The sequence below is a fragment of the Paraburkholderia sp. GAS38 genome (assembly GCF_050434965.1).
GTDB lineage: Bacteria > Pseudomonadota > Gammaproteobacteria > Burkholderiales > Burkholderiaceae > Paraburkholderia > Paraburkholderia phenazinium_A.
This window is the reverse complement of the sequence record NZ_JBNDJO010000024.1, coordinates 1-57,671: the sequence shown is the minus strand read 5'-3', so window position 1 is coordinate 57,671 and position 57,671 is coordinate 1. Positions and strand designations below refer to the sequence as shown.

The following is a 57,671-nucleotide window of genomic DNA, read 5'->3' as shown; positions in this document are numbered from 1 at the left end:
TCAAGCTCAAGGTCCTGCGCACGCTCTTCGAGCAGTTCTGCATCCACGACCGCGCTCAGGACGCGCCCCGTGCGCTCGAATTCAACGCGTTCTGCGTGCAAGGCGGCCGCTCGCTTGAGGATCACGCGCGCTTCGAAGCATTGCAGGCGGTTCAGCTTGCCCAGGCGGAGCCGAACGGACATTGGCGCACCTGGCCCGAGGCGTTGCGCGATCCGCGTAGTGCGGAGGTCGAAGCGTTTGCGAACGCGCATCGGCACGAGGTCGAATTTCATCTGTTCCTGCAATGGCTCGCGGCCAAGGGACTCTCGCATGCCCAGCACGCGGCCCGCGATGCCGGCATGGCGGTGGGCTTGATCGCGGACCTCGCCGTCGGTTGCGATAGCGCCGGCAGTCACGCGTGGTCGTATCGCGACGACATGCTGCAAGGCGTGTCGGTCGGCGCGCCGCCGGATCTGTTCAATCAGGCCGGCCAGGCGTGGGGACTCACGACGTTCTCGCCGCGCGCCATGCGCAACCAGGGCTTCGTGGCCTTTATCGACATGCTGCGCGCCGCGTTTGCTCACGCCGGCGGCATCCGCATCGATCACATCCTCGGCCTGCGGCGCCTGTGGCTCGTACCCGAAGGCGAAAGCGCGCGCAATGGCGCCTATCTGCGCTACCCGCTCGAAGACATGCTGCGGCTGATTGCGCTCGAATCGTGGCGACACCGCTCGATTGTGATCGGCGAGGATCTTGGCACGGTGCCGCCCGGTTTCCGGGAACGGCTCGACGAACACGGCATTGCCGGTATTCGCGTGTTGTGGTTCGAAAACGGCGCGTCGGGCAAGGACTTCAAGATGCCGCGGGACTGGGACCGCAACGCAGTGGCGACCACCACCACGCACGATCTGCCCACCGTCACCGGATGGTGGCGTGGAACGGATATCGTGTGGCGCAATCAGATCGGACAGACCCTGCCGCGTGCCGACGGACGCGATCCCGTCGAAGTGGCGCAGGCCGAGCGTGCGAACGAACGCGCGGCGTTATGGGACGCGTTCCAGTGGGCCGGCGTCGCCGCACATGGCGTGCCCCCGCCGCCGATCGACAGCGCGCCGGTAGATGAAGCGCTCGCCTTCGTCGCCGCCACGCCCTCGCCGCTCGTCACGTATCCGCTCGAGGATCTCCTCGCGCTAGAAGACCAGCCGAATCTGCCGGGCTCGATCGACGAGCATCCGAACTGGCGGCGGCGCCTCGCACTGCCGATCGACGAACTGTTCGCCGAGCCCGCGTTCAGCGACCGCCTGCTCGCGGTCGAGCGCGCGCGCAGCGTCGGCGCCACTGCTGCTTCTGCATCCACTACCGCTTCTTCGGGGCCCGACACACCATGACCGTCCCGCGTTCTACCCTCAGGCTGCAGTTCCACAAGGGCTTCACGTTCGACGACGCCCTCGCGCACGTCGAGTACTTTGCTGCGCTCGGCGTGAGCCATCTGTACGCATCGCCGGTGACGACGGCCGAGCCGGGTTCGATGCACGGCTACGACACCGTCGACTACAGCCGGATCAGCGCGGAATGCGGCGGCGAAGCGGGACTCAAGCGGCTGGTCGAGAAACTGCACGAACGCGGCATGGGGCTGATTATCGACGTGGTGCCGAATCACATGGGCGTCGGCGGGTCGAGCAACGCGTGGTGGCTCGATATCCTCGAATGGGGACGCCATAGCGCATATGCACGGCACTTCGACATCGACTGGCATTCGCCCGATCCTGCCCTGCGCGGCAAAGTGCTGATGCCGTGCCTGGGCGCATCGTATGGAGACGAACTCGCCGCCGGCCGGATCGAACTGCGCTTCGCTGCGCAGACGGGGCACTTCTATGCGGCCTACGGACCGCACGTCGGCCCGGTGTGCCCGATCGATTACGCGGCGATCCTGCAAAGCGCCGAGCGCGCGGATCTCAGTGCGCTCGCCGAACGCTTCCAGGGACTCACCACGCAACCGGCCGACCAGCCGCGCGCCGCCGAAGGGCGCGAGTTGTTGCGCGAGTTCGTGGCGCAGAACGGCAGGTCGGCCGTCGACGCCGCGCTGGCCAACTATGCGCCCGGCGAATCCGTGACGCGCGACCGTTTGCATCGGCTGCTCGAGCGCCAGCATTTCAGGCTCGCGTGGTGGCGCACGGCGTCGGACGAAGTGAACTGGCGGCGCTTCTTCGACATCAGCACGCTGGCCGGCATCCGCGTCGAACGGCCCGAGGTGTTCGACGCCGTGCACGCGTTGCCGTTTCGCCTCTATACGGAAGGCCTGATCGACGGCGTGCGGATCGACCATGTGGACGGTCTCGCCGAACCACGCGAATATTGCCAGCGGCTGCGGCAACGCCTAAACGAGCTGCGCGACGGCGAGCCGTATATCGTGGTCGAAAAGATCCTCGCGCGCGGCGAGCCGTTGCGCGAGGACTGGCCGGTCCACGGCACCACCGGCTACGACTTCATGAACGACGTCGGCGCGCTGCTGCACGATCCGGCGGGCGCCGAACCGCTCGCCGCGACGTGGGCCGACCTGACCGGACGCAGCGCGCGCTTCGCCGATGAAGCGCTGGCCGCGCGGCGCAAGATTCTCGCGGAAAATCTCTCTGCGGAACTGGACCGCGCGGCGCGCGCCTTGCATCGGATTGCCCGCGATTCGATCACCACACGCGACTTCACCTTCACCGCGCTGCACCGCGTGCTGACCGAACTCGTCGTGCACTTTCCGGTGTATCGCATCTATCCGCAAAACGGCGTACGCACAGAGGCCGACAACGTCTATTTCAATCAGGCGCTAGCCGGCGCGAAGCAAGCGCTCTCGCCTGCCGATTACGCCGTGCTGGACCAGGTCGATGCCTGGTTGGGTAGCGGCACAGCCGAGGACGCCGCACTGGTTCGCCAGGGTTCCGCCGCCAACGCGCAGGCAGGCGCGAATGGTCAGCCGTTCAATCACGCGGGATCGTCTCGCCGCACGGCGCAGACGCTGTTTTCGCAATTGACCGCACCGGTGGCGGCGAAAGCGGTCGAGGACACAGCCTGCTATCGCTACGGCCGCCTGTTGTCGCGCAACGAGGTGGGTTCCGACCCAGGCGAATTCGCACTTTCGGTCGAGCAGTTTCACGCCACCAATCTCGAACGCGCACGCCGTTTTCCGCATGCGATGCTGGCGACCGCCACGCACGATCACAAGCGCGGTGAAGACGTGCGCGCACGGCTTGCCGTACTCAGCGAGATCGCGCATGACTGGAGCGCGACGCTGCGCGCATGGTCGACGCTGAACGCGCCGCAGCGCCGCGCGCTCGACGGCAGTCTGGCCGCACTCGATCACGACTGGGCGCCGGGCCCGGCAGCAGAGGCAATGCTGTATCAAACCCTGGTGGGCTGCTGGCCGCCCGAGCTCGCACCCGATGACGACGCCGGCGTCAAGGCACTCGCCGAACGGGTCGCGCAATGGCAGTTGAAGGCGCTGCGCGAAGCGAAGCTGCGCACGTCCTGGCTCGCACCCGACGAGACCCATGAGAAGGCCTGCCGCGACTTCCTGTTCGATATCCTCGCGCCGCAGCGGCGCGACGGTTTCCTGCACGCGCTATCCGCACTGGTCGCCCGGATCGGCCAGGCCGGCGCCATCAACAGCTTGCAGCAGACCGTGCTGCGACTCACGTCGCCGGGCGTCCCGGACCTGTACCAAGGCACCGAGTTGTGGGACTTCACTCTGGTGGATCCAGACAACCGGCGTCCGGTGGATTTTGCACAGCGTGCGGCATGGCTGGTCGAAACGCCGCCGTCGGACTTGCTGTCCGAGTGGCGCAATGGACGCGTGAAGCTGGCCGTCGTGCAGCGCTTGCTGGCGCTGCGCGCGCACTTGCCGGCGCTGCTGAGCGAGGGCACGTATTTGCCGCTGACCGTCAAGGGCAAGCATGCGGCACAGGTGGTCGCGTTTGCGCGCAGACATGCCAACGCGTGGGCCGTAATCATCGTGACGCATCTGGCGGCTGGACTGCTCGACGAGGGCAGCGACGTGCCGCTCGTCAATGCCGCGCAGTGGGAAGACACGGCGGTCGAGATGCCCGCCGAGCTGACCTCGCGCGCGCTGTTCGACTGGATGAGCACCGCCGCCCCCAAGGTCGAGGATGACGGTTCGCTCTTCCTGCGCGATGCGCTCGCGACGATGCCGGTGGCCGTGCTGGTGGAGGACGGCGTGCCGCGCGCTTGAGGCGCCGCGGCACCCGTTATCCCGAGATCAGGAAGCAGCGGCGCGCCGCTCGGTTGCACGCCGCGCCGCATCGGCCATTTGCTCGGCCACCCGCCGCGTGTCCCAGTACACCTGCCCTTGATACATGCGCTCGCCGCGGACATTGAAGCAGTCGACGCCCTGCCATGACAGCGCCTCGCCGCCCACACTCGCCGACGCGCGCCATTCGATCAGTACGGCATCGCCCGTCGGCGCCCACTGCAGCACCTCCACTTTCAGATCCGGCAATTGATTCAGCACTTGCCTGAAGTGCTCGACGACGCCTTCCCGATCCGCCGGCACGGTCATGGGCGGAATCAGATTGCGCGTGTCCGGGTGCATCAGGTCGCGCAGATCGTCTGCGACCGGATGGCTCCAGTGCTCGGCGAAACGGTTGACCACAGCGCGGGCACTCTGCCATTGCTCGTCCGAAGGCGGGACGTACTTCACGTCGGTATTCGTTGAACCAGTCATTGCAAATCTCCCGAAAGAGCGTCGGCTAACGACGCAGGTTTCATCCTTCACGACGACATACGCCATGAATTTCACATACACTGTGTATGTATACTACGATGCGAAGGTGAAAAGTCAAGCGCTGGATAGAAGCCCTATGGAAAACGTCGGTCCGTTCAAAACACGTCGCGAGGAATACGCCGACGCCACACGCGAAGCGCTGGTCGTCGCGGCTGGGGAATTGTTCACTTCGGAGGGATATCAGCAGGTCGGCATCGAGGCGATTGCCCGCAAGGCGCGCGTGACGCGCGGCGCCTTCTATCATCACTTCAGCGACAAGGCGGATCTATTCGATGCCCTGGTGGTGTCGCTACAGACTGCGGCTGCTGCTCGCGTGCGAGGCGTCGCCGGGGGCGCGCCGAAGGCGCAGCGCATCCGCGCCGGCATTCGCGAGTTCCTGGAGGTCTGCTCCGAGCCGGCCTACCGTCACCTCGTGATCGAGGCCGCGCCTGCCGTGCTCGGCGCCGCACGCTGCCGGGAGATCGAGGACGCGCATATTTACGGGCTCCTGATTGCGGGACTGTCGGGCGCTGGTCCGCAAGGCGAACCGGCCATCGCGAATCCCTACCTTGCGGCGCGGATGATCGGCCGCATGGTGTGCGAAGCGGCGCTGCTGCTTGACGATGCAGATGATCCGGCGGCGCTTAAGGCCGAGGCGCTGGCTATCGTCGAGCAGACCTTGACGACGCTGACCGCGGGCAAGCGCCGCACGTTCCGTGCCGCGACGGGGCGGACACGCGCGGCGTCCCGATGAAGTGAGTCTGTCGCGTGCAAACGCGCGGAGTCCGGGAAGGACACGCCTGCTTCATCGGAAGGTACTACGCTTTGCAAAATCCAGGTTGCCACTGAAACCACGGGAACGCCCATGCCTCTTGACTGGTTGAGTATCCGAACAGGCGACGCCGACTCACTGCACGGCGCGATAGTCGAACTATGCGGCTGGATCGTTCCGCTCGATCCCGTCGCCGACGAAGCCGATTACTTTGTGCTCGCAGCGGATGCCCCTTGCTGCGGCGGCTGCCTGCCGCGCAATCCGCTGTCGTGCGTGGAAGTGTTTGCCGCGTTGCCCTGCGCGCCACAGGAGCAGGCCGTCACCTTCAGAGGACGCCTGCAGCGCCTCACCGACGACCCCGCCGGCTGGCGCTATCAACTCGTCGACGCGCGTCCGCTCGACCTGCCGTCGGAACACGCGCCACGCAGCGCGAGTCGCCGCGCGTTCCTCGCGTCGGGTGCGGCGTTGGGCCTTGCGGCCTGTGCGCCTGGCCGCTTCGCGAGCTACACCGAAAAGCCGGACGCCGCCGCTCAGAACGCGGACGCAAAAACAGCGGACGCACAGACGCCGGCCGCGCACACATCCGACGACGCATCCACCTGGCGCACCGCCGGCACGCTTACCATGGACATGCACAGCCATGCCGGCCGGGTGATCGTCTCGCGCGACCCGGCCATTGGCGCCAATCGTCCGTTCCTTCCTCTCGCGGCGCCCATGCGCACGGGCGGCATGAACGTCATCTGCCTCGCGATCGTTACCGACACCACCGTCACGCACGTCACCGCCGATCGCAAGCGCATCGAGGCCTGGCGAACTCCTCAGGATGGCGAACTATATGCCCTGGGCCAGGCAGAATTCGTCCGCGTGCACGAGTTGATCCAACGCGAGCAGATGCAGGTGGTGACGAACGCGGCGTCGCTTGCCGCGAACAGCAAAACAGGACCTTGCGCGATTATTGCCTCCGAAGGCGCCGACTTTCTGGAAGGCCGGCTCGAGCGCGTCGACGAAGCGTATACGCAGCATCAACTGCGTCATCTGCAGCTCACCCACTATCGGGTCAACGAACTCGGCGATATCCAGACCGAGCCGCCCGTGCACGGCGGTCTCACCGACTTCGGCGCGGACGTGGTGCGCCGATGCAATCAGCTAGGCATCGTCGTGGACGTCGCGCATGGCACCTTTGACCTCGTCAAGCGCGCGGCGGACACCACCACCAAGCCGCTGATCCTGTCGCATACCGCCCTGGCGACGCATCCATCGGCGCGCAGCCGCTTGATCACACCGGATCATGCGCGGGTGATTGCCGGCACCGGCGGTGTGATCGGGGTGTGGCCAAGCTCCGGGACGTATCGCGACTTGCAGGGCATGGCCCATGGCATGCAGCGCATGGCGGACGTGGTCGGCGTCGAGCATGTCGGATTGGGCACGGACATGCTCGGCTTCATCAACCCGCCGGTGTTCCGCAGCTATGAGCAGTTGCCGGCATTAGCCGACGCGTTGTTGACCGCCGGCTTCAGCCAGGAAGAGGTGGGAATGATTCTGGGCGGCAACTACCGGCGCGTGTTCGAAGCCTCGGTGGGCTGACGGGCGAGTGGTCAGCGGTTCGCCGCTTACCGCCCGGCGGCCCACAACAGCGACAGTCCCGAGGACAGCATCAAACCGTCGACCACCAGCTTGAAGGTGCGCGGGCTCATGCGAACCACCACATAGCGCGCTGCAAACGAGCCCGCCATCAGTGCCGAGCCAGTGATCAGGCCATCGAACACCACATGCAACGGCAACGCGCCAAAGTGCTTGAACACAGCCACTTTAGTGCCGTACACCGCGAGCGACCCGGCCGCTTCCGTCGCGAGAAATGCGCCTTTCACGAGCCCGTACGACATGAACACCGGTACGGTGATCGGTCCGGTCGATACGACGATGCCGGTCAGGAAGCCCACCACGCCGCCAGTCAGCGCGAGATGCAGCAGCGAGAATTGAATCGAGCGGCGCGCCAGCCAGCGACGCGTGGGAACCATGGCGAGAAAGAAGAGACCGAGCGCGAGTTCGACCGCATGCGGCGGCAACGCGAGCAGCGTCCGCACACCCAGCGCCGCGCCGGGCACGGCCGTCGAACAATAGGCGGCACACGCGCGCCAGTCGACTTCACGCCACCATGCCAGGATCTTGCCCAGATTGCCCATGATTGCAGCGATCGCCATGATCGGCACGGCCTGTTGCGGGCCGAACAGCATCACGAGCACGGGCATCAGCAGCATGGACGAGCCTGTGCCGATCACGCCGCTCAGCATGCCTGCCACCAGCCCTACGCACAACACGAGCAGATATCCCACGGTGTCCCCAAATGGTGTTTTGGCAGACGATTTTAACCGGGCTCGGGAATGTGCGAGCAGCGGCGAGGAGAGCGCAGGCCAGGCATTGCCGCTCGCCCGCACCCTCAACGTCGATCAACCGCCCTCGTCATCGAAGTGCTTCGGATAGACCCGCACCAGCAGAATACGCGGCCCCTTCATCTTCTTGACGACGATATCGAAGCGGTCGAACTCGACCCGCTGCCCTTCGTTCGGCAGATCGTTGAGCGCCTGAATCACCAGCCCGCCCACCGATTCGGCCCGGCCTTCGTCAATGTCGATCCCCAGCGCCCGCTCCAGCGACACCACCGGCAAACTGCCCTTGCCCATCAAGGTGCCGTCGTCCATGCGGGTCCAGTCGGCATCGCCCTGGCGAAACTCGTCGTGGATCTGCCCGACCAGCGCGCCGAGCAGATTGTCGAGCGTGAGAAAGCCGATCGGCGCCGCGTTCTTGTGTCCGACGAGCGCCATATGCGGCGCGCCCTTGCGAAAGCGCCGGAACAGTTCCAGCGCGGGCATATCCGGCTTCACGTACTGGACCGGCCGCACATACTTCGAGAGATCGTCGAGCGTGCTGCCCGCCTGGCGCGCCAACAACAGGTCCTTCAGATGGATCATGCCGGCCACGCGCTCGCCCGCGGCATCCTCGAACAACGGATAGCGGCTGAAGCGGTGCCGTGCGACCACCTGCATGTTCTCGCGCAACGGCAAGTCGCGCCGCAGTCCGACCATCTCATAGGCCGGCCGCATCAGATCCGAGACCGTCATGCGCGAGAAATCCAGCGAGTGCGCGATGGTGTTCCATTCGTCCTGGCTATACGCGCCGTCCGCCACGCCGATGCCGCTCGCCACGTTGGCGTGGCGGCCGCGCAGGATGAGCTTGAGCTCTTCGGTGGAGTAATGCGCATCACCGCCGTGATCCGCCGTCAGGCCCGCCAGACGAAGGACGGCGTTCGCGCTGGTGTTCAGCAGCCAGATGGCCGGATACATCGCCCAGTAGAACCCGTAGAGCGGCGTGGCGGCCCACAGCGACACCTTCTCGGACTGACGAATGGCGAGCGACTTCGGCGCCAGCTCGCCCACCACGATATGCAGGAACGAGATGCACGAGAACGCGAAGAACAGCGAGACGCCGTGGATCACGTTCTCCGATTCGATGTTGAGCAGGCGGAACAGCGGCGTCAGCAGGTCCGCAAAAGCCGGCTCGCCGATCCAGCCCAGCCCTAGCGAGGCGAGCGTGATGCCGAGCTGGCAGGCGGACAGATAGGCATCGAGACGCCCGTGCACCTTCGCCAGCAGGCGGCCACGCATGCCGTGCTGCGCGGCAAGACTCTGCACCCGCGTCTGCCGCAGCTTCACCAGACCGAATTCGGCGGCAACGAAGAATCCATTGAGCGCGACGAGCAGCAACGCACCGATAAGGGCGACAACCTGAATCAAGAGAAAGGGCTCCGGCAACGAAAAGTTGTCAGTATAGAGTGCGAAAGCTACGTGAAAGTTTTATCGCGGCACAGGCGGCAGGATTGCCGCCGCCTGGCCCGTCGAGCCGCTTAGCGCCGTCGTCGAGCCGTCAGGCCGCGACGAGCGGGATGCGCAGCGCCAGCGTCGCGGCCTGGCCGTCCTGCATCTCGCCTTGCTCGAAGGAGCCGCCATGCGCTTCCGCGACGCGCTTGCACAGCGCCAGCACCCACGCAATCCGCCCCGCTTCGCGCGGCGCCCGCGCCTGGGTGCGCGCGAACGGTTCGAGCAGATGAGACACGGAGGCATCGTCAAATGCAGCCAGCGTCGGCTCATAGGAGACCACAGCGTGCCACGCGCTGGCGTCGGCGCCCGATGCGAGCGTGACCTTGGCGCCGTTCGCGCCGGCCTCCACCGCGAAGGTGAGCATCAGCCAGAGCGCTGCGGCGAGACGCTCGCGGTCGCCGTTGAACTGCTCGGTGGAAAGTTCCGATTCGAACGCGACCGACACACCGCGCGACCTCGCGAGTCCTGCGCGAACCTCGTCCACCGAATCCGAGAACAATGCCTGCAACGCGAACGGCTCGCGCACGAGCGCCAGCGTTTTGGTGCCGGCGCGGGTCGTATCGACAATCGACTCCAGCAGCTTGACCTGCTGATCCACGCCACTGCGGATGCCGACGATGGCGCGCTGCGCGGCCGGGTCGTTGGCGTCGAGTTTGCGCTCGAGCACGTAGGCCCAGCTATGGATCGCATTGAGCGGGCCGCGCAAATCGTGCGACACCAGGGAGAGCACGTGGTCGCGCATGAAGAGCGCGGCCTCCGCGCAAAGATGCGCGGTGCGTTCGGACAGGGAGACGCCGGAAGCGCCCTGCTGGCCGCTGCCAGATCCGGTGGAAGAGGTTGTCACGATCGAGGCCCTCTCAGGCAGTGCATGGGATTGGACGGAAGTGCCATTATAGGCACCCTCCTTCGTGAAGCAGGGCGCGTACCCGCCCAGTGCAAGTCTCTGCAAACTCACTTGCGCGTCCGAACGCTCGGCCAAACCCGGGTGATCTGGGCGGCACGCTGCCAACACGCCTACAATGTCGCTTTTTACGACCTGTATGAAGGAGCAACTCATGTCGACCGTGACTACCGAATCCGGCCTCAAATACGAAGACCTGACCGAAGGCACCGGCGCTGAAGCCGTCGCCGGCAAAACGGTCAGCGTCCACTACACGGGCTGGCTGACCGACGGCCAGAAGTTCGACTCGAGCAAGGACCGTAACGATCCGTTCGCCTTCGTATTGGGTGGCGGCATGGTCATCAAGGGCTGGGATGAAGGCGTGCAGGGCATGAAGGTGGGCGGCGTGCGCAAGCTGACGATCCCGCCGCAACTCGGCTACGGCGTGCGCGGCGCAGGCGGCGTGATTCCGCCGAATGCGACGCTCGTGTTCGAAGTCGAACTGCTCGACGTTTAAGCTTTTCAGACTGCCTGTGAGCCACGTCGCCGTCGCCGCTCCCAGCGTTTCGTTGCGCCGCTATGGCGCAATCGAGGCGTCGGATGTGCACGACTTTCATCAGGTCGTGCTGGGGCTCGACGGCGCAATGGAGATGAGCGTAGACGGGGTCGGTCAATTGATCGATGCCGGTTCGGCGTGGCTGATTCCCGCCGGCGCGCAGCACGACTACGCGGGGATCGGCGAGAACCGGCAACTCGTGCTGGATCTGCCTGCGACGTCACTCGCGGTGCCGGAACGTTTGTTCGACCGCGCGCGGGCTGTCTCAGTGGATGCGTCGTTGACGCAGCTCGTGCATAGCATTGCCGCCCGCGCGACGGGCGGCATGCAAGCCGGCGACGACCTCGCCGTGCGGCGTTTTCACTGGGATGCCGCCGCACGCCTGTGCGCGGCCATGCTGGCGGACGCCGGCACGACGCAATCCGCCGCGCTCGGCGGCGACGGCGCGCCTGGCGCCGGTCTTGACTTCGTGCGCATCGACCGCTGGCTGCGCACGCACCTCTCGGAGCCGCTGCGCATCGCCGATCTCGCCGCGCATTGCGGCTTCGGCATGCGGCGTTTCCATCAGTTGTTTATCGAAGCGTTCGGCGAGACGCCGCATCGCTATCTGCAGCGTCTGCGGCTCGATACCTCGATCACGCTGCTCGCCGATCCGCGGCGTTCGCTGACCGACATCGCGCTTGAAGTGGGCTTTGGCGATCAGAGCGCCTACACCCATGCGTTCACGCGGCGCTTCGGGCTAGCACCCGGTCAATGGCGCACCGTGCGCCATTGATGGAATCGCGGCTTAACCCGCCAGACCGCGCGCCAGATCGTTGCGGATATCGCCCGCATTCTCCAGCCCGACCGCCAGACGGATCAGCCCTTCCGTGATGCCCGCTGCCGCGCGCGCTTCCGGCGTGATGCGGCCGTGCGTCGTGGTGGCCGGATGGGTGATCGTCGTACGCGTATCGCCGAGGTTGCCGGTGATCGAGCAGATCCTGGTGCTGTCGATCACGCGCCATGCGTTGACGCGCTGCGCTTCCGGCGTATCGCCCTTCAGTTCGAACGACACGATCGCGCCGCCCGCTTTCTGCTGACGTTTGGCAATCTCGAACTGCGGGTGCGACTCCAGCCCCGGATAGAACACACGATTCACCGCCGGATGCGTTTCCAGCCAACGGGCGATTTCCAGCGCATTCTCCGACTGCTTTTCCACCCGCAGCGACAGCGTTTCCATGCCCTTGAGCAGCACCCAAGCGTTGAACGCGGACAGCGTCGGTCCGGCGCTGCGCACGAACGGGAACACCTTTTCCATGATGAATTTCTTCGACCCGACAAGCGCGCCGCCGAGCACGCGGCCCTGGCCGTCGAGGAACTTGGTGGCCGAATGCATCACGACGTCCGCGCCGAGCTTCAAAGGCTGCTGCAAGGCCGGGCTGCAGAAACAGTTGTCCACCACGAACAGCACGTTTGCGGCCTTCGCAATCTTGCCGATCGCTTCGATGTCGGCGATTTCGGTCAGCGGGTTCGACGGCGTTTCGAGGAAGAACATCTTCGTCTCGGGACGCACGGCGTTTTTCCACGCGTCGAGATCCGTCGGATCGACGAAGGTGGTCGTGATGCCGAACTTGCTGAAGATCTGCGAGAACATGCCGAGCGTCGAACCGAACAGGCTCTGCGAGCTGACGAGGTGGTCGCCCGCCTGCAGGGCCGACATCACCACCGACATGATCGCGGCCATGCCCGAAGCCGTCGCCATGCACGCCTCGCCGCCTTCGAGCGCGGCCAGACGGTCCTGGAACATCGTGACCGTGGGATTCGTGAAGCGCGAGTACGTGTAATAGTCCTCGGAGTTCTTGAAGCGTTCCGCGGCGTCGGCGGCGCTTGCAAACACAAAGCTCGACGTGAGGAAAATCGCTTCCGAATGCTCGTTGAAGTCGCTGCGCAGCGTGCCCGAGCGGACTGCGAGGGTGTCGAAGTTCAGGGATTCGTCCATGTTGGTTCTAGTTCCATTTTCCACGTGTCGTCACGTGTTGCCACGTTTTCCAGGCCGGCGCTTACCGCTCGACGTTCACCGTAAGGCTGCATGAACGTCAAACGCGCCGGCAACAAAAAAGCCCGCTTTGCGTCGGCATAAGCGGGCTTCATGTGCGGGGGAAAGCTGGAGCGGCGGCGGACGGTTGCTGCTTTTCTCCACCGTTCGCTTTAGCTGTTTTGGGTTGCCCCGCGTCCGCAAGCTGAGATCAAATCGACGCAAGCCATCATCCTAACATGCGTGGCGCGCTGCGTGCATGGCCGCTGCGCGCCGCTCTGCCGGTCAGGCGCCGACTTACTCCACCGACAACTGCAGGTGCAGTTGCGAACGGGCTGCACCGCCTTCCATCGCTTCGCTGGCCGCGTCGCGGTCCGATTGCGCCTGCGGCGCGAGACGGGCCGTTTCGATGCGGTCGAGGTACTCGGTGGTGACGTCGCCGGTGATGTAGTTGCCGTCGAAGCACGAAGCCTCGAATTCCTTCAGCGCCGGGTTGGTATCGCGCACAGCCTGCTTGAGTGCTTCGACGTCCTGGTACACGAGGTGATCCGCGCCGATCATGCGCGCGACTTCGTCATCCGTGCGGCCATGCGCGACGAGTTCGCCGCGCGTCGGCATGTCGATACCGTAGACGTTCGGGAATTTCACCGGCGGTGCGGCCGAAGCGAAGATGACCTTGTTCGCGCCGGCATCGCGCGCCATCTGCACGATTTCATGCGAGGTGGTGCCGCGCACGATCGAATCGTCCACGATCAGCACGTTCTTGCCCTTGAATTCGATCGCCATGGCGTTGAGCTTCTGGCGCACCGACTTCTTGCGCACCGCCTGGCCCGGCATGATGAAGGTGCGGCCGACGTAACGGTTCTTGAAGAAGCCTTCGCGATACTCGACGCCGAGCTTCTTGGCGACCTGCATCGCAGCGGGGCGCGACGAATCGGGAATCGGCATCACCACGTCGATCGGTACATCCGGCAGTTCGCGCTTGATCTTCTCGGCGAGGTAATCGCCCATGCGCAGACGCACGTTGTAGACCGGCACGCCGTCGAGCACCGAGTCCGGACGCGCGAGGTACACGAGTTCGAAAATGCACGGGTTCAGGCTGGCGTTCGGCGCGCACTGTTGCGAGTGCAGATTGCCTTCGACGTCGATGAACAGCGCTTCGCCCGGCGCCACGTCGCGCACGAATTCGAAGCCGATACCTTCAATCGCCACCGATTCCGAAGCCACGATCCACTCGACGCCATGCGCCGTTTCCTGCTTGCCGAGGCACAGCGGGCGAATACCGAACGGGTCGCGGAAGGCGAGCAAGCCGTAGCCGGCGATCAGCGAAACGATCGCATACGAGCCATGTACGCGGCGATGCACGCCCGAGACGGCCTTGAACACGGAGGCCGGATCGATTTGCAGGCCGGAGGTGGAGAGCTGCAGTTCGTGCGCGAGCACGTTGAGCAGCACTTCGGTATCGGAATTGGTGTTGATGTGGCGGCGATCGACGCGGAACATCTCGTCTTTCAGTTGCTGCCAGTTGGTCAGGTTGCCGTTGTGGGCGAGGATGATGCCGAACGGCGCGTTCACGTAGAACGGCTGGGCTTCCTCTTCGCTCGACGCGGAACCGGCCGTCGGGTAACGCACCTGGCCGATACCGCTGGTGCCGGGCAGGCTGCGCATGTTGCGCGTGCGGAACACGTCGCGCACCATGCCGTTGGCCTTATGCATGTGGAAATTGCTACCGTTCGCCGTCGCAATGCCGGCTGCGTCCTGACCGCGGTGCTGCAGGAGCAGCAGGCTGTCATAGATCAGCTGATTGACCGGGGATTGGGAAACTACGCCTACGATGCCGCACATGGCATGTCCTTCAAAGGTACGAAATTCATCACGGCGGCCGGTGCCGGGGAAGCATCCGGGTCGCGCCGATGTCCTGCGTGTTGCCCTGAACAGCTCGTTTGCCTGTAATCGTCACACACGGACGTAAGCAGCGAGTGTCTCGGGAAGCAGCGGTTTCAGTTCGTGCACGCCTTCGACCGCGTAGGGCCGCAGCAAGGCGTTGCGCCAGAATTCCTGCTGGGGCAGTTCGGTCAGGCCTGCGAGGGCGACCAGAATCAGCACCAGGATGACCCCGCGTACGAGGCCGAACATCAAACCCAGCGAGCGGTCCACGCCGCTCAAACCGGAGGCCTGCACGAGCCGGCTCAGCAGCGCGTTGGCGACGCCCACCACCAGCATCACGCCGATGACCAGCAGAGCAAAAGCCAGCAGCCATTGGGTCAGCGCACCGCCCGGCCACCTGGCCGGCATATACGGCACCACATAGCCGACGAAACGGCACGCGATCAAAAACGCTGCAACCCAGCCGATCAGCCCGAATACCTCGGACAGGAAACCGCGCCAGGTGCCCCGCAGGGCCGACAAACCGATCACCGCCATTACAGCGTAGTCGAAGGCAGTGAACATCGCTGACTTACTGTGCCAAGCCGCTGTTCGCGCCGGACGTCAGCCCGGCTGCGCGAACCTTCGCAATGGCCGCCGTCGCGGCCGCGCGGTCGGCGAACGGGCCGGCGCGCAGCAGTGTCTGGGTTGTCCCATCCGTCTGCTTCCGACGTTCGGTATATGCGGGCACGCCCGCCGCTTTCAACTTGACCGCCCAGGCTTTTGCGCTGGCGTCGTCCGGGAACGCGCCCAACTGTACGGCGAAACGGCTGCCCGGCGGCGACGCCGGCGTGCCGGAATCGGCATCTGCGGCGGCGGCATCGGTGCTGTTGGCTGTGTTGGCGCTGGTCTGGTTGGCGGCGCTCTGGACCGGCGCGGGCGGTGTCTTGACCGGTTTCGCGGCCTTGGCCGAAGCGGACGCTGCCGTTGCAGCCGGCGACTTGTTCGCGGCGATTGCCGGGGCTTGCGGCTTGCTGCTCTTGCCGGCCGGCGCCGCAGCCGTACCTTGCTGCGTCATCGCATTCGCGGTGGCCGGGGCTGCCGGGGCTGGGGCCACGCCAGAGGCTGCGAGCGAGCTATTGGCGTTGTCCGGCGCCGGATTGTCGGGGGCGACACCCGCCTGGGTGTCTACATCGTCGGCGGCCGCTTTGGGCGCCGGACGATTGGGGATATCGATAGCGATATCGTCCGTAACGGGCTTCGGGTGCGAATCGAGCACCATGGGCAGAATCACCACGGCGGCGACCACCATCGCGATGGCGCCTACCAGGCGGCGGCGCGCGCGCTGCTTTTCGGGCAGCGTGGGGTCGAGCAGCATCGCATCGGCGTCGGGCCGTTCCGTGCGGCGGGTTCGCCGCTCCACGCGCTCGCCACGGGCGGCCCGGGTGGAACTGGTGTTTGCGCTACGCCGGGTAGGCGCGTCGTCTTTCTTGCCGAACGAGAAAATTCCCATGAATGGCTTGGTTCGAGGCTGCCGCCCGTTCAGTGTTGCTGCGATTTACGGTAGGCCATCACGCCGGCTACCGTATAGAAACTGCCGAAAACCACGATTCTATCATTCTCCGTGGCTCGTTTTAGCGCGTCTTGAAAAGCCTCCGCGGGTGAAACGTAGCGCGTGACGCTGCTATCCGCGCCATCGGACACGCCAGATTCCCGCAAAATCGCTTCGAGATCCTGCGCGGACGCCGCTCGCGGGCTGGGCAGGTCTGTGACGCACCAGTGGTCGACCTCGCCTTTCAGGTGTTCGACCACGCCGGCAATGTCCTTGTCGTGCATCGCGCCAAATACGGCGTACGTGTACGGAAAATAGCCCATATTGCCGAGATTCTGCGACAACACGGCGGCGGCATGCGGGTTATGGCCGACGTCGAGCACGATCGCCGGCTTGCCCGGCAGCACCTGGAAGCGGCCCGCCAGTTCGACGTTGGCGAGGCCGAGGCGAATGTCCTGCGCGGAAACCGGCAGACGGTCGCGCAAGGCTTCGAGGCCCGCCAGCGCCGCCGAGGTGTTGATGAGCTGGTTCGCGCCGCGCAGCGCCGGATACGCAAGCGCCGAGCGGCGCATGGTACGGCCCACGTAACTCCACTGCTGACGCTCGCTGCCCGCCTGGCCTTCGTAGCGGAAATCGCGGCCAAATAGCCACAGATCGGCGCCGATCTGCTCCGCGTGGTCGATCAGCGTCTGCGGCGGCACGGGGTCGGCGCAGATCGCCGGCTTGCCGGGGCGGAAGATGCCGGCCTTCTCAAAAGCGATCTTCTCGCGCGTATCGCCGAGGTATTCGGTGTGATCGATGTCGATACTCGTGATGATCGCGCAGTCGGTATCGAGGATATTGACCGCGTCGAGCCGGCCACCGAGACCCACCTCTAGAATCACCGCATCGAGGCCACGCGAGGCGAACAGATGCATGATCGCCAGCGTCGTGAATTCGAAATACGTCAGGGTGACCGGTTCGGCCAGGCTCAGACGGGCCGCCTCGACCGCTTCGAAATGCGGCAGCAGGTCGGTGTCGCTGGCCACGGCACCGTTCACGCGCGCGCGCTCGTTGAACGACAGCAGGTGCGGCGATGTATGGCAGCCCACGCGGTAACCGGCGCGCAGCAGGATCGTTTCGAGGATCGCGCAGGTCGAGCCCTTGCCGTTGGTGCCGCCCACCGTGATCACCGGACAGTCGAACGACAGTTGCAGCGCGTCGCGCACCTTGCCGATCCGCGTCAAACCCATGTCGATACCGACCGGATGCGCGGATTCAAGGTGCGTGAGCCACGCGTCGAGAGTGGGGAATGAGGTCATCGGATGAGTCGGTTAGGCGGTGAGGCTGGGTTGCGCGGATCGCATCGCGGCGAGACCGCGATTATCCCGGAAATGACTGCGCGCCGCTTGATGACCTCTCGCGGCGCGCTGTTTTTTGCTCCGCCGTGCGTTGGGGCACGGCGTCAATGCTGAGGTGGTACGGACGGCGCTCAGGCCACCGCGTCGGCCGGCTGGCGGGACATCAGCGCCATCAGGCGAGCGATTTCCTCACGCAGCTTGCGACGGTCGACGATCATGTCGACCGCGCCCTTCGTCAGCAGGAATTCGGCGCGCTGGAAACCTTCCGGCAGCTTTTCGCGCACAGTCTGCTCGATCACGCGCGGGCCGGCAAAGCCGATCAGCGCCTTCGGTTCCGCGATCACCACGTCGCCGAGGAAGGCGAAGCTCGCCGACACGCCGCCCATGGTCGGATCGGTCAGCACCGAGATGAACGGCAGCTTGGCGTCGGACAGCTTGGTCAGCATTGCGGTGGTTTTGGCCATCTGCATCAGCGACAACAGGCTTTCCTGCATCCGCGCGCCGCCAGAAGCGGTGAAGCAGATGAACGGCACGTTCTGCTCGAGCGCGTTCTGCGCGCCGCGCGCAAAGCGCTCGCCGACCACCGAACCCATCGAGCCGCCCATGAACGAGAACTCGAAGCAGGCCACCACGCACGGCAGCGTGTGAATCGCGCCGCCCATGACGACCATGGCGTCGGTTTCGTCGGTTTCTTCCATCGCCTCTTTCAGGCGGTCAGGATACTTGCGGCTGTCCTTGAACTTGAGCGCGTCGACCGGCACGATTTCCTGGCCGATTTCGTAGCGGCCTTCCGGATCGAGCAGGCCGTCGAGCCGCTCACGCGCGCCAATGCGCATGTGATGGTCGCACTTCGGGCAAACGTGTAGATTGGCCTCGACGTCGTTGCGGTACAGCACCGCTTCGCACGACGGGCACTTGATCCACAGGCCTTCCGGAATCCCTTTACGGTTTTTCGGATCGGTTTGCTTGATTTTGGGCGGCAGCAGCTTGTCGAGCCAGCTCATATTGATTCCTTCCTGGGTCTTCGGTACGCATAACGGCGGGGACGAAACCCCGCCGCAAGCCTACAGCAGACAAAAAGTAACGGTTATCGGGCGGTCGCGCCAATGCTGTCCAGCGCCTCGCGCACTTCCGCGATGAAACTCGTGAGGGTTTCGGCGGCCGTGTCCGGCGAGGCTTTTTCGAGCAATTGCACGATACGGCTGCCGATCACGACGGCATCGGAGACTTCGGCCACCGAACGCGCCGTCTGGGCGTCACGGATGCCGAAACCGACGCCCACCGGCAGGGGAACGCGCGACTTGATGGCCGGGATTTTACTCGCGATGCTGGAAACGTCCAGATTTGCCGCTCCGGTGACCCCCTTGAGCGACACATAGTAGACGTAGCCGCTGGCGATTTTGCCGACTTCGGCGATGCGTTCGTCGGTCGAGGTGGGGGCAAGGAGGAAGATCGGATCGATACCGGAAGATCGCATCTTTTCGGCGAAAACCACCGACTCTTCCGGTGGGTAATCGACCACCAGCACGCCATCCACACCGGCGCCCTTAGCCGCGGCCGCGAATGCATCGACGCCCATTCGCTCGATCGGATTGGCGTAGCCCATCAGCACCACCGGCGTCTTTTCGTCGCGCTCGCGGAATTTTTTCACGTCAGCCAGCACGTGACGCAGCGACACGCCGTGCGCCAGCGCGCGTTCCGACGACGCCTGAATCACCGGGCCGTCGGCCATCGGGTCCGAAAACGGCACGCCGAGTTCGATCACATCCGCGCCGCCGGCGGCGAGCGCGTGCATGAATTCGACGGTGCGGGCCGGGTCCGGATCGCCAGCCGTCATGAACGGGATCAGTCCTTTCTTGCCCTGCTCAGCCAGGGCTGCAAACGTGTTCTTGATACGGGACATGGAAATTCTCTCGAAAATGGTTTACTGCGCGTTCGCCGCTGTTTGCTGCTACTTGGAGCGTTTCTTGACCCGGTTCGACGCCATTCGGCGCTTCACCCAGCCTTGCTCAGGTTTCAGCAGCCACAGATGCGACCGGCGCAACGGTTTCGTTTGGCGCAGCCTGCGCGGCCGCGCTGACGCGTTCGCGCGCTATCGCGCAGTAACTTTCATTGATTTCATAGCCGACGAATTCGCGCTTCTGACGTGCACAAGCAACTGCGGTGGTGCCACTCCCCATGAACGGGTCGAGCACGCGGCCGCCCGGCGGGCAGCTCGCGAGCACCATCCGCTCGACGATTTCCAGAGGCTTCTGGGTCGGATGATCGACGCGTTCGGCATGTTGCCGATGCAGCCGCGACACCGACCAGACGTCCTTCGGGTTATAGCCAAGCTCCAGCCACTTGCTGCCTTCGAACAACTTGCGCGAACGCGCCTTCTTCGTGATGGCATCGTACGGGATGCGGACGGGATCGAGATCGAAATAATAATCTTTCGACACCGCGAAAAAGCCGATGTTGTCGTGCACGGACGTGAAGCGGCGGGTGGTGCCGCCCATGCTCGGCACGCGCCGGTCCCAGATGATCTCGTTGACCATCGTGAGGCGGGTCTTCAGGAAGCAGAAGATCTCCGGCGCGTACTGCCACGTGCAAAAGATGTACAGCGAACCGGACGGCTTGAGCTTCGGGATCGCCAGCTCGAGCCAGCTACGCGTCCAGGCGATAAAGTCGTCGCCCGAGCGCATATCGGAATCGTTGCCATAGTCCTTGCCGAGCCCATACGGCGGGTCGGCAAGAATCAGGTCGATCGAACCGTCCGGCAGGTTCGCCACATCGGTCAGAAAATCGCGGTTCAAGAGCTGAATACCGGCAGGCACCACAGGCAACGCCGCCGAAAGCGCCGGTACGGGCGCTTCGGTGGCTTCGATCTGGGCGGCTTCTCCGGCCTGGGCCATCACGGCTTGCGCCGTCGTGGCTTCGGCCGTTTCAGCCTCGGTGCCTTCGATTGCCGGTTGCGGCTCGTCGAACTCGTCGCGCATCGTCGCGGCGCTCAGAACGTGATACCCGATCGCTCGGCGACCGTGTGCATGTCCTTGTCGCCACGGCCCGACAGATTCACCAGAAGGCACTTGTCCTTCGGCAAGGTCGGCGCGAGTTTGGCCGCGTAGGCCAGCGCATGGCTCGATTCGAGCGCCGGAATGATGCCTTCGATCCGGCAGCAATCGTGGAACGCCTTGAGCGCCTCTTCGTCCGTGATGCCGACGTATTGCGCACGGCCGGTTTCGTGCAACCAGGCGTGCTCGGGACCGACGCCCGGATAGTCCAGCCCCGCCGACACCGAATGCGTCTCGATGATCTGGCCGTTTTCGTCCTGCAGCAGGTAGGTGCGGTTGCCGTGCAGCACGCCCGGGCTGCCGCCGATCAGCGAAGCCGCATGGCGGCCCGTATCCAGACCATCGCCGGCGGCTTCAACGCCGATCAACTGCACGTCTTTATCGTCGATATACGGGTAAAAGATGCCCATTGCGTTCGATCCGCCACCCACGCACGCAATCACCGCGTCCGGCTGACGGCCAACCAGTTCCGGCATCTGCACCTTGCACTCGTCGCCGATCACGCGCTGGAAATCGCGCACCATCATCGGATACGGATGCGGCCCCGCAACCGTGCCGATGATGTAGAAGGTGTTTTCGACGTTGGTGACCCAGTCGCGCATCGCCTCGTTAAGCGAGTCCTTCAGCGTTTTGGAGCCCGACTCGACCGGCACGACCGTCGCGCCCAGCAGCTTCATGCGGTAGACGTTGGCGGCCTGGCGGCGCACGTCTTCCGAACCCATGTAGACCACACATTCCATGCCGAAGCGCGCGGCGATCGTCGCCGTGGCGACGCCGTGCTGCCCCGCGCCGGTTTCCGCGATGACGCGCGGCTTGCCCATGCGCTTGGCCAGCAATGCCTGGCCGATCACGTTGTTGATCTTGTGGGCGCCGGTGTGGTTCAGATCCTCACGCTTGAGGAACACCTGCGCGCCGCCGAGCAGTTCGCTCCAACGCTGTGCGTGATAAATGGGGGACGGGCGGCCAACGAAATACTTCAGTTCGCGCTCGTATTCGGCGACAAACTCGGGATCTTTCTGGAATTTTTCGTAGGCTTCACGCAGCTCGTTGAGTGCGTGGACTAGCGTTTCAGCGACGAATACGCCGCCAAATTGGCCGAAATGGCCTCGTTCATCGGGCAAGTTATACATGATGTCACTCTTCTCAGTGTGCCGGGCGGCTCCGTTCGGAGCCTGCCGCCGGCTGAATCACTCTGCGTCCGCCGCGCGCACTGCGCGTACGAACGCCGCCATCCGGGCGTGATCTTTGACGCCCTTGGCGCCCGTTACTTCGATGCCGCTCGAGACATCGACCGCGTACGGGCGCACGCGATGAATCGCATCACTGACGTTTTGCGCGTTCAACCCACCACTCAAAACGGCCCGACGCGCGAGCTCTGCTGGAATAAGTGACCAATCGAAAACCTTCCCGCCGCCGCCATAGCCTTCGACATGGGTGTCGAACAGAAGGCCGCTGGCTGCCGCATAGTTAAGCGCCGATTTTACCAAATCGGCTTGCTGAGTATCAGCCCCAACGCGCAAAGCACGCAACCAAGGCAAACCCGCAACATTGGCGAGCGCCTCGCACTGCTCGGGCGTCTCGTCGCCGTGGAACTGCAGCAGGGTGAGCGGAATATTGCTGACCACCTCGCGGATCCATTCGGGTGACGCATTCACGAACAAGCCCACCACCGACAGAAACGGCGGCACGTCCCGCACCAGTTCCACCGCCTGCGCGACGCTGACCGAGCGCGGGCTGGGCGGATAGAACACCAGGCCGATCGCGTCCGCACCGAGGTCGATGGCGTGCGCCACGTCTTCGGGCTTCGAGAGCCCGCACAGTTTGATGCGGGTCCGATGCGGCGCGGCGACGCGCGGCGTGTCCTGCTGCTGGGGCGCACCGACTGCGGCCGGCTGGGTCAGATTGCTTGTATTCATGATTCCGGTAACTCGGTCCATACGGTGCTCCACGGCACACTTCCCGACTGCGCGGCGGGCACCGCGAATTCCTCAGGATAGCCCACCTGCGCGAGATACAGGCCGTCGGGCATGAAAGTGGGCGCTGCCTGGTTGCGGTCACGGCTCGCCAGCACCTCGGCCATCCATGCGGCCGGATGCCGGCCACGCCCGACCGCCACCAGGCAACCCATCAGGTTGCGCACCATGTGATGCAGGAACGCGTTGGCGCGAAAACGGAAGTGGATGAAGTCGCCCTGCTGCCGCACGTCGATCTGGTGGAGGTGCTTGACCGGTGTCTTCGCCTGGCATTCCGACGAGCGGAACGCGGAAAAGTCGTGCTCGCCGATCAGGTGGCCGGTTGCAGCGCGCATTGCTTCGACGTCGAGCGGCGTGTGTATCCAGCCGGCACGGGCGGCCAGCATAGGCGAGCGCACCGGGTGGACATACAGCGCGTAGTAGTAGGTCCGCTCGAACGCCGAGAAGCGCGCGTGGAACGTGTCCGGCATGGGCTTGGCCCACTGCACCGCGACTGTCTTCGGCAAAAACGCGTTGGTGCCGCGCACCCACGAAAAATCCGTGCGGTCGAGTTCGGTGTCGAAATGCACCACCTGACCGAGGCCATGCACGCCGGTATCCGTACGACCGGCCACCACCGTCTGCAAAGGCGTCTGCGCGAATTCGCGCAGCGCCCGCTCCAGCGCGTCCTGAACCGTCTTGCCGTGCGGCTGCGACTGCCAGCCGCAAAAGGCCGAGCCGTCGTACTGGATCCCTAGCGCAATCCGCGTCACGGCCGGCATTACGACAGGGGCGACAGCGTCGACAGCAACGCGCGCGCTTCGGTGCGCGTGGCGGCGTCGTTCGCAGCGATGACTTCGTTGATCAGCGCCCGCGCGCCGGCCAGATCGCCCAGTTCGATGTATTCCGAGGCCAGATCGAGCTTGTTGCGGGCAATCCTGACGAGATCCTGCGGCGTGAACGACGGCAACGGCTGCGCGGGGCTTGGCGGCAATTCCAGATCGAAGTCCAGATTCAGCGCGCCGAAGTGCGCCGCGCCCAGCCCGGCGACTGCGGCCGAGCCTGCGGTGCCGGCAGCGATTTCGTCGTTAGCATGGCGAGGCTCAGCGGGTTGCGGCGGGACGGCCTGCTGGGCCGTGATCTCGGGTTCGACGACCGGTTGCGTCGAGAGCGAGGCCGGCGGGGTCAACGGAGCCGGCGGCTCGATGCGGGGCGGCAAGCCCATGTCGAGGCTGCTGAATGCGTCGACTGCGGCGCGCGGGAAGCTGTTTGTCGCGGTCGGCTCAGCGGGGATGTCCGCGAACGGTGCTTCTGCGTTTGCTTCTGCGTTTGCTTCTGCGTTTGCTTCTGCGTTTGCTTCTGCCTCGGCCCCGAGCTCCGGCTCCGGTTCTGGCGCTGACGGGAAAGCAGTGTCAGGGGCGTGCGGAGCGGCAGGTTCTTGCGAAGGGGCTTCTGTGTGAGGTGCCGGGTCGAGCGCGCTGGGTTCTGCGGGTGCTTCCAAATGCGCCGCAGTCGTATCGAAGTGCTCGTACGACGTGGGGTTGAACGCCGGCTCGTCACGGAGGGTTTCGTCGAACGGGGAATCCGTTCGCGGCTCGCCAAGGGGCGCCGGCGCGCCGAAATCCATTTGCGGCAGCGGCGGGTTGTGGCTTGCTTCCTGCTGGCCGTCGGGAATTTCCTCAGGCGAATGGGCTGCGGCCGGGTTCCATTGGTCAGCGTCGGACGGTGTGGCGTGGCTCAATTGTTCCGCGGCTTGTTCGGCCGCGTGGTCGAGCTGCGACGGCGACGCTTCGGAGGACGCGTGCTCAGCGGCCTCGAATGCCGACGGCGCGGCTAGTGCGTCCAGATCGGATGCATCGCCGTGCGTCTGCGGCGCGCTTTCGCTGACGAACGAGGTTTCGTGGGCCGGTGCGTCGTGTGGAAGCGGGGCCGGTTCCTGGTCCAGCGTCGCGCCGCGCAGCGCTGCGTCACGTGCAGCGGCTTCTCGCTCCGCCGCCTCCTGCACGGACGATTCGTGCGCAGCCACCTCCCGCGCAGCCACCTCCCGCGCTGCCGCCTCACGCTCCGCCGCTTCACGAGCCGCCGCTTCCGGCGATACCGCGGCCACGGCCGCTACGTCGCGCGCATCTTCGTCATCGGCTAGGGCGCGCTCATGCGCGCCAATGTCTTCATGCGGCGCTACGTCGTCTCGCGAAACAACCGCATCAGATCCATCGCCTCCAGCGCGTGCGGTGGCAACAGCCTCCGCCGGCGTCACGCGTTTCTTACGCCGACGCAGTCCGAACGCGGCGAGCAACGCCACCAAGGCCGCCCCGATTGCCGCGGCAAAACCCAAGTCCACTGGGGACAAGTCCACATTGCCCACGGTCACATGCGAAGTCGCCATGCCGCCATTGCCCGGCACGCCGGGGGCGGAGGCGGGGGCTGTCACTGCGGCAGCACTTGTTGCCTGAGTACCTGCCGTCGCCACACCGCCCGCTTGCGCGGGCTGCGCCGGCTTGCCGCCGATGCCGTGCTTTTGCAATTCCATCAGCACCCGGCTCTTCAGCGCCAGCAATTGCTGGAGACTGGAAACCTGAGTCGGAGCTTGCGCCACCGGCGCGGCTGCGGAAGGCGCGGACGGCAGCGCCGCCGATGCACCCGCCGCCGGCGCGCTAGTCGAAGGCTGGATAGCGCCCGTCCAGACGTGCGCGCCACTTGCTTGCGCTGGAGGCAACGCGGTAGCAGGCACCGTTGACGAGGCACCCGCAGCCGCAGGCGTAGACGCAGCCGCCGAAACAGCACCTTCAGCGACCGCACCCGGCGCACTGCCCGCCAGCGGCGCGCTCGCGACAGCGGCCGTCGCCGAACTCGCCTGAAGCGGTGCGCTTGCAACAACGGTCGCAGCCGGAGCCGCGTGCGTCACAGCACTTGCACCATTCGCCTGAGCCGCCGCAACCGACTGCGTCGCGGCACTGGCCGGCGTAGCCGTAGCCGCAGCCGACGATGCAGGCGCCGCCGCAGCCGTCGAACCCACCGCAGCCCCCGAACCGGCCGCCGCACCCGAAGCCCCCACCGCCGCGCCCGTCGCATCCAGCGCCGGAATCGTCAGCACCGCGCCCAACCGCAAGCGGCTCGGATCGTGCGACATGAACGCATTGGGATTCGCATCGAACAAGGCCTTGGAAGCACGCGCCAACGTCGCACGGTCGTGCGACTGCGTGGCGGCAATCGCCACGTCGTTGAGCGACTGCCCCGGGCGAATCGTATATTGGCTGCCGGCTTCGAGCGGCGCCGAGGCCGCAACTGCGGCCGCCGCGCTCGCCGCGTCCGCCGTCGCGGCCTGCGCGCCGGATGCACCGGTCAAGGTCCATGCAAGCGCCGCCGCGGCTGCGATCCGGCACACACGGCCACGTGACATAGCGTGAAGGGAAGAGAGTCGAACGATCATCGGGACGACAGGCGCGTCAGCGCTCAGCCCTTGTTTGCAGTTGAATTGGGACAAGATTTTCGGAGCACACAATGAAAAAAGCGCCGCGCGAGCGCGACGCTTTTTGAGTTTTTACGCGTCTTAGGCGCGTAGTTTACTTTACTTGTCGAGCAGAATGCGCAGCATCCGACGCAGCGGTTCAGCAGCACCCCACAGCAACTGGTCGCCAACCGTGAATGCCGACAGATATTCGCCGCCCATCGCGAGCTTGCGCAGACGCCCAACCGGCACCGTCAACGTGCCCGTCACCACGGCCGGCGACAGATCGCGGATCGACGCTTCACGCTCGTTCGGCACCACCTTGACCCAGTCGTTGGCCGAGGCGAGGATGCTGTTGATTTCGTCGAGCGGCACGTCCTTGTTCAGCTTGATGGTCAGCGCCTGCGAGTGGCAGCGCATGGCGCCGATGCGCACGCACAGGCCGTCCACCGGAATCGAACCCGGTGTGCCCATAGCCGGCTTGCCAAGGATCTTGTTGGTTTCCGCGCCGCCCTTCCACTCTTCCTTCGACATGCCGTTGCCGAGGTCCTTGTCGATCCACGGAATCAGCGAGCCGGCGAGCGGCACGCCGAAGTGATCGGTCGGCATGCGGTCGCTGTTCATGGCAGCCAGCACGCGGCGGTCGATGTCCAGAATCGCCGACGACGGATCCGCCAGATCTTCCTTCGCCGAACCGTACAGCGTGCCCATCTGCTGCAGCAGTTCGCGCATGTTTTGCGCGCCCGCGCCCGATGCGGCCTGATACGTCATGGCCGTCATCCAGTCGACGAGGTTTTCGCGGAACAGACCGCCCAGCGCCATCAGCATCAGGCTGACCGTGCAGTTGCCGCCGATAAAATTCTTCTGACCCTTCACCAGCGCGTTCTTGATGACGTCGAGGTTGACCGGATCGAGAATGATGACCGCGTCGTCCTTCATGCGCAGCGACGAAGCCGCGTCGATCCAGTAACCGTTCCAGCCCGCTGCGCGCAGCTTCGGGAACACGTCGTTGGTGTAGTCGCCGCCCTGGCAGGAAATGATGGCGTCGCACTTCTTCAGGTCGTCGATGCTCGAGGCATCTTTGAGCTTGGTCTCGTTTTTAGCGAACGACGGCGCGTTGCCGCCCGCGTTGCTGGTGCTGAAAAACACCGGTTCGATCAGATCGAAATCGCCTTCCTGTTGCATACGTTGCATCAGGACGCTGCCGACCATGCCGCGCCAACCTACGAGACCTACGTTCATGACACTTACCCTTCGAGTGGAGGCTTCCCCGCATCTTTGCCCGCAGTGACCGCGCGGGGAAGATGGGCGGGCACGACGGACGATCAGCGAATCGTGATCGTTTTCGGGGTAATCGTTTTGACGAGCGTTTTGATGCTGATGGCGAGCTCAACCACACGGGCCGTTTTGCCGTGGTGGATAGAAATCGAGGTGATTTGGGGAATCGTCGCCATCGGCACAGTCTACACGAAAACCGGATTTAGGCGGTCTGATTGACCGCTTTTGCGCGTGAATGGGCCGGATTGCAGCCCATTCACGCTTGACTACCCTGTTCAACTCACAAAGCGCCGCGACACTGTACGGCGCTTTGACAACACCACCGCAACGACCTTAAAGCGCGGCGACGACGGCATCGCCCATCGCCACGGTACCGACCTGCTGGCAGCCAGGCGTGAGGATGTCGCCGGTGCGCAAGCCTTGCTCGAGCACCTTCTTCACCGCCGTTTCGATGCGGTCAGCCTGCTCGGCCTTGTTCAGCGAAAAACGCAGCATCATCGCGGCGGAGAGGATGGTAGCCAGCGGATTGGCCACGCCCTTGCCGGCGATATCGGGCGCCGAACCGTGCGACGGCTCGTACAGGCCCTTGTTGTTCTTGTCGAGCGAAGCCGACGGCAGCATGCCGATCGAACCCGTCAGCATGGCGGCCTGGTCCGAGAGGATGTCGCCGAACAGGTTGCCGGTCACCACGACGTCGAACGACTTCGGCGCCTTCACAAGCTGCATTGCCGCGTTGTCGACGTACATGTGCGACAGCTCGACATCCGCGTATTCCTTCGACACGTCGATCATGATGTCGCGCCAGAACTGCGACGTTTCCAGCACGTTGGCCTTGTCCACCGAGGTCACTTTCTTGCTGCGCTTTTGCGCCGCCTGGAACGCGACGTGCGCAATGCGGCGCACTTCCGGCTCCGAATAACGCATCGTGTCGAAGCCTTCCTTCGCACCGGCAAACAGACCGTCCGGCGCCTCGCGCACGCCGCGCGGCGTGCCGAAGTAAATGTCGCCATTCAGTTCGCGCACGATCAGGATGTCGAGGCCCGAGACGATTTCCGGCTTCAGCGACGAAGCGGCCGTCAGTTGCGGATAGCAGATCGCCGGACGGAAGTTCGCGAACAGTTGCAGGTGCTTGCGCAGACCCAGAATGGCCTGTTCAGGACGCAGGGCGCGTTCGAGCGAATCGTACTTCCAGTCGCCGACGGCGCCGAACAGGATCGCATCGGCTTCTTTCGCCAATGCGAGCGTCGAATCGGGCAGCGGATGACCCTTCGCCTCATAACCCGCGCCACCGACGGGCGCCTCTTCGAGCTCGAACTTTTCGCCGAGCACATTCAGAACCTTGACGGCTTCCTTGACGATTTCCGGACCGATGCCGTCGCCGGGCAACACTGCGATCTTCATGCGAATTTCCTTGATTGTTTTCTCTTGAAGCGGCGCTGAGCGCACAAACTCAACCCCGCCGCGAACAACGCGTGTTTAACCGACGATGCGGTGGCCGAGCCACGGCTGCTTCGTCAGACGCTCTGCTTCGAACTGGCGGATCTTGTCGGCGTGGCGCAGCGTGAGGCCGATGTCGTCGAAACCGTTCAGCAAGCAGTACTTGCGAAAGCCCGCGACTTCGAACGGATACTCCGTGCCGGCGCCGACGCGCACGACTTGCGCCTCGAGATCGATGGTCAGCTCGAAGCCGTTGAACGCGTAGGTCTCGTTGAACAGATGATCGACCTGTTGCTCGGTCAGCACGATCGGCAGCAGGCCGTTCTTGAAGCAGTTGTTGTAGAAGATGTCCGCGAAGCTCGGCGCAATGATGGCGCGGAAGCCGTATTGCTGCAGCGCCCACGGCGCGTGCTCACGCGAGCTGCCGCAGCCGAAGTTCTTGCGCGCCAGCAGGACCGACGCGCCCTTATAGCGCGGCTGGTTCAGCACGAAATCCGGATTCAGCGGACGCTTCGAGTTGTCCTGACCCGGCTCGCCGTGGTCGAGATAACGCCATTCGTCGAACGCATTCGGGCCGAAGCCGGTGCGCTTGATCGACTTCAGGAACTGCTTCGGAATGATCGCGTCCGTGTCGACGTTCTCGCGATCCAACGGCGCCACAACGCCGGTATGTACGATGAATTTATCCATGGCCCATCACCCACCAGAGTAGAGACCGGCGGCTGCGACGCAATGCGCGCCGCCGGTGGATTCGAAAGTAGCGCGGGCTTAGCCGAGCTTGCGAATATCGACGAAGTGACCTTCGATGGCGGCAGCCGCTGCCATGGCCGGGCTCACGAGGTGGGTACGCCCACCTGCGCCCTGACGGCCTTCGAAGTTGCGGTTCGAAGTCGACGCACAACGCTCGCCCGGATCGAGCCGGTCGGCGTTCATGGCGAGGCACATGGAGCAGCCCGGTTCGCGCCATTCAAAGCCGGCGTCGGTGAACACCTTGTCGAGGCCCTCACGCTCGGCTTGCGCCTTCACCAGGCCCGAGCCCGGCACCACCATCGCGAGACGGATGCTCGGCGCCACGCGGCGGCCCAGCTTGCGCACGACGTAGGCCGCTGCGCGCAGATCTTCGATACGCGCGTTGGTGCACGAGCCGATAAAAATCTTGTCCGGCTTGATCGATTCAATGGGCAGATTCGGTTCGAGCGCCATGTACTTGAGCGCACGTTCCATGGCGTCGCGTTTAACCGGATCTTTTTCGCGTTCCGGATCCGGCACGCGGCCGTCGATTGCGGTCACCATTTCCGGCGACGTGCCCCACGTGACCTGCGGCACGATTTCCGCAGCGTTCAGTTCGACGACGCGATCGAAATTCGCGCCGTCATCCGACTTGAACTGCTTCCAGTATTCGACCGCGTGCTCCCACTCGATGCCTTCCGGCGAGAACGGCCGGCCTTTCAGGTATTCGACGGTGGTGTCGTCAACCGCGACCATGCCGGCGCGTGCGCCCGCCTCGATCGCCATGTTGCAGACGGTCATGCGGCCTTCCATGGTGAGCGCGCGGATTGTCGAACCGCCGAACTCGATGGCATAACCCGTACCGCCTGCCGTGCCGATCTTGCCGATGATGGCGAGTACGATGTCTTTCGCGGTACAGCCGCGCGGCAGTTGGCCTTCGACCTTCACCAGCATGTTCTTGCTCTTCTTCTGCAAGAGCGTTTGCGTGGCCAGCACGTGCTCGACTTCCGAGGTGCCGATGCCGTGCGCGAGCGCGCCGAACGCGCCGTGCGTGGACGTATGCGAGTCGCCGCAGACGATGGTCATGCCCGGCAGCGTGGCGCCCTGCTCCGGCCCGATGATGTGCACAATGCCTTGACGCAGGTCGTTCATCTTGAACTGCGTGATGCCGTACGAGTCGCAGTTCGAATCGAGCGTGTCCACTTGCAGCTTCGACACCGGATCGGCGATGCCATGGCTACGGTCGGTGGTGGGCACGTTGTGGTCGGAAACGGCCAGATTCGCGCTGATACGCCACACCGGACGCTCAGCCAGCTTCAGGCCTTCGAACGCCTGCGGGCTCGTCACTTCGTGCAGCAGGTGACGGTCGATATAAAGAATCGTCGTACCGTCTTCTTCCGTGTGGACCACGTGCGTGTTCCACAATTTGTCGTAGAGAGTCTGTGCCATGGTATGCGGGGGTTGTGGTGACTGCGGGCAAGCTGTGTGTGCGATCGATTATGCCACGCTGATCCCGTTTTTTGCGCGCTGTTTAGCGGAAAAACCCAGAAAAAACAGGGAGTTGGGTGGTAGTAGCGATACCTGTATCGGGGGTGCCCGTTAACCGGGGAAGGTGGCAAAACTGCCGTTGATGCCTGGCCCGTCATTCGAAATCCTGGCCCGCTGCAAAACCAAGTTGCGTACGCCCCAACGCCGTCAAATCGCTCTCCTGCGCGCGTCCCACGAAGTCCGTTTCAAAGTGATCCGCAGGAAAATCCGGCGGGCTCTCGCCGCGCAGGAAGCTCGGCAATTGCCGCTTTAAATAAGCTTCGTTCTTCGCACACCACGGCGCGGACGCGATGTACATCACATTGCTGTAGCCGCTGCCGCGATGCACGTCTTCCACCGAATGCACGACGTCGCTGTGCCAGAACACGGCATCTCCGGGCTGCATGTGCGGAATCGGCGTGACGGCTTCCAGCAACAGGCTGTGCCATTCAGGTTTGATCGACAACGCACGCGCCGGTTGTGCACCGCACAGTTCGTCTTCAGGGACGTCGTCTTGCAGCGCGCGCAGCACCACATAGGCCATGGCGTTTGCGATAGGGATCAATTGCAGCGTGCCGTCGCCCGGGCCTTGCGGCGTGAGCGCCGTCCAGCCCTGAAACGTGCGGAACATCGAGCACACCGCGGGCGAGGGAATTTCCTGCACATCGGGACGGAAGGCGGCGTCGAACGGATCGTAGGCGCGCCAGTTGCCCGACAGCACATGACGAAACACCTGGCGGAAATTCGGATCGAGCCAGCGCTCGACCGAACCGCCGTCCACATGCGGCGACAAACCAAGCGACTCCGAACCCGGCGGCCGACGGCGAACGCGGTCCGCGTAGGCAGGCACACGCTGCGGATCGAAATGCTGGCGTCCTTCGCTTTCTGCGCGCCACAGGCGGTTCAGAAACACGCGTGTGTGGGTCAGCGGCTCGGACTGCCGTGCGGCGACCTGTGGCTTCGACCAGTACACACCGTAGATTTGCGGCTTGCTCGAGGACAGGCTGCCGAAATACTTGTCCTCCGCGCGATGTGCGAGCTTGTCGTCGAGGTTGTTCCGCTCCACGTAGTGCGCGATTTCATCGTTCCAGTCGCTCGCCTGGCCCGGATCGAACACACGTCGCACCACACACGCGCCGCGCGTTTTGATCTGTTCGATGGTGCGCTGATCCACGTCGTTGGAGACAATCGACTTGTAGTCGAACACGGGAATCGCATCGTGCTGCATGTTGCGATCGCGGTGGATGGCGTCGACCTGCTGCCTGATTGCACCTTCGACTTCGCGAAACACCTGCGCGTAGTCCGGCAACGCGGCGCGCAGGGCGCGTTTGGTCGTACGGATCGCCTCGGGCAGGTCGTCGATGATCAGCGGCATGGCTTGTCTCCTTGGGTTTGTTTGGCGCGTATGGGTAATGCGTTTGGGTAGCGCGTTTGGGTAGCGCGTTTGGGTAGATTAGGCAGCTTCGGCCCCGGCAGCGCATACCATTCGGCCAACTATCGATACAATTCAGACATCGCCGTCTCCCCTCCGCGGCCGGGTGCTTGCCATGAAACCCCAATACGAACGCGTCACGATCCCCGACGGCTGCTCAGTGCGCGTGTATCACCGCCAGCTCGCGCAGATTCCGTTCGAATGGCACCACCACCCCGAATACGAACTGACGCTGACGATGAATAGCCGCGGCCGTCGTTTCGTGGGCGACCATATCGCCGATTACGCGGGCGACGATCTGGTGCTGGTGCCGCCGGACATGCCGCACACGTGGGCGTCGTCTGACCCGATCGATTCTGAGTCGCCTCAGGTGGCGATCGTGGTGTGGTTCAGCGGTGACTGGGCGAGGCGAATGGCCGATTGCTGTCCTGAGTTCGCGCTGCTGCGCAAGCTGTTGCGGCGTGGTGCGCCCGGACTGCACTTTGGTCAGGACGCCACTGCGTCGGTGCGTGCGAAGGTCCACGGACTGCTGGATGCGGAACCGCGGGTGCGGCTGGCGGCCGTGCTGGAGATTTTGGCGCAACTGGCCGAGGCGGGGGCGGAACCGCTAGCGTCTCCGTCGGCGCATCTGAAGGCTGCCCCGCGCGCCGGGTCGCGCGAGGCCGGCGTTGGCTCTGTGCGTGGCCTCGGCGACGAAGCGGGGGGAGGCACGACGCCCCGACCACGCAACGCCTCCTCCACGGCGTTTAGGGCGGGCGGCACGGCCTCCGAAGCGGAGCGCCTGAATCGTGTACTCGATTTGCTCGACCGGCGCTTTAGCGAGCCATTGCGGATCGCAGAGTTGTGCGCGGTTGCGAATCTGTCGGAACGCTCATTGCATCGGCATTTTGTGCGTCACGTCGGCGAAAGCGTCGGCCGGCATCTGACAAGGCTGCGCATCAGCTATGCAACGCGGCAACTGACCGATACGACGTGGCCGATTTCAGTCATCGCCGTCAGAGCCGGGATTCCCAATCTCGCCAATTTCAACCGTCTGTTTTTGTCGGCGCGCGGGATGACGCCTAGAGCGTATCGCGGCTTCTTCGAAACCCATGGGCATGCGCCGCAGGCCGTCGCTCAGCCGGGGTTGCAAACGAGACCACCGTCGTTGGAGCAGGTGAAGGTGAAGGCGAAGACGCGCCCCGGAATGCGATCCAGCTAGCGTCTTTGTTCGCTCCATAAAAAAACGCCCCAACGTTCAACCCGTTGGGGCGTTTCCTTTTAACCTCAGCGGCAGCCTCACGCACAACTCACAGCGGCCTAAACCGCCACGACGTCCTACGCAAATGCAGCGGCCATCAACCGCTTAGCGTGCCGAAATGGGCTTCGCTTCACGCGGCGTATCGCCGACGAACAGCTGACGCGGACGGCCAATCTTCTGTTCCGGATCGGCAATCATTTCGTTCCACTGTGCAATCCAGCCCACCGTACGCGCCATCGCGAAGATACACGTGAACATCGAGGTCGGGATGCCCAGCGCGCGCTGCACGATACCCGAGTAGAAATCGACGTTCGGGTACAGCTTGCGCGACACGAAGTACTCGTCTTCCAGCGCGATCTTTTCCAGCGCCATGGCCAGCTTGAACAGCGGGTCGTCATGCAGACCGAGCTCTTCCAGCACTTCGTGGCAGGTTTCGCGCATCAGCTTCGCACGCGGGTCGTAGTTCTTGTAGACGCGGTGACCGAAGCCCATCAGCTTCACGCCCGAGTTCTTGTCCTTCACCTGCTTGATGAACTCAGGGATGTTGTCGACCGAGCCGATCTCTTCCAGCATGTTCAGTGCCGCTTCGTTCGCGCCGCCGTGTGCCGGGCCCCACAGGCAAGCGATACCGGCTGCGATACATGCAAACGGATTCGCACCCGACGAGCCGGCCAGACGCACCGTCGAAGTCGACGCGTTCTGTTCGTGGTCCGCGTGCAGGATCAGGATACGGTCCAGCGCGCGCACCAGCACGTCGTTGACCTTGTACTCTTCGCACGGGTTCGAGAACATCATGTGCATGAAGTTCGCGCTGTACGACAGTTCGTTCTTCGGGTACGCAAACGGCTGACCGATGCTGTACTTGTAAGCCATCGCCACCAGCGTCGGCAGCTTCGCGATCATGCGAATGGCCGACACGTCACGGTGACGCGGATTATTGATGTCCAGCGAGTCGTGATAGAACGCCGACAGCGCGCCGACTGCAGCCACCAGAATCGCCATCGGGTGCGCGTCGCGACGGAAGCCGCGGAAGAAGAAGTGCATCTGCTCGTGCACCATCGTGTGCTTCGTGACGGTGTCGACGAATTCCTTCTTCTGCGCTTCGTTCGGCAGTTCGCCCTTCAGCAGCAGGAAGCAGGTTTCGAGGAAGTCCGCGTTCTGCGCGAGATCGTCGATCGGGTAGCCGCGGTACAGCAGCTCGCCCTTGTCGCCATCGATGTACGTAATGGCCGAGTTACACGCCGCCGTCGACATAAAGCCCGGGTCGTACGTGAACTTGCCGGTCTGGCCGTACAGTTTGCGGATGTCGATCACGTCCGGGCCCATCGTGCCCTTGTAGATCGGCATTTCAACGCTCGGCGAGTTGTCGCTGAACGATAGCGTGGCTTTAACATCTGACGGGGTCATGGCACATCCTCAATCGAAGTATGGAAACAGGGTTTCGATAATTGCACGCGTGGAACAACGGACTGGCTTCTCTCAAGCAGTTCGCAGCAGCTCCAGCACCCGGATCACATCCGGGTCTGCAAGGTCGCCTTCCGGTTCCTTGCGCGCGAGTAGCAAGTCCATCAGGTCGTTATCGCTCAGCTCAAGCAGGCGCGTGAGGGCACCTACATCGGCGTCGCTGAGGTCATGCTCGTATTTGCCGAAAAAACGCTCGAAAATCAGATCGTTTTCCAGCAGGCCACGCCGGGCGCGCCAGCGAAGGCGCGCCCGCCGAAGCGGGTCGGCTTGATGCGATTGCTCCATCTCAGACTGCACGGCGAACCATCAATTCCTTGATCTTGCCGATCGCCTTCGTCGGGTTGAGGCCCTTCGGACACACATCGACGCAGTTCATGATCGTATGGCAACGGAACAGACGGTACGGGTCTTCCAGGTTGTCGAGACGTTCGCCGGTCGCTTCGTCGCGGCTATCCGCGATGAAACGATAGGCTTGCAGCAGGCCTGCCGGGCCGACGAACTTGTCCGGATTCCACCAGAAGCTCGGGCACGACGTCGAGCAGCTTGCGCACAAGATGCACTCGTACAGGCCGTCCAGCTCTTCGCGTTCTTCCGGCGACTGCAGACGTTCCTTTTCCGGCGGCGGCGTATCGTTGATCAGGTACGGCTTGATCGAGTGATACTGGTTGAAGAACTGCGTGAAGTCGCAGATCAGGTCGCGCACGACGGGCAGGCCCGGCAGCGGACGCAGCACGATCTTCTGCGGCAGGTCGTTCATGTTGGTCAGGCACGCCAGACCGTTCTTGCCGTTGATGTTCATTGCGTCCGAACCGCACACGCCTTCACGGCACGAGCGACGGAACGACAGCGTTTCATCCACTGCTTTCAGCTTGAGCAGCGCGTCGAGCAGCATGCGTTCGTGCGAGTCGATTTCGATCTCGTACGATTGCATGCGCGGTGCTGCGTCCTTGTCCGGATCGTAGCGGTAGATTTCAAATGTACGCTTGGCCATTTCTGAATTCCTTTGACTTGTGCCTTAGAAGGTACGCGCTTTCGGCGGCACCGATTCGACGGTCAGCGGTTGCATGTGAACCGGCTTGTAGTCGAGGCGATCGCCTTCGCTGAACCACAGCGTATGGCGCAGCCAGTTTTCGTCGTCACGATGTTCGAAGTCGTCTTGTGCGTGCGCACCACGGCTTTCCTTACGCGCTTCTGCCGACACCATCGTGGCGCGGGCCACTTCGATCAGGTTCGCCAGTTCCAGCGCTTCGACACGTGCCGTGTTGAAGACCTTCGACTTGTCCTTCAGATGGATGTTGTCGACGCGCTCAGCCACTTCGCGGATGCGCTCCACACCTTCAGCCAGCAGCTTCGAGGTACGGAACACGCCAGCGTGCGCCTGCATCGTGGCGCGGATGTCGTTCGCGACGTTCTGCGTGTATTCGCCCGACGAGGACTTGTCCAGCTTGTCCAGACGCGACAGCGCGAAGTCAGCCGCATCGGCCGGCAGCGGCTTGTGATCCTTGATTTCCTTCACGTGCTTGACGATGTGGTTGCCGGCCGCGCGGCCGAACACCACCAGGTCGAGCAGCGAGTTCGTGCCCAGGCGGTTCGCGCCGTGGACCGACACGCACGAGCATTCGCCGACCGCGTAGAAGCCGTTGACCGGATCTTCGTGACCTTTCGACGTGCCCACCACCTGGCCGTGAATGTTCGTAGGAATACCGCCCATCTGATAGTGGATGGTCGGCACAACCGGGATCGGCTCTTTAATGCAATCGACGTTCGCGAACTTCAGTGCGATTTCGCGGATCGACGGCAGACGCTTCATGATCGTCTCGGCGCCGATGTGCGACAGGTCGAGCAGCACGTGATCCTTGTTCGGACCTACGCCGCGGCCTTCCTTGATTTCCTGGTCCATCGAACGCGAAACGAAGTCGCGCGGCGCCAGATCCTTCAAGGTAGGCGCGTAGCGTTCCATGAAACGCTCGCCGTTCGAGTTACGCAGAATGCCGCCTTCGCCGCGCACGCCTTCGGTAATCAGCACGCCCGCGCCGGCCACGCCGGTGGGGTGGAATTGCCAGAATTCCATGTCTTGCAGTGCGATACCCGAACGCGCAGCCATGCCCAAGCCGTCACCAGTGTTGATGAACGCGTTGGTGGAAGCTGCGAAGATCCGGCCTGCGCCGCCCGTAGCGAACAGCGTGGTCTTGCCTTCGAGGATGTAGACGTCGCCCGTTTCCATTTCCAGCGCGGTCACGCCGAGTACGTCGCCTTCGGCGTCGCGGATCAGGTCCAGCGCCATCCATTCGACGAAGAACTGCGTCTTCGCTGCAACGTTCTGCTGGTACAGCGTGTGCAGCAGCGCATGACCGGTCCGGTCAGCAGCCGCGCAAGCGCGTTGCACCGGCTTTTCGCCGTAGTTGGCCGTGTGGCCGCCGAACGGGCGCTGATAGATCGTGCCGTCCGCATTGCGGTCGAACGGCATGCCCATGTGTTCCAGTTCGTAGACGGCGTTCGGTGCTTCGCGGCACATGAACTCGATCGCGTCCTGGTCGCCGAGCCAGTCGGAACCCTTGATCGTGTCGTAGAAGTGATAGTGCCAGTTGTCTTCGCTCATGTTGCCGAGCGAAGCGCCGATGCCGCCCTGAGCCGCCACTGTGTGCGAACGCGTGGGGAACACCTTGGACAGCACGCAAACCGACAGACCGGCGCGCGCGAGTTGCAGCGATGCGCGCATTCCCGAGCCGCCTGCGCCGACGATAACCACGTCAAACTTGCGACGCGGCAGAGAATTCTTGATTGCAGCCATTCTTTTATACTCTCCAGAGAATCTGCGCAGCGTAGCCGGCACACGCCAGCAGCCAGACGATCGTCAGGGCCTGAAGGGTGAGGCGCACACCGACGGGCTTGATGTAGTCCATCCAGATGTCGCGAATACCCACCCACGCGTGGTAGAACAGGGACAGCAGCGTCACGAAGGTGGCGAGCTTCATCCATTGCGTCGCGAAGATCGACGCCCAGCCGTCATACGAGAAATCTTGTGCGCCGAAGAACCACACGAGCAGGATGATCGTGTAGATCGCCATGATGGTGGCGGTGATGCGCTGTGCGAGCCAGTCGCGCAGACCGTAGTGCGCGCCGACGACGAGACGCTTCGGGCCGATTCGGTTGTTAGCTGCCATTTTTTTAGAATGCTCCGAAGAGTTTGAGCGCGAATGCAATCGTCAGAAGCGACGAGACGACCAGCACGATGATGGAGGTTTGCTTGCCCTTCTCTTTAGTCGTGAGGCTGTGGCTCGTGTCCATGAACAGGTGACGTACACCGGCGCAGAAGTGGAACAGAAAGGCCCACGCGAGAACCAGCGTGATGAGCTTGACGATGATGTTGGAGAGGAAGCCCTTGAACACATCGAAGCTGAGCTCTGACGTAAGGCTTTGATCGAAGAGGTACAGCAGGAACGGAAGAAAAACAAACAGCAGCCCACCGCTTAGGCGATGGAGAATCGACACACGCCCCGCTAGTGGGAGGCGATACGCCGTCAATATTTGCCCGATACCGATGTTCCGGAACTCCGGTCTCGGTTTTTTTACGGCTTCAGCCATGCTAGACCCCTACTATGTAGTAACACTAATCCGCAATTTTAGCGCCTTTTTATATCGCGCTGCAGCGAAAAACCCCACAGGTCCTTTACTGCTCACGCGATAATGGCGGCGTCAAGAGGGTGCCGCGCGCTACGCCGCTCACCCTTAAGCACACTGATCCAGCCTGACCATCCGGGTCTCCGACAACCCGGTTTCAGCTCAGATCGTTCTGATAGTAGTACCCAGTTGTGACATACCATCCACGCCGCACTTCGACGGGACGGTCTCCATAGGTATAGGACACGCGCTCCACCGATAGCAACGGAAATCCGGCCGGCACCTGCAACAGATCGGCGACCGTGGGGTCGGCTGCCACCGCCCGGATCTTCTCGGTGGCCCGGATCATACGGGTTCCGAACTCCGTCTCGAACATCGCATAGAGCGGCCCCTTGTACTCCGAAAGCCGCTCGAGCGTGAGCCCGCGAAACACCATGCCGGGTAACCAGATCTCGTCCAGCACCGTGATTTCACCATCAAACTGCAAAAGCCGCTTGATGAGCACCACCGGGTCGGCCGGCTTCAGGTCGAGCTGACGCGCGATATCGGCCGACGCGCGCAGGCGGCGGCATTCAAGCAGGCGGCTGACGTGGGGATGTTCGGCGCCGTCATCGGCAAGTAACCTGAGGAAGCGAAACTGGGCACGGTCTTCATTGTGCGTCGCAACAAAAGTACCCTTGCCCTGGCGGCGCACCAGCAGGTTGTCCGCGGCCAGTTCGTCGATCGCCTTGCGCACCGTACCCTGACTCACCTTGAAACGGGCAGCCAGTTCGACCTCGCTGGGAATGATTTCACCCGGCTTCCATTCACCCGACTCGAGGCTCTGTGTAATCAACCCCTTGATCTGCTGATACAAGGGGCTGAAAGTGGGCGATGTAGCGGGCGCAGCAGCAGCGGGCGCACCCTCGCCTGGTCCCCCAGGGACGATAGGATTCGCAGTGCTCGCCGGGTTCGAATTCATCCGCGCATTTCATCATAAAGGCCTGTCCGGCGTCCAGAGCTTTCCCTGCAATAGATATGTCTTATATAAGACATAAGATACTGTTGACTTTGTGTGGGCCGAATCCTACACTCCAGGGCGAGCAAGGGTTCGGGGGCAAATCCGACGGCTTTTCCCGAGTATCCATGGGTACTCCTGGCAGGCCGCCATGCACCGAAAGCCGCTCTGCACCATGCTGTTGTCTCTCGCGGTCCCGCTTTCGATTCGCCGGTCTTTGTCCCGTCAGACGCTTCGGAAACACACCCTTGCAGGCGCCCGGCACCATGCAGCGGCCAGCAGTGCCCCGCGCACCTCGCTCCGCTGCACAGGTTTCCGGCATGGCGGTCTTGCCGCAACGCGCTTTCCGGCCCCGGCTTTCAGCTTGAGGCCCCGCGTAACAGTGAATTCCGCCGTGTTTCACAACGCTTCGCCTAACGCGCATATAGAATGGCGTTTTCCCTAGCGTCTAACGCATCGTCCTGGAGAATTCTCAATGGCTAAGCCCGCAAAGCGCGTTGCCGTCACCGGCGCCGCAGGTCAAATCGCTTACTCCCTGCTGTTCCGCATCGCCAATGGCGACCTGCTCGGCAAGGATCAACCGGTGGTCCTGCAACTGCTCGATCTGCCGCAAGCGCAAGGCGCCGTCAAAGGCGTCGTGATGGAACTGGATGATTGCGCATTCCCGCTGCTGCAGGGCGTCGTGATCACCGACGATCCCAAGGTCGCATTCAAGGATGCAGACGTGGCCCTGCTGGTCGGCGCGCGTCCGCGTTCGAAAGGCATGGAACGTAAAGATCTGCTGTCGGCCAACGCCGAGATCTTCACGGTGCAAGGCAAGGCGCTGAACGAAGTCGCCAGCCGCGACGTCAAGGTGCTGGTGGTCGGCAACCCGGCCAACACCAATGCTTACATTGCGATGAAGTCGGCACCGGATCTGCCGAAGAAGAACTTCACCGCCATGCTGCGTCTGGACCACAACCGCGCGCTGTCGCAACTGGCGGCCAAATCGGGCAAGCCGGTCGCTTCGATCGAAAAGCTGGCAGTGTGGGGCAACCACTCGCCGACGATGTACCCGGATTTCCGCGTTGCAACGGCAGAAGGTCAAGACCTGACCAAGCTGATCAACGACGACGAATGGAACCGCAACACGTTCATCCCGACCGTCGGCAAGCGCGGCGCAGCGATCATCGAAGCGCGCGGCCTGTCGTCGGCAGCGTCGGCGGCGAACGCAGCGATCGACCACGTGCGTGACTGGGTGCTCGGCACGAACGGCAAGTGGGTCACGATGGGTATTCCGTCGGACGGCTCGTATGGCATTCCGGAAGACATCATCTACGGCGTGCCGGTGACGTGCGAAAACGGCGAGTACAAGCGTGTCGAAGGTCTGGCAATCGACGCGTTCTCGCGCGAAAAGATGGACGCTACGCTGAACGAACTGCTCGAAGAGCGCGAAGGCGTTCAGCACCTGCTCGGCTAAGCGCCTGATGCAGACCAGCCGGGACTCCGTTGCTTGCCGACGGGTTCCGGCTTTTTACATCCGATTCCTCAACGAGAACCCACACCCCTGACGCCGAAGATGCGCGCCCTGACACCCGCCGAAGTGCTGTTTGACGGCGAAGCGCCGCCCACAGTCCTGCCTGCCTGCGATCACTACGCCGGCAGCGAGAAGCTGATGCTGAAATCGCTCGCTTTGCAGCAGGAGTTGGGACCGGTATTCGACATCACGCTCGATTGCGAAGACGGCGCCCAGGTCGGCCACGAGGCGGAGCATGCGGAGCTGGTGGCGTCGCTGCTGGGCAGCGAGCACGACCGCTTTGGCCGCGTCGGTGTGCGGATTCACGATTTCAATCATGCGCACTGGCGCGACGACGTGCGCCTGATCCTGCGCGCCGCCAAACGCGCGCCCGCCTTCATTACCCTGCCGAAGATCCGCAACGTCCCCGATGCCGCCGAAATGTGCGCGTACATCGAAGCGACGCGGCGCGAACTCGGCATGACTCAACCCGTGCCGGTGCAGTTGCTGGTCGAAACCCATGGCGCGCTGGCGCGGGCCTTCGATCTTGCCGCCCTGCCGGGCGTCGAAGCACTCAGCTTCGGCCTGATGGACTTCGTCTCCGCGCACGACGGCGCGATTCCCGACAGCGCCATGCGCTCGCCCGGCCAGTTCGATCACCCGCTGGTGCGGCGCGCGAAGCTGGAAATCGCCGCAGCCTGCCACGCGCACGGCAAAGTGCCGTCGCACAATGTCAGCACCGAAGTGCGCGATATGAGCGTGGTGGCCAACGACGCCACACGCGCCCGTAACGAGTTCGGCTACACGCGCATGTGGAGCATCCATCCGGCGCAGGTGCCGGCCATCGTCGCTGCCTTCGCGCCGCGCGAAGACGAGATCGTCACCGCGACCGAGATCCTGCTGGCCGCGCAGTCCGCCCAATGGGGCCCGACGCGCCATCGCGACACGCTGCATGACCGCGCGAGCTATCGCTACTACTGGTCGGTGCTGCGCCGCGCGCGCTCGACCGGGCGTGCGGTGCCTGCCGAGGCCGCGCCGCTCTTTGCTACAACCGGTTCCACCCAAGAGTCCGCATCATGAGCGGACATACAGGAGACTGCTGGAGATGAGCGACAAGACGCAAGCCGCAGGCGCACCAGGCGAGAGCGGAGCCCCAGGCGCATTCAAACCGAAGAAATCCGTGGCGCTGTCGGGCGTGACGGCGGGTAACACCGCGCTGTGCACAGTCGGCAAGACCGGCAATGACCTGCACTACCGCGGTTACGACATTCTGGACATCGCCAGCACCTGCGAATTCGAGGAAATCGCCTACCTGCTGGTGCACGAAAAACTGCCCACCCAGGCCGAACTGACTGCCTACAAAACGAAGCTGAAGGCGCTGCGCGGCCTGCCCGCCAACGTCAAGGCCGCGCTGGAGTGGATCCCGGCGGCGGCCCATCCGATGGACGTGATGCGCACCGGCGTCTCGGTACTCGGCACCGTGCTGCCCGAGAAGGACGACCACAACCTGCCCGGCGCGCGCGATATCGCCGACAAGCTGATGGCCTCGCTCGGCTCGATGCTGCTCTACTGGTACCACTACTCGCACAATGGCAAGCGCATTGAGGTGGAAACCGACGACGATTCGATCGGCGGCCACTTCCTGCATCTGCTGCACGGCGTGGAGCCGTCGAAGTCGTGGGTCGAGGCGATGCATACGTCGCTGAACCTGTATGCCGAACACGAATTCAACGCCTCGACCTTCACCGGCCGCGTGATCGCCGGCACGGGCTCCGACATCTACTCGGCGCTGACCGGTGCGATCGGCGCGCTGCGCGGCCCGAAGCACGGCGGCGCCAACGAAGTGGCGTTTGAAATCCAGTCGCGCTACCAGACGCCCGACCAGGCTGAGGCGGATATCCGTCGTCGCGTCGAGGCGAAGGAAGTCGTAATCGGCTTCGGCCATCCGGTGTACACGATCTCGGACCCGCGCAACAAGGTGATCAAGGAAGTGGCGAAGCAGCTCTCGAAGGAAGCCGGCAGCACGAAGCTGTTCGACATCGCCGAGCGGCTCGAAACCGTGATGTGGGACGCCAAGAAGATGTTCCCGAACCTGGACTGGTTCAGCGCGGTCTCGTATCACATGATGGGCGTGCCCACCGCGATGTTCACGCCGCTCTTCGTGATTGCCCGCACAGCCGGCTGGAGCGCGCACATCATCGAGCAGCGGATCGACAACAAGATCATCCGGCCGAGCGCGAATTACACCGGTCCAGAGAATTTGAAGTTCGTGGCGCTAAATAGGAGAAAATAGCGTCCGCTGTGCGCTTTCAGGGCGCGTGCAGTTCCACCCTGGCGGCTGCCCCCACCAGCAGCCGCGCACTGTTCAACCAATATTAGATAGAAAGGCAAACTCCATGAAAAAGCTGCTGATCGCCGCCGTAGTCGGCGCCTTGTCCTCGACAATGCTGATCGCCGCGACGGACGCTTCCGCGCAAACGGCGTCGGGCACCGCCGCGACCTCGGCCCCCGCCAAGAAGGCCGTGGCGAAACGGCCGGCTCCGAAGCGCCTGATCAAGCGCAAGCCGAATCCGGCCAAGGAAGCCAAGGTCGATCCGGTACCGGACGGCGCGGTGAAGTGGTCGTGTAACGAAGGCCTGGCGTTCGACCTGAAGGGCGACATGAAGCGCGACCAGATCGTCACGGTTCACTGGGCGAACAAGAACTACAACCTGCCGCGCGAAACCACCACGACGGGTGCTGACCGCTTCCACGACGCCGCTTCGGGTCTGGACCTGGTCGTGATCCCGACCAAGGCCATGCTGTTCTCGGACAACGACGGTTCGCGTCTGGCTGACGAGTGCAAGACGGCTGAGATGTCGCAAGGCGCACCGGCTCCGACGCAGTCGAACGAGCTGATCAAGAACCCGCAGAACTGATTTTCACCAGGAAAACTTCGATGTCCGCTCCGATATCCAACGTACGGCCCGAACCGGACTCAGTCCTGGTCGATATGGTCGACTACGTACTGGATTTCCCGATCGACAGCACGCTCGCGCTGGAAACGGCGCGTCATTGCCTGCTCGATACGCTCGGCTGCGGACTCGAGGCGCTCACCTATCCCGCCTGCACCAAGCTGATGGGACCAATCGTGCCCGGCACGATCGTCCCCAACGGCGCCCGGGTGCCTGGCACGCAGTTCCAGCTCGATCCGGTTCAGGCCGCCTTCAATATCGGCGCCATGATCCGCTGGCTGGACTTCAACGACACGTGGCTCGCCGCCGAATGGGGCCACCCGTCGGACAACCTCGGCGGCATTCTCGCCACGGCCGACTGGCTCTCGCGGACCGCCATCGCCGCCGGCAAAAAGCCGCTGGCGATGAAAGACGTCCTGATTGCCATGGTCAAGGCGCACGAGATCCAGGGCTGCATTGCGCTGGAAAACTCGTTTAACAAGGTTGGGCTCGATCACGTACTGCTTGTGAAGCTCGCCTCGACCGCCGTTGTTGGCCGGCTCCTGGGCCTCACGCGCGACGAGCTGATCAATGCCATTTCCCTGGCGCTCGTCGACGGCCAGGCGCTGCGTACCTACCGCCACGCGCCGAACACCGGCTCGCGCAAGTCGTGGGCCGCGGGCGACGCCACCTCGCGGGCCGTGCGTCTTGCGTTGATCGCGAAGACCGGCGAGATGGGCTATCCGTCGGTGCTGAGCGCGAAGACGTGGGGCTTCTACGACGTGCTGTTCAAAGGCCAGCCGTTCAAATTCCAGCGCCCGTACGGTTCGTACGTCATGGAAAACGTGCTGTTCAAGATTTCGTTCCCCGCCGAGTTCCACTCGCAAACCGCGGTGGAAGCCGCCATGACGCTGCATGCGCAACTGCGCGCGGCCGGCAAGACGGTGGAAGACATCAGCAAGATCACGATTCGCACACACGAAGCGGCGATCCGTATCATCGACAAGACAGGGCCGCTGAACAACCCGGCCGACCGCGACCACTGCATCCAGTACATGATCGCGGTGCCGCTGATCTACGGCCGCCTGACGGCAGCGGACTACGAAGATTCCGTCGCGCAGGACCCGCGCATCGACGCGCTGCGCAACACGATGACCTGCGTGGAAGACCCGCAGTTCACGAAGGATTATCACGATCCGGAGAAGCGTTCGATCGCCAATGCACTGACGATTGAATTCAACGACGGGTCGACATTCGACGAGGTAGTGGTCGAATACCCGATCGGACACAAGCGCCGCCGTGCAGACGGCATCCCGTTGCTGGTCGAGAAGTTCAGGACCAACCTCGCGCGCAAGTTTCCGGTCAAGCAGCAACAAGCGATTCTCGATGTGTCGCTGGATCAGGCAAGGCTCGAAGCCATGCCGGTCAATGAATACGTCGATCTGTTTGTCATCTAGTTCAGTACTGTAGTTCCGCGATCAAACCAAGGAAAACACCATGGCCCACAACCTCCACAAAACGCTCAAGGAATTCGACAGCGGTTCCGGCAAAGGCAAGTTTTATTCGCTGCCGCAACTCGGCAAGGCACTGAACATCAAGATCGACCGCCTGCCGGTTTCGATCCGTATCGTGCTGGAGTCAGTGCTGCGCAATTACGACGGCAAGAAGATCGCCGAAGAACACATCACGCAACTGGCGAACTGGAAGCCGACCGCCGCGCGCGTCGACGAAATCCCGTTCGTGGTGTCGCGCGTCGTGCTGCAGGACTTTACCGGCGTGCCGCTGCTCGCCGACATCGCAGCGATGCGCGGTGTCGCGCAACGCGCCGGCAAGAACCCGAAGTCGATCGAACCGCTGGTCCCGGTTGATCTGGTGGTCGACCACTCGGTGCAGATCGATTACTTCCGTCAAAAGGATGCACTCGACCTGAACATGAAACTGGAATTCCAGCGCAACAACGAGCGCTACCAGTTCATGAAGTGGGGCATGCAGGCATTCGACACGTTCAAGGTCGTGCCGCCGGGCGTGGGTATCGTTCACCAGGTGAACCTCGAGTACCTCGCACGCGGCGTGCACAAGAAGGCTGACGGCAGCGACACCGTGTACTACCCGGATACGCTGGTCGGCACGGACAGCCACACGACGATGATCAACGGTATCGGCGTGGTGGGCTGGGGCGTGGGCGGCATCGAAGCGGAAGCCGGCATGCTCGGCCAGCCGGTGTACTTCCTGACGCCGGACGTGGTGGGCGTCGAATTGAAGGGCAAGCTGCGCGAAGGCCTGACGGCGACCGACCTGGTCCTGACCGTGACCGAACTGTTGCGTAAGGAAAAGGTTGTCGGCAAGTTCGTCGAGTTCTTCGGCGAAGGCACGAAGTCGCTGTCGCTGCCGGATCGCGCGACGATCGGCAACATGGCGCCGGAATACGGCGCAACGATGGGCTTCTTCCCGGTCGACGAAAAAACCATCGACTACTTCAAGGGCACAGGCCGCACCGACGCAGAAATCTCCGCCTTCGAAAACTACTTCAAGGCACAAGGCCTGTTCGGTATTCCGAAGGCTGGCCAGATCGACTACACCAAGGTCGTCACGCTGGATCTCGGCACGGTGACGCCGTCGCTGGCAGGTCCGAAGCGTCCGCAAGACCGTATCGAAATCGGTCACGTGAAGTCGACCTTCGGCGACCTGTTCTCGAAGCCGGTCGGCGAAAACGGCTTTGCGAAGAAGGCGGCGGATCTGGACGCGCAATACACGACGTCCAACGGCGTCAACGTGAAGAACGGCGACATCCTGATCGCGGCTATCACGTCGTGCACGAACACGTCGAACCCGAGCGTGCTGCTGGCCGCCGGCCTGCTGGCGAAGAAGGCGGTGGAAGCCGGCCTGACGGTTGCGCCGCACATCAAGACGTCGCTTGCGCCGGGATCGCGTATCGTCACCGAGTACCTGACAAAGACCGGCCTGCTGCCATTCCTGTCGAAGCTGGGCTTCGAACTGGCGGCTTATGGCTGCACGACCTGTATCGGTAACGCGGGCGACCTGACGCCGGAACTGAACGAAGCGATCACGAAGAACGACATCGTCGCGGCGGCTGTGCTGTCGGGCAACCGTAACTTCGAAGCGCGTATTCACCCGAACATCCGCGCCAACTTCCTGGCTTCGCCGCCGCTGGTTGTGGCTTACGCGATTGCCGGCAACATCACGCGCGACCTGATGACCGAGCCGGTCGGCAAGGGCAAGGGCGGCAAGGACATCTACCTGGGCGACATTTGGCCGACCAGCGACGAAGTCAACGCCCTGCTCAAGTTCGCGCTGGACGCCGACGCGTTCCGCAAGAACTACGCACAGCTCACCAAAAAGGGCGACCTGTGGAGCAAGATCGAAGGCGAAGAAGGTCAAGTGTACGACTGGCCGAAGTCGACCTACATCGCTGAGCCGCCGTTCTTCGGCAAGGACTTCTCCATGACGCCGGCAGACAGCATCGCCGCCGTGAAGAACGCGCGTGCACTGGGCATCTTCGGTGACTCGGTCACGACCGATCACATCAGCCCGGCAGGCTCGATCAAGGAAGACTCGCCGGCAGGCAAGTGGCTGAAGGCAAACGGCGTGCAGAAGGCCGACTTCAACAGCTACGGTTCGCGCCGCGGCAACCACGACGTGATGATGCGCGGCACATTCGCCAACGTCCGGATCAAGAACCTGATGATCCCGGCGAAGGCTGACGGCACGCGTGTTGAAGGCGGTTTGACGATTCACCAGCCGAGCGGTGAACAAGAGTCGATCTACGATGCAGCGATGAAGTACATCGACGCAGGTACGCCGACGATCGTGTTCGCGGGTGAAGAGTACGGTACGGGCTCGTCGCGCGACTGGGCGGCGAAGGGCACGCAACTGCTGGGCGTGAAGGCTGTGGTCGCACGCAGCTTCGAGCGGATCCACCGCTCGAACCTGGTGGGTATGGGCGTGCTGCCGCTGCAGTTCAAGGGTTCGGATAGCGTGCAATCGCTGGGGATTACCGGCGAAGAAACGTACGACATCGAAGGCCTTGGCGCTGACTTCAAGCCGCAACAAGAAGTGACGCTGGTGATTCGTGGCAAGGACGGCAAGGAAAAGCGTGTGGCCGTGCTGCTGCGTATCGATACGCCGATTGAGGTGGACTACTACAAGCACGGCGGGATTCTGCCGTTCGTGCTGCGTTCGCTGCTGGCGGCTTAAGGCTGCTCTGTTAGCGCAAACAGTAGAGTTAAGCTGGTTTGCAGGTGCTGCGTCCTTGCAAAAGGACGCAGCCGATTTGAGAGCCCGACTTTGGTCGGGCTTTTTTTATTGACCGCGGCGGTCCACGTGGAACGCGGCGGGATCGTCGGTGATGCGACGCTGGATCATATGACCGTTCCAGCTATTGTCGATTGGCGTGGTTGCGCGCGTAGTCGCGGGTAAGCTATGTCGCTGCGCCGCCCAATTCAGCCAAGGTGCGTCGTCCACCGGGGCTTCCACATCCGGACGCGACACGCCGGCGCGCCACTCGGGCTGCACCGACACAGTGGGACGCACTGCCGGGCGGGTCGCCTGACTCAATTTCACACGTTCCTTCACATGCGCTTCGCTAAGGCTCGTCACGTGAACACGCCTGGTTGCAACTGGCGCGTTTTTGGTTCCCGCTAGCACGGTTGGTGCAACGCTCGAAGCGCTTACAACAGGGTTTGAAATCGTCTTCACTGCGATTTCCGTCCGTGTATTCCCGGTCGCGGTTTGAGACGTGGCTCCCGGTTGGCCGCTACGCGAACTGTCGGCGACAAGCACCGGATGCTTCACCAAAACGGCCTTCGTGCTTTCGGCGTCTTTTATCGAGCAGGTCACTAGCAACCACGTCAGCGCTATTGTGCAACCCGCGAAAATTGACGCCGCGAGCACATGATCGGACCGCGACGAACGTGGACGAACCGTACTCATTTCCAGATAACGCTTGGCCTCCGCCAATGCGACGTCGATTTTGTACGTATCGACTTTCCTCTGTGGAATCTTGTAGGAGAGAATGTGCTTCACTCCAGGCGGAACCATGCCGGGCCGCCAGGCCGGTTGAGCGGGTTCCTCAATGGCCTGATGTACCGCCTCACGCAACAGACGCCGACGCACGCCGAAAGGCGGCGGCAAACCGTCGAAAGGACGCGGCAACGGAATGGTCAGATCGCCTTCGATCAACGCTAGCGGTCGAGTCATGGCAGATTGCTCCCGTGTAGATCGATCGCTTCGCAGAGTTGCTTCATCAGCGCTTCGCTGCGCTTTTCGAGCATGTCGAGTGCGTCTGCTTCGGGTTCAGGTTGAGCTACGCTGGAACGCTGCAGCGCCTCCATCAGACCGCGAGCGCCGACTAGTCCGGCAGCGCCGCTCAGTCTGTGCAGTACACCCCGCAGAGCGCCGGCGTCAGGCAACTCGCGCAAGCCGCGCATCCGCTGCAAGTCTTCCTGCACCGATTGGCACCAACTACCTACGAACGTATGGAGATCGATTCCCTCATTCGACAGCGCCTCGAGATAGGCTCGGTCGAAGGACTCGGTCGCTGCTTGTGGCGAATGAGCAATCTGTCGCTCCGCGAGAGCAAAGCCAGCCGCCGAGTCTTGAGCGTTGGCCGACGACACGGGTGCGTGCACGCTCTCAATAGTGAACGGCGCGCTAAATGTGCATCGCGAGCCGAAGCCCAACGCGTTCTCAACCGTAAGTTCTCCTCGCATATGTTGCGCGAGCAGCCGACAAAGCGACAGACCTGACTCGACGTCCTCGCAAACTTCCGCTGATTGGGCGTTCGTGCTGAACCACCAAGGAAACTGCTCTTGTAAAGAACTTGCTGATTCGGTCTCCCCCGACGCGACGTGCCTCACGCTGATAGAAATCCGCTGCGATCCGGCATTCAGCCACTCCGCGCGCGCGACAATCGTGATCACACTGCTTTCACCACAACGAATCGCGCGACTCAGCATATGGAAGACCATTTGACCGAGCCGATCACTATCGGCAAGAACGCGCGTGTCGATCGACCGGTCGATGCTCACGCTCAGATGCAAGCCTTTCCGCGCGGCGGTAGGTGCGAACAACGCAACAACGCCTTCGATAAGTTCACGCACATTCACCACATTTTCGGCGAGAAGAATAGCGCGTGATTCGACATGCGAGTTCGAGAGCACGTCTTCAATTGCACGAAGCGTGGTACGCATGCCTAAGTGGATCTTGCCGGCCAAGGAACGTTCGTTCGGCGTTAGAGCGACGCTATGGAGCGTCCCCAACAAGGAGGCTAATGCGGACAGCGGTCCGCTTATGAAATAGCGCATTGCGCTTTGAATGCGGTCGCGCTCACGCCCGGCAGCGGCCTCAGCATGTGCGGCGGCTAAGGCGTGTGCGGCGGCCAAGGCGTGTGCGGCCTGCTCCCGGGCCTCGACGGCAGCATAGCGACGTTGCCACTCGCTCTCGACTCCGACCAGTCTTATGATGGCCCGATCGAATGCGATGCGTGCGCGACACCATCCACCAAGCGCGACAACTAACAGTGCGGCTAGCGCGAACAGCGCACCCACCGAAGTATGCCAAGCCACGTCACTTAGAGAAACGCCAGAGTCCCCTTGGCCAACGTCAACTGCAGTTGCTGCGTCTGCACGCATCGAAAGGGGGCCCAGCAACGCGAATGCGACGATGCTAGCCAATGCAGTTGCGCACCGGATCGAACCCGTTCGCGCCGAGCGCGAGGACCAGTGCGCGAATTCGCGCGCACCCGCCCGGGAATCAGGCTGGGTAGTCATGTTCATACTTGCCGGACTCAATCGATAAGCTTTTGCAGCGATGCAAATTCGATTAGCGCGGCGAGCGAGGACAAGCCAAGTTTTTCCTGGATGCGACTCTTGTACGTACTCACCGTCTTGTCGCTCAGAAACAGCCGAGTGGCGATATCCTTGTTGCTCACACCCCGTGCAAGATATTGAAGCACCTCGACTTCACGCGGCGACAGCAAGTTTAGTCCACCCTCTTTGCCCGTGGCGGCTTCAGCCGGAAAGCAGTCATAACCAAAAAGAACCGTCTTCACCGCAGTAATCAGTTCACCAATTTCCCGCCCCTTTCCGACATAACCGTTTGCGCCCGCAAGGCGCGTGTGGCCGGCCATAGCGTGTTCCGGTTTGGCTGAAAGTACGAGAATACGGATTTTTTCGTTATTCATCCGAATACGGCGAATCATGGAAAGTCCATCGAGACGGGGCAAATCAAGGTCCAGAATTAGCAGATCTGGATCTTCAGTTAGCGCCATTTGCAAACCGTCTTCGCCGTCGCCGCATTCACCCAGTACCTCGAGCTCCGGATCTGCGCGTAGCACGCTAGACACTGTTCCGCGAATCATCGGGTGATCGTCGATAATAACGATTCGTTTCATTTACCGCTCCATTTAACGAGTCTTCAATTAATGGGCGCAAACCTGAATCGAACCGGCGCACACCATAGAAAATAAATTTTACCAAGTAGATGCGAACATCAGTTCGCAACAACATCGCCATACTTTCCGCAATATCCATGGGATTTTTCCTACGAGATATCTTCAACTTTCCTTCCTCAAAGTTGTAAATGCCGGACGATGCCAATATGAGATCTGTAACCTGGGAAAGTCCACACTGACGCGGCGATCACAGCCCATGTATCAGATACGTCCGAATTTCGGCAGGGCGAATTTAATGCTGACCCATGGCGGCATGCGTACCGCTTTCGCGCGCAGGTTGGCAATTCGAGTTCAAAGAAAAAAATCGCCGAACCATCAAGGTTCGGCGATCGGTACTACGTGCGATACAGGCGTTACTAATCCTGCGGCTCTTGCTGCGGAATTTCCTGTTGCTGAATCTGCGATGCATGGCTTTGCATCTGCTGCATCTGCGGTTGTTGCGAATGTGAGCCGCTACGCATGAAGTCAAGTTCAACGCGGCGGTTCGGCTCCAAACAGTCAATCAGCGCCTGATGGTTGCGGTTGTTACACTGCACCACCGGATCATCCTTGCCCAAACCCTTTGCGCTCATCGGCACCTGTACACCGCCGCTTTGCAAATAGCGTTTGACCGTCTCCGCACGCTTGGTCGACAGTTGGCGGTTGTAGCTGTCACTGCCCAGACGGTCCGTGTAGCCCTCGATGCGGATACCCGTCACGTCGTCTGCGGATTTGAGGTCGCGAATCAGTTGGCTGAGCTTCGCCTTGCCCTGAGGCAGCATGCCGGCCAGATCGCCACGGTCGAACCTGAAGGTAGCGTCGGCCTGCAGCGTCATCTTCTGCGGAATCGGCAAAGGTACGGGCGTTGCGGCTGCCGGTGGCGTACATGCCTCAAGCGCTGCGCCAATTCCCGGTACACCCTTCTGGACGCCGTCGACCAGACGCTGGCTCTCATCGAAGTCGCGGATCCATGACTCGTGGCCCGCGTGTATCAGTTCGACTTCGGAACAAGCCGTCAGGCGTTGCGCCTCCAGGCACTGTGCGAACAGCGGCGAGGTCTTCGCAGCAAGCACCTGCTTCCAGAGATCCGGACGGATCACAGCGGCAGTACGCAACTCGGGATTGTCGACCGACAAACCCTGTCCGGTTTCCAGCGCCGTGGTCAGGCGATTTGCTTCGACCAGCGCTTCCTCGACAAAGCCCCATCCGTCGTGCGTGGAACGCTCGCTTCGGGCCGCGTCGAGCCAACATTGCGCCTTTTCGCCGAAGTAGTTGTTCTTACGGTCGCCCAATGCGTTCAAGCGGGTTTGCACCGCTCCCAGCATCGGACCGTTATGAACACCGCTGTAGGTCGAAATCCACTGTGACGTCACCGCTCCGGCGGCCTGGCTCTGCGTGGCGCTAAACCCGTTCTGCAGGACCGTGGGGTCCTGTATCTGCAGCTGATCGCGCGTCGTGGACGACGCGCAGCCAGCCAACATCGCGGCGAGCGCGATGGCAATCAATGAATACTTCATGTCTGTTTCTCATGGAAAGAGGGTCGCACGGAAGCTTCCCGTGCGACCCAGACAGCTAACGTCTCAAGCTTCTACTCAGGGCCTTACAGCCGTTGCTTAGTTGCCGAGAACGATGCCGATGCCGGCGCGGACGATGGTGCTATTGCCGCCCGAGCTGGACACGCCAAGGTTGTAATTGATCGTGCCCTTCTCGTTCCAGCGCGACACACCAATACCGAGCGCCTGGTAGCCACGGTAGTTGGCCACACCGGCGTTCAGCGTCGTGCGACCCGGCAGGTACGGCGTGACGATGTTCAGCGCCGAAGCCGAGGCAATACCCTTGGACGCGCTGCGGTCAACATTCGAGATCGAGTTGTTCAGACCGCCAATGGCGTTGCTCAACTGACCGACGTTGACGGCATCGGTTGCCTGCGTACCGGCTGCGACGTTGGTGATCTGACGCTCGTTGCCAGCCGAACCGACTGAGACCGAGTTGTCGCGATCCGTCGTCGAGTTCGAACCCAGCACGACCGAGTTGTTGTTCGGTGCCGAGGCGCCATCACCCAGCGCAACTGAGTGATTGCCGGTCGTCTTGGTGCGTGCACCGATGGCAATTGCTGCATCACCGGATGCCGACGCACCGTTGCCGATCGCAATCGCGTCTGTGCCAGCCGCCGCTGCTGCGGTACCAGTAGTCCCCGCGGCCGGAGTGCCGATGTTGATGTACGTGCTGCCTCCGCCGCCAGCAAGGTTATTCACCTGGCTTTCGAGGCTGGAGAACTGCGAATAGTTAACCGCATCAGTCGCGTTAGTACCCGCTGCTACGTTCGTCAACACCACCGGTGTAGCCGAACCCACGCCACCCAGCGTCACCTGGCTCTTTGTCGAGTCGTCGTAGGCCACTGCGTTCGACGTTCCGCCATTGCCTCCGTGGTCGGCTACGTACGATTGCATCTGACCAAAGTTGACAGCGTCGGTCAGGGCAGTCGCCGCTGCCACGTTCTTCAACTGGGTCGGAGCGCCGCCCGCGTTAAACGTCACGGTACCCTTCGTCAAATTGTCGTACGCAACAAACGCGTTGGTCACGTTGCCCGAGGGGTCGACATTGAGGCCAGCATCCTTCAACTGCTTGAGGTTGACCGCTTCGTCGTCGGTCGTCGCGGCTGCCACGTTCGCCACCGTCACCGGCGTCGTTGCGCCAACACCGCCCAGCGTCAGCATGTCGCGCTTCGAGCTGTCGTACACCACGCCGTTCGTTGAACCGGTACTAGCAAGGGAGGCGACTGCGTTGAGCGCAGAACCGACGTCGTTGTAAGTCCCGCCATCCACGTTGTACGACGGCTTCGAGAGTTTGCCGTCCGTGCCCACCGTGGAATTTCCGCCCAATGCTGCGGCAACGCTGGTTGCCGTGCCGAACAGTTGCGAACCGTTGATCGCGTCCTTGCTGCCCGACGTGATCTGGCCCGGTGCCACGTTGGTCAACACAACCGGAGTCGTGGCACCCGCACCACCGAAGGTGACCTTACCCTTCGTCGTGTCGTCGTACGCGACGAATGCATTGGTCACGTTACCGCTGCTGTCGACATTCGCACCCATCGCCTTCAACTGCTGGACGTTCACCGCGTCACTGTTTGCCACGCCGGCAGCAAGGTTCGACACCGTCACAGGGGTCGTTGCGCTCGTACCGCCGAGCGTGACCTTCGTGTGTGCTGAGGTGTCATACGCCACACCGTTGGCCGACCCGGTACCCGCCTTTGCGTCGACAGCCGAAAGCGCTGAGCCGACATCGGTGTATGTGGTTCCGTCCAACGTGTAACCCGGCTTCGAGAGCTTGCCGTCCGTGCCCACCGTGGAATTTCCGCCCAATGCTGCGGCAACGCTGGCTGCCGTGCCGAACAGTTGCGAACCGTTGACCGCGTCCTTGCTGGTCGACGTGATCTGGCCTGCTGCCACGTTGGTCAACACAACCGGAGTCGTGGCACCTGCACCACCGAAGGTGACCTTACCCTTCGTCGTGTCGTCGTACGCGACAAATGCATTGGTCACGTTGCCGCTGCTGTCGACGTTCGCGCCCATTGCCTTCAACTGCTGGACGTTCACCGCGTCGTTGTTCGCTACGCCGGCAGCAAGGTTCGACACCGTCACAGGGGGCGTTGCGCCCAAACCGCCGAGCGTCACCTTCGTATGTGTTGAGGTGTCATACGCCACGCCGTTGGTCGACCCGGTACCCGCCTTCGCGTCGACAGCCGCGAGCGCTGAGCCGACGTCGGTGTATGTGGTGCCATCCAGCGTGTAACCCGGCTTCGAGAGCTTGCCGTCCGTGCCCACCGCGGAATTTCCGCCCAATGCTGCGGCCACGCTGGCTGCCGTGCCGAACAATTGCGAACCGTTGACCGCATCCTTGCTGGTCGAGGTGACCTGCCCGGCTGCCACGTTGGTGAGCGTCACCGGCACGCTTGTCCCCGTGCCGCCGAAGGTCACCTTGTCATGCGCCGACGTGTCATAAATAACAACGTTCGCCGAACCTCCGCCCGAAACCGCCGCAATCGCGTTATTCAACTGCTGAACGTTGACCGCGTCGGTATTAGCCGTGCCTTGCGCCACGTTGACGATCTGACGCTCAGCGCCAGCCGAACCGACCGACACGCTGTTGGCACGATCTGCCACCGAGTTGTAACCCAACGCCACGGAATTCGCTGCGGTAACGCTGGAGTTGGCGCCCAGAGCCATCGAATTGACGCCCGGCGTATCAACGAACGAGTTGCTGCCCATCGCGATGGAATTCGTGGCGTTCGTCTGCGCGCTCGAGCCGAGCGCCAGCGAGTCCAATCCTTGTGCGTTCGCGTTGTAACCGATCGCCACCGAGTTGTCAGCCTTGCCGCTGGTAGACGCACCGGCACCGATCGCCGTCGTATTCGTCGAACCAGCGAGTGCGCCGGAGCCGACAGCGGTAGAACCGTCGTGGAACGTACCCGCGCTCGCGCCAACAGCCAACGACCCTACACCCATTGCGCTCGCCATCGGACCGATCGCCATAGCATTCAGCGCGTTGTCCGTGGACGTGGGTCCAGCGCCGCCCGTAACGTTGGTGCTGACCGCGATGTAGTTGGTCACCGGCACCGTCGCCCCTAACGTCGAAGCACCCAAGAGCATCGACTTCACGCCGCTCGTCTGTTGCACCTCCTGGGCCATCTGTTGTTGCAGGGTACTCTGCAGCGCAGTCAGCTGACCAAATGTTGCAACGTCGGTAGCCGCCACACCGTTCGCCACGTTCATGATCCGGCGTTCCGCCCCTCTGGAACCGACCGAAATCGTGTTCGCCGCGCTGGTTACAGAATTCGAACCAAGCGCCATCGAATCCGCGAATTGCGAGCGTGCGCCAGCGCCGATTGCCAGCGAGTTAAGCCCACTTGCATACGCACCGCCGCCGATCGCGACCGCTTCACCGCCCGAGGCGATTGCTGCCGACGACGTCGATACCACCTTGATGTACTTCGTCGTGTCGGTAATGGTGTTGTTAATCGCACCAACAGTCGAATCAAGCGCACCGAGTGCCGAGCCGACGTCCCCAAACGTGCCAACGCTAAGTGCGTAGCTCGGCTTCGTTACGGTGCCGCTCGAGCTCACGCTCGACTGACCGCCCAAAGCATTCGCCACGCTGGCCGACACGCCATACAGTTGCGAACCGTTCACCGCATCGTGACTGGTCGAGGTTACTGTCCCGGCTGCCAGATTTGTCAGCGACACCGGCACCGTGGTGCCAGCACCACCCAGGGTAACCTGGTTGTGCAACGAGGAATCGTACTTCACGACATCAGCGGTGGCCGTGGTCGACCCGGTCGTCACGGCGGCCTGCAGCTGGCTAACGTTCACCGCATCAGTCGCGGCAGAACCGGCTGCCAGGTTTGTCAGGCGACGCTCCTTACCTGCCGAACCCAGCGACACCTCACCGACCGGTGCGATACCGGACAGCGTGCCGCTTGCCTGCAGGTACGCCTGAGCACCCAGGTTAGCCGTGGTCGTCGCGTTTGCACCCAATGCCACCGAGCCGTTTGCCGTCGCCTTCGCATTGCCGCCAATTGCGATTGCATCGGTGCCGGTTGCCGTCGAGTCCGCCAACGTCGAACTGACGTGGAAGTACTTGATGCCAGCACCGCCATTGGTGATGTTGTTGATCGTGTTGGTGACGTTCGCCACACCACCCGCGACGTTCGCTACGTTCTGGTTCGTCTGGTACAGCTGCGAACCGTTCACCGCATCAGTGCTCGACGCCGACGAAATATCGCCAGCTGCCAGCTTGGTGATCTTCGTCGAACCGTTCGCACCCTTCAGCGTGATGGTGTTCTTCGTCGAGTCGTCATACGAGACAAACGCGTTCGTGATGTTGCCGCTCGAGTCGATGTTTGCACCCATCGCCTTCATCTGCTCGACATTCACTGCATCGTTGTTCGCCTTGCCGTCAGCCACGTTCGCAAGCGTCACCGGGGTCGTCGAGCCTGCACCGCCCAGCGTCACCT

At 62.9% G+C, this 57,671-nt stretch carries 47 protein-coding genes (1 of these 47 running past the window's edge); 13 read left to right on the top strand and 34 right to left on the bottom strand.

Features of this window, described 5'->3' with window-relative positions:
- Positions 1–1,367, top strand: partial view of a 4-alpha-glucanotransferase gene (gene malQ, locus P3T42_RS35840; protein WP_429308686.1) — the 3' portion only. It extends 829 nt beyond the left edge of the window; only the last 1,367 of its 2,196 coding nucleotides appear in the window; its start codon lies off the left edge, out of view; its stop codon occupies positions 1,365–1,367.
- Positions 1,364–4,216, top strand: coding sequence for a malto-oligosyltrehalose synthase (treY, locus tag P3T42_RS35835; protein ID WP_429308685.1), 2,853 nt, complete (start codon positions 1,364–1,366; stop codon positions 4,214–4,216). Before malQ ends, treY begins: the two co-directional genes overlap by 4 nt.
- 27 nt (positions 4,217–4,243) lie before the next feature.
- Here treY and P3T42_RS35830 read toward each other — a convergent pair whose 3' ends face one another.
- Positions 4,244–4,708, bottom strand: coding sequence for a nuclear transport factor 2 family protein (locus tag P3T42_RS35830; protein ID WP_429308684.1), 465 nt, complete (start codon positions 4,706–4,708; stop codon positions 4,244–4,246).
- Positions 4,709–4,844: 136 nt separating this feature from the next.
- Here P3T42_RS35830 and P3T42_RS35825 point away from each other — a divergent pair, with 136 nt between their 5' ends.
- Both P3T42_RS35825 and P3T42_RS35820 read left to right on the top strand, forming a co-directional pair.
- Positions 4,845–5,501, top strand: a complete 657-nt coding sequence (locus tag P3T42_RS35825) for a TetR/AcrR family transcriptional regulator (RefSeq protein ID WP_429308683.1) — start codon at positions 4,845–4,847, stop codon at positions 5,499–5,501.
- A 111-nt stretch (positions 5,502–5,612) separates the two neighbouring features.
- Positions 5,613–7,103, top strand: coding sequence for a dipeptidase (locus P3T42_RS35820; RefSeq protein WP_429308682.1), 1,491 nt, complete (start codon positions 5,613–5,615; stop codon positions 7,101–7,103).
- Between the two features lie 26 nt (positions 7,104–7,129).
- Here P3T42_RS35820 and P3T42_RS35815 read toward each other — a convergent pair whose 3' ends face one another.
- The 3 genes from P3T42_RS35815 to P3T42_RS35805 all read right to left on the bottom strand — a co-directional run bounded on the left by P3T42_RS35815 (position 7,130) and on the right by P3T42_RS35805 (position 10,238).
- Complete coding sequence (locus P3T42_RS35815) at positions 7,130–7,852, bottom strand: sulfite exporter TauE/SafE family protein (RefSeq protein ID WP_429308681.1); 723 nt, start codon at positions 7,850–7,852, stop codon at positions 7,130–7,132.
- Positions 7,853–7,966: 114 nt separating this feature from the next.
- Positions 7,967–9,310: a hemolysin family protein gene (locus P3T42_RS35810; protein WP_429308680.1), complete on the bottom strand. Its 1,344-nt coding sequence runs from the start codon at positions 9,308–9,310 to the stop codon at positions 7,967–7,969.
- Positions 9,311–9,440: 130 nt separating this feature from the next.
- Positions 9,441–10,238: a sensor histidine kinase gene (locus tag P3T42_RS35805; RefSeq protein ID WP_429308679.1), complete on the bottom strand. Its 798-nt coding sequence runs from the start codon at positions 10,236–10,238 to the stop codon at positions 9,441–9,443.
- A gap of 211 nt (positions 10,239–10,449) precedes the next feature.
- Between P3T42_RS35805 and P3T42_RS35800 the strand changes: the two genes are divergently transcribed.
- Complete coding sequence (locus P3T42_RS35800) at positions 10,450–10,791, top strand: FKBP-type peptidyl-prolyl cis-trans isomerase (protein ID WP_074294094.1); 342 nt, start codon at positions 10,450–10,452, stop codon at positions 10,789–10,791.
- A gap of 16 nt (positions 10,792–10,807) precedes the next feature.
- Positions 10,808–11,605, top strand: a complete 798-nt coding sequence (locus P3T42_RS35795) for a helix-turn-helix domain-containing protein (protein WP_429308678.1) — start codon at positions 10,808–10,810, stop codon at positions 11,603–11,605.
- Between the two features lie 12 nt (positions 11,606–11,617).
- Here the strand turns inward: P3T42_RS35795 and P3T42_RS35790 are convergent, their stop codons facing one another.
- The 18 genes from P3T42_RS35790 to P3T42_RS35705 form a co-directional block, all read right to left on the bottom strand.
- Positions 11,618–12,808, bottom strand: a complete 1,191-nt coding sequence (locus tag P3T42_RS35790) for an O-succinylhomoserine sulfhydrylase (RefSeq protein ID WP_429308677.1) — start codon at positions 12,806–12,808, stop codon at positions 11,618–11,620.
- Positions 12,809–13,141: 333 nt separating this feature from the next.
- Positions 13,142–14,689, bottom strand: coding sequence for an amidophosphoribosyltransferase (gene purF / locus P3T42_RS35785; RefSeq protein ID WP_074294091.1), 1,548 nt, complete (start codon positions 14,687–14,689; stop codon positions 13,142–13,144).
- Positions 14,690–14,800: 111 nt separating this feature from the next.
- A complete protein-coding gene (locus tag P3T42_RS35780) occupies positions 14,801–15,295 on the bottom strand; it encodes a CvpA family protein (RefSeq protein ID WP_074294090.1) in 495 nt (164 codons plus the stop codon).
- A 7-nt stretch (positions 15,296–15,302) separates the two neighbouring features.
- Positions 15,303–16,223 (bottom strand): SPOR domain-containing protein, encoded by a 921-nt coding sequence (locus tag P3T42_RS35775; RefSeq protein ID WP_074294089.1) that lies wholly within the window; start codon positions 16,221–16,223, stop codon positions 15,303–15,305.
- Between the two features lie 29 nt (positions 16,224–16,252).
- On the bottom strand, positions 16,253–17,563 hold the full coding sequence (gene folC / locus P3T42_RS35770; RefSeq protein ID WP_074294088.1) for a bifunctional tetrahydrofolate synthase/dihydrofolate synthase: 1,311 nt from the start codon (positions 17,561–17,563) through the stop codon (positions 16,253–16,255).
- A gap of 170 nt (positions 17,564–17,733) precedes the next feature.
- The gene (accD, locus tag P3T42_RS35765; protein WP_074294087.1) at positions 17,734–18,606 is read right to left on the bottom strand and encodes an acetyl-CoA carboxylase, carboxyltransferase subunit beta; all 873 of its coding nucleotides are present in this window, start codon (positions 18,604–18,606) and stop codon (positions 17,734–17,736) included.
- 83 nt (positions 18,607–18,689) lie between these two features.
- Entirely contained in the window at positions 18,690–19,505 is an 816-nt protein-coding gene (gene trpA, locus P3T42_RS35760; protein ID WP_429308676.1) for a tryptophan synthase subunit alpha, read from the bottom strand.
- 106 nt (positions 19,506–19,611) lie between these two features.
- Positions 19,612–20,580, bottom strand: a complete 969-nt coding sequence (locus P3T42_RS35755) for a DNA-methyltransferase (protein WP_074294085.1) — start codon at positions 20,578–20,580, stop codon at positions 19,612–19,614.
- Positions 20,581–20,591: 11 nt separating this feature from the next.
- Complete coding sequence (trpB, locus tag P3T42_RS35750; RefSeq protein WP_074294084.1) at positions 20,592–21,785, bottom strand: tryptophan synthase subunit beta; 1,194 nt, start codon at positions 21,783–21,785, stop codon at positions 20,592–20,594.
- Between the two features lie 57 nt (positions 21,786–21,842).
- Positions 21,843–22,592, bottom strand: a complete 750-nt coding sequence (locus P3T42_RS35745; RefSeq protein WP_429308675.1) for a phosphoribosylanthranilate isomerase — start codon at positions 22,590–22,592, stop codon at positions 21,843–21,845.
- On the bottom strand, positions 22,568–23,389 hold the full coding sequence (truA, locus tag P3T42_RS35740; RefSeq protein ID WP_429308674.1) for a tRNA pseudouridine(38-40) synthase TruA: 822 nt from the start codon (positions 23,387–23,389) through the stop codon (positions 22,568–22,570). The genes P3T42_RS35745 and truA overlap by 25 nt, the downstream gene beginning before the upstream one ends.
- Positions 23,389–25,992 carry a FimV/HubP family polar landmark protein gene (locus P3T42_RS35735; RefSeq protein WP_429308673.1) on the bottom strand — a complete coding sequence of 868 codons (2,604 nt, stop codon included), beginning with the start codon at positions 25,990–25,992 and terminating at the stop codon, positions 23,389–23,391. The genes truA and P3T42_RS35735 overlap by 1 nt, the downstream gene beginning before the upstream one ends.
- Positions 25,993–26,175: 183 nt before the next feature.
- Positions 26,176–27,297, bottom strand: coding sequence for an aspartate-semialdehyde dehydrogenase (asd, locus tag P3T42_RS35730; RefSeq protein WP_074294082.1), 1,122 nt, complete (start codon positions 27,295–27,297; stop codon positions 26,176–26,178).
- Positions 27,298–27,380: 83 nt separating this feature from the next.
- Complete coding sequence (locus P3T42_RS35725) at positions 27,381–27,509, bottom strand: hypothetical protein (RefSeq protein WP_290439557.1); 129 nt, start codon at positions 27,507–27,509, stop codon at positions 27,381–27,383.
- A 157-nt stretch (positions 27,510–27,666) separates the two neighbouring features.
- Positions 27,667–28,734 (bottom strand): 3-isopropylmalate dehydrogenase, encoded by a 1,068-nt coding sequence (gene leuB, locus P3T42_RS35720; RefSeq protein WP_429308672.1) that lies wholly within the window; start codon positions 28,732–28,734, stop codon positions 27,667–27,669.
- A 75-nt stretch (positions 28,735–28,809) separates the two neighbouring features.
- Positions 28,810–29,460 carry a 3-isopropylmalate dehydratase small subunit gene (gene leuD, locus P3T42_RS35715; RefSeq protein ID WP_074294080.1) on the bottom strand — a complete coding sequence of 217 codons (651 nt, stop codon included), beginning with the start codon at positions 29,458–29,460 and terminating at the stop codon, positions 28,810–28,812.
- Between the two features lie 78 nt (positions 29,461–29,538).
- The gene (leuC, locus tag P3T42_RS35710; protein WP_074294079.1) at positions 29,539–30,948 is read right to left on the bottom strand and encodes a 3-isopropylmalate dehydratase large subunit; all 1,410 of its coding nucleotides are present in this window, start codon (positions 30,946–30,948) and stop codon (positions 29,539–29,541) included.
- 193 nt (positions 30,949–31,141) lie between these two features.
- Positions 31,142–32,401, bottom strand: coding sequence for a DUF1479 domain-containing protein (locus tag P3T42_RS35705; RefSeq protein ID WP_429308671.1), 1,260 nt, complete (start codon positions 32,399–32,401; stop codon positions 31,142–31,144).
- A 172-nt stretch (positions 32,402–32,573) separates the two neighbouring features.
- Between P3T42_RS35705 and P3T42_RS35700 the strand changes: the two genes are divergently transcribed.
- Entirely contained in the window at positions 32,574–33,659 is a 1,086-nt protein-coding gene (locus P3T42_RS35700) for a helix-turn-helix domain-containing protein (RefSeq protein ID WP_429308670.1), read from the top strand.
- Positions 33,660–33,803: 144 nt separating this feature from the next.
- Here the strand turns inward: P3T42_RS35700 and gltA are convergent, their stop codons facing one another.
- The 7 genes from gltA to P3T42_RS35665 all read right to left on the bottom strand — a co-directional run bounded on the left by gltA (position 33,804) and on the right by P3T42_RS35665 (position 39,744).
- Positions 33,804–35,105: a citrate synthase gene (gene gltA, locus P3T42_RS35695; protein ID WP_074294077.1), complete on the bottom strand. Its 1,302-nt coding sequence runs from the start codon at positions 35,103–35,105 to the stop codon at positions 33,804–33,806.
- A 72-nt stretch (positions 35,106–35,177) separates the two neighbouring features.
- Positions 35,178–35,447, bottom strand: a complete 270-nt coding sequence (locus tag P3T42_RS35690; RefSeq protein ID WP_074294076.1) for a succinate dehydrogenase assembly factor 2 — start codon at positions 35,445–35,447, stop codon at positions 35,178–35,180.
- A gap of 1 nt (position 35,448) precedes the next feature.
- Positions 35,449–36,153, bottom strand: coding sequence for a succinate dehydrogenase iron-sulfur subunit (locus P3T42_RS35685; protein ID WP_074294075.1), 705 nt, complete (start codon positions 36,151–36,153; stop codon positions 35,449–35,451).
- 24 nt (positions 36,154–36,177) lie between these two features.
- The gene (sdhA, locus tag P3T42_RS35680) at positions 36,178–37,953 is read right to left on the bottom strand and encodes a succinate dehydrogenase flavoprotein subunit (protein ID WP_074294074.1); all 1,776 of its coding nucleotides are present in this window, start codon (positions 37,951–37,953) and stop codon (positions 36,178–36,180) included.
- A gap of 4 nt (positions 37,954–37,957) precedes the next feature.
- Complete coding sequence (sdhD, locus tag P3T42_RS35675) at positions 37,958–38,326, bottom strand: succinate dehydrogenase, hydrophobic membrane anchor protein (RefSeq protein ID WP_074294073.1); 369 nt, start codon at positions 38,324–38,326, stop codon at positions 37,958–37,960.
- Positions 38,327–38,330: 4 nt separating this feature from the next.
- A complete protein-coding gene (gene sdhC, locus P3T42_RS35670) occupies positions 38,331–38,747 on the bottom strand; it encodes a succinate dehydrogenase, cytochrome b556 subunit (RefSeq protein WP_074294072.1) in 417 nt (138 codons plus the stop codon).
- Between the two features lie 193 nt (positions 38,748–38,940).
- Positions 38,941–39,744, bottom strand: a complete 804-nt coding sequence (locus tag P3T42_RS35665) for a GntR family transcriptional regulator (RefSeq protein ID WP_074294071.1) — start codon at positions 39,742–39,744, stop codon at positions 38,941–38,943.
- Between the two features lie 511 nt (positions 39,745–40,255).
- On the opposite strand from P3T42_RS35665, the gene P3T42_RS35660 reads away from it, so the two are divergent.
- The 6 genes from P3T42_RS35660 (at position 40,256) to acnA (ending at position 48,423) form a co-directional block, all read left to right on the top strand.
- The gene (locus P3T42_RS35660) at positions 40,256–41,239 is read left to right on the top strand and encodes a malate dehydrogenase (RefSeq protein WP_074294070.1); all 984 of its coding nucleotides are present in this window, start codon (positions 40,256–40,258) and stop codon (positions 41,237–41,239) included.
- Between the two features lie 99 nt (positions 41,240–41,338).
- Positions 41,339–42,355, top strand: a complete 1,017-nt coding sequence (locus tag P3T42_RS35655) for an HpcH/HpaI aldolase/citrate lyase family protein (RefSeq protein WP_429308669.1) — start codon at positions 41,339–41,341, stop codon at positions 42,353–42,355.
- Between the two features lie 25 nt (positions 42,356–42,380).
- Positions 42,381–43,568 (top strand): bifunctional 2-methylcitrate synthase/citrate synthase, encoded by a 1,188-nt coding sequence (gene prpC / locus P3T42_RS35650; protein ID WP_074294068.1) that lies wholly within the window; start codon positions 42,381–42,383, stop codon positions 43,566–43,568.
- A gap of 103 nt (positions 43,569–43,671) precedes the next feature.
- Complete coding sequence (locus tag P3T42_RS35645) at positions 43,672–44,193, top strand: hypothetical protein (RefSeq protein ID WP_074294067.1); 522 nt, start codon at positions 43,672–43,674, stop codon at positions 44,191–44,193.
- A 20-nt stretch (positions 44,194–44,213) separates the two neighbouring features.
- Complete coding sequence (locus tag P3T42_RS35640; RefSeq protein WP_429308668.1) at positions 44,214–45,665, top strand: bifunctional 2-methylcitrate dehydratase/aconitate hydratase; 1,452 nt, start codon at positions 44,214–44,216, stop codon at positions 45,663–45,665.
- A 40-nt stretch (positions 45,666–45,705) separates the two neighbouring features.
- Positions 45,706–48,423: an aconitate hydratase AcnA gene (acnA, locus tag P3T42_RS35635; protein WP_074294065.1), complete on the top strand. Its 2,718-nt coding sequence runs from the start codon at positions 45,706–45,708 to the stop codon at positions 48,421–48,423.
- A gap of 105 nt (positions 48,424–48,528) precedes the next feature.
- Here the strand turns inward: acnA and P3T42_RS35630 are convergent, their stop codons facing one another.
- The 5 genes from P3T42_RS35630 to P3T42_RS35610 all read right to left on the bottom strand — a co-directional run.
- Complete coding sequence (locus tag P3T42_RS35630; protein WP_429308667.1) at positions 48,529–49,407, bottom strand: hypothetical protein; 879 nt, start codon at positions 49,405–49,407, stop codon at positions 48,529–48,531.
- Between the two features lie 14 nt (positions 49,408–49,421).
- Positions 49,422–51,002: an ATP-binding protein gene (locus P3T42_RS35625; RefSeq protein ID WP_429308666.1), complete on the bottom strand. Its 1,581-nt coding sequence runs from the start codon at positions 51,000–51,002 to the stop codon at positions 49,422–49,424.
- 11 nt (positions 51,003–51,013) lie between these two features.
- Complete coding sequence (locus P3T42_RS35620) at positions 51,014–51,619, bottom strand: response regulator (protein WP_429308665.1); 606 nt, start codon at positions 51,617–51,619, stop codon at positions 51,014–51,016.
- 416 nt (positions 51,620–52,035) lie between these two features.
- Positions 52,036–53,175: an OmpA family protein gene (locus P3T42_RS35615; protein WP_429308664.1), complete on the bottom strand. Its 1,140-nt coding sequence runs from the start codon at positions 53,173–53,175 to the stop codon at positions 52,036–52,038.
- Between the two features lie 96 nt (positions 53,176–53,271).
- The coding region (locus tag P3T42_RS35610) for a YadA family autotransporter adhesin (RefSeq protein WP_429308663.1) at positions 53,272–57,671 on the bottom strand (4,400 nt) is incomplete at its 5' end.

Coding starts and splice junctions, on each gene's coding strand:
- treY (WP_429308685.1), top strand. CDS start 1,364: ATGACCGTCCCGCGTTCTACCCTCAGGCTGCAGTTCCACAAGGGCTTC.
- P3T42_RS35830 (WP_429308684.1), bottom strand. CDS start 4,708: ATGACTGGTTCAACGAATACCGACGTGAAGTACGTCCCGCCTTCGGAC.
- P3T42_RS35825 (WP_429308683.1), top strand. CDS start 4,845: ATGGAAAACGTCGGTCCGTTCAAAACACGTCGCGAGGAATACGCCGAC.
- P3T42_RS35820 (WP_429308682.1), top strand. CDS start 5,613: ATGCCTCTTGACTGGTTGAGTATCCGAACAGGCGACGCCGACTCACTG.
- P3T42_RS35800 (WP_074294094.1), top strand. CDS start 10,450: ATGTCGACCGTGACTACCGAATCCGGCCTCAAATACGAAGACCTGACC.
- P3T42_RS35790 (WP_429308677.1), bottom strand. CDS start 12,808: ATGGACGAATCCCTGAACTTCGACACCCTCGCAGTCCGCTCGGGCACG.
- purF (WP_074294091.1), bottom strand. CDS start 14,689: ATGTGCGGCATCGTAGGCGTAGTTTCCCAATCCCCGGTCAATCAGCTG.
- P3T42_RS35780 (WP_074294090.1), bottom strand. CDS start 15,295: ATGTTCACTGCCTTCGACTACGCTGTAATGGCGGTGATCGGTTTGTCG.
- P3T42_RS35775 (WP_074294089.1), bottom strand. CDS start 16,223: ATGGGAATTTTCTCGTTCGGCAAGAAAGACGACGCGCCTACCCGGCGT.
- folC (WP_074294088.1), bottom strand. CDS start 17,563: ATGACCTCATTCCCCACTCTCGACGCGTGGCTCACGCACCTTGAATCC.
- accD (WP_074294087.1), bottom strand. CDS start 18,606: ATGAGCTGGCTCGACAAGCTGCTGCCGCCCAAAATCAAGCAAACCGAT.
- trpA (WP_429308676.1), bottom strand. CDS start 19,505: ATGTCCCGTATCAAGAACACGTTTGCAGCCCTGGCTGAGCAGGGCAAG.
- P3T42_RS35755 (WP_074294085.1), bottom strand. CDS start 20,580: ATGCGCGACGAGTTCGACGAGCCGCAACCGGCAATCGAAGGCACCGAG.
- trpB (WP_074294084.1), bottom strand. CDS start 21,785: ATGTATAACTTGCCCGATGAACGAGGCCATTTCGGCCAATTTGGCGGC.
- P3T42_RS35745 (WP_429308675.1), bottom strand. CDS start 22,592: ATGGACCGAGTTACCGGAATCATGAATACAAGCAATCTGACCCAGCCG.
- truA (WP_429308674.1), bottom strand. CDS start 23,389: ATGCCGGCCGTGACGCGGATTGCGCTAGGGATCCAGTACGACGGCTCG.
- asd (WP_074294082.1), bottom strand. CDS start 27,297: ATGAACGTAGGTCTCGTAGGTTGGCGCGGCATGGTCGGCAGCGTCCTG.
- P3T42_RS35725 (WP_290439557.1), bottom strand. CDS start 27,509: ATGGCGACGATTCCCCAAATCACCTCGATTTCTATCCACCACGGCAAA.
- leuB (WP_429308672.1), bottom strand. CDS start 28,734: ATGAAGATCGCAGTGTTGCCCGGCGACGGCATCGGTCCGGAAATCGTC.
- leuD (WP_074294080.1), bottom strand. CDS start 29,460: ATGGATAAATTCATCGTACATACCGGCGTTGTGGCGCCGTTGGATCGC.
- leuC (WP_074294079.1), bottom strand. CDS start 30,948: ATGGCACAGACTCTCTACGACAAATTGTGGAACACGCACGTGGTCCAC.
- P3T42_RS35705 (WP_429308671.1), bottom strand. CDS start 32,401: ATGCCGCTGATCATCGACGACCTGCCCGAGGCGATCCGTACGACCAAA.
- P3T42_RS35700 (WP_429308670.1), top strand. CDS start 32,574: ATGAAACCCCAATACGAACGCGTCACGATCCCCGACGGCTGCTCAGTG.
- gltA (WP_074294077.1), bottom strand. CDS start 35,105: ATGACCCCGTCAGATGTTAAAGCCACGCTATCGTTCAGCGACAACTCG.
- P3T42_RS35690 (WP_074294076.1), bottom strand. CDS start 35,447: ATGGAGCAATCGCATCAAGCCGACCCGCTTCGGCGGGCGCGCCTTCGC.
- P3T42_RS35685 (WP_074294075.1), bottom strand. CDS start 36,153: ATGGCCAAGCGTACATTTGAAATCTACCGCTACGATCCGGACAAGGAC.
- sdhA (WP_074294074.1), bottom strand. CDS start 37,953: ATGGCTGCAATCAAGAATTCTCTGCCGCGTCGCAAGTTTGACGTGGTT.
- sdhD (WP_074294073.1), bottom strand. CDS start 38,326: ATGGCAGCTAACAACCGAATCGGCCCGAAGCGTCTCGTCGTCGGCGCG.
- sdhC (WP_074294072.1), bottom strand. CDS start 38,747: ATGGCTGAAGCCGTAAAAAAACCGAGACCGGAGTTCCGGAACATCGGT.
- P3T42_RS35665 (WP_074294071.1), bottom strand. CDS start 39,744: ATGAATTCGAACCCGGCGAGCACTGCGAATCCTATCGTCCCTGGGGGA.
- P3T42_RS35660 (WP_074294070.1), top strand. CDS start 40,256: ATGGCTAAGCCCGCAAAGCGCGTTGCCGTCACCGGCGCCGCAGGTCAA.
- P3T42_RS35655 (WP_429308669.1), top strand. CDS start 41,339: ATGCGCGCCCTGACACCCGCCGAAGTGCTGTTTGACGGCGAAGCGCCG.
- prpC (WP_074294068.1), top strand. CDS start 42,381: ATGAGCGACAAGACGCAAGCCGCAGGCGCACCAGGCGAGAGCGGAGCC.
- P3T42_RS35645 (WP_074294067.1), top strand. CDS start 43,672: ATGAAAAAGCTGCTGATCGCCGCCGTAGTCGGCGCCTTGTCCTCGACA.
- P3T42_RS35640 (WP_429308668.1), top strand. CDS start 44,214: ATGTCCGCTCCGATATCCAACGTACGGCCCGAACCGGACTCAGTCCTG.
- acnA (WP_074294065.1), top strand. CDS start 45,706: ATGGCCCACAACCTCCACAAAACGCTCAAGGAATTCGACAGCGGTTCC.
- P3T42_RS35625 (WP_429308666.1), bottom strand. CDS start 51,002: ATGAACATGACTACCCAGCCTGATTCCCGGGCGGGTGCGCGCGAATTC.
- P3T42_RS35620 (WP_429308665.1), bottom strand. CDS start 51,619: ATGAAACGAATCGTTATTATCGACGATCACCCGATGATTCGCGGAACA.
- P3T42_RS35615 (WP_429308664.1), bottom strand. CDS start 53,175: ATGAAGTATTCATTGATTGCCATCGCGCTCGCCGCGATGTTGGCTGGC.